Annotated in this window: 49 protein-coding genes; 33 read left to right on the top strand and 16 right to left on the bottom strand. The window is 73.2% G+C overall.

What is annotated here, in order from left to right:
- Positions 1 to 142 precede the first annotated feature (142 nt).
- Together FB457_RS30475 and FB457_RS30470 are read right to left on the bottom strand one after the other, a co-directional pair.
- Entirely contained in the window at positions 143 to 997 is an 855-nt protein-coding gene (locus FB457_RS30475) for a geranyl diphosphate 2-C-methyltransferase (RefSeq protein WP_047016551.1), read from the bottom strand.
- Between the two features lie 207 nt (positions 998 to 1204).
- On the bottom strand, positions 1205 to 2413 hold the full coding sequence (locus FB457_RS30470; protein WP_145783936.1) for a family 2 encapsulin nanocompartment cargo protein terpene cyclase: 1209 nt from the start codon (positions 2411 to 2413) through the stop codon (positions 1205 to 1207).
- 223 nt (positions 2414 to 2636) lie between these two features.
- On the opposite strand from FB457_RS30470, the gene FB457_RS30465 reads away from it, so the two are divergent.
- Positions 2637 to 3260, top strand: coding sequence for a TetR/AcrR family transcriptional regulator (locus FB457_RS30465; RefSeq protein ID WP_047016549.1), 624 nt, complete (start codon positions 2637 to 2639; stop codon positions 3258 to 3260).
- A 182-nt stretch (positions 3261 to 3442) separates the two neighbouring features.
- The gene (locus tag FB457_RS30460) at positions 3443 to 4972 is read left to right on the top strand and encodes an MFS transporter (RefSeq protein ID WP_145783935.1); all 1530 of its coding nucleotides are present in this window, start codon (positions 3443 to 3445) and stop codon (positions 4970 to 4972) included.
- Positions 4973 to 4988: 16 nt separating this feature from the next.
- Here the strand turns inward: FB457_RS30460 and FB457_RS30455 are convergent, their stop codons facing one another.
- The 3 genes from FB457_RS30455 to FB457_RS30445 all read right to left on the bottom strand — a co-directional run bounded on the left by FB457_RS30455 (position 4989) and on the right by FB457_RS30445 (position 7525).
- Positions 4989 to 5966: a zinc-binding dehydrogenase gene (locus tag FB457_RS30455; RefSeq protein WP_078898294.1), complete on the bottom strand. Its 978-nt coding sequence runs from the start codon at positions 5964 to 5966 to the stop codon at positions 4989 to 4991.
- Between the two features lie 184 nt (positions 5967 to 6150).
- Positions 6151 to 7263, bottom strand: a complete 1113-nt coding sequence (locus FB457_RS30450; protein ID WP_047016547.1) for a flotillin family protein — start codon at positions 7261 to 7263, stop codon at positions 6151 to 6153.
- Positions 7264 to 7273: 10 nt separating this feature from the next.
- On the bottom strand, positions 7274 to 7525 hold the full coding sequence (locus FB457_RS30445) for a hypothetical protein (RefSeq protein ID WP_018835851.1): 252 nt from the start codon (positions 7523 to 7525) through the stop codon (positions 7274 to 7276).
- A 146-nt stretch (positions 7526 to 7671) separates the two neighbouring features.
- Between FB457_RS30445 and nth the strand changes: the two genes are divergently transcribed.
- The 3 genes from nth to FB457_RS30430 all read left to right on the top strand — a co-directional run bounded on the left by nth (position 7672) and on the right by FB457_RS30430 (position 10715).
- Positions 7672 to 8502, top strand: coding sequence for an endonuclease III (gene nth, locus FB457_RS30440; protein WP_047016546.1), 831 nt, complete (start codon positions 7672 to 7674; stop codon positions 8500 to 8502).
- A gap of 338 nt (positions 8503 to 8840) precedes the next feature.
- Positions 8841 to 9503: an NUDIX hydrolase gene (locus tag FB457_RS30435; RefSeq protein WP_047016545.1), complete on the top strand. Its 663-nt coding sequence runs from the start codon at positions 8841 to 8843 to the stop codon at positions 9501 to 9503.
- 12 nt (positions 9504 to 9515) lie between these two features.
- Positions 9516 to 10715 (top strand): MarP family serine protease, encoded by a 1200-nt coding sequence (locus FB457_RS30430; protein WP_145783933.1) that lies wholly within the window; start codon positions 9516 to 9518, stop codon positions 10713 to 10715.
- A gap of 411 nt (positions 10716 to 11126) precedes the next feature.
- Here FB457_RS30430 and FB457_RS30425 read toward each other — a convergent pair whose 3' ends face one another.
- From FB457_RS30425 to FB457_RS30405, 5 genes are all read right to left on the bottom strand, one after another.
- Positions 11127 to 12053 (bottom strand): alpha/beta fold hydrolase, encoded by a 927-nt coding sequence (locus FB457_RS30425; RefSeq protein ID WP_047016543.1) that lies wholly within the window; start codon positions 12051 to 12053, stop codon positions 11127 to 11129.
- On the bottom strand, positions 12050 to 12556 hold the full coding sequence (locus FB457_RS30420; RefSeq protein WP_047020050.1) for a phage holin family protein: 507 nt from the start codon (positions 12554 to 12556) through the stop codon (positions 12050 to 12052). Before FB457_RS30420 ends, FB457_RS30425 begins: the two co-directional genes overlap by 4 nt.
- 98 nt (positions 12557 to 12654) lie before the next feature.
- Positions 12655 to 14052, bottom strand: a complete 1398-nt coding sequence (nhaA, locus tag FB457_RS30415) for a Na+/H+ antiporter NhaA (RefSeq protein ID WP_047016542.1) — start codon at positions 14050 to 14052, stop codon at positions 12655 to 12657.
- A 229-nt stretch (positions 14053 to 14281) separates the two neighbouring features.
- Entirely contained in the window at positions 14282 to 16237 is a 1956-nt protein-coding gene (gene acs, locus FB457_RS30410; protein WP_047016541.1) for an acetate--CoA ligase, read from the bottom strand.
- Between the two features lie 124 nt (positions 16238 to 16361).
- Positions 16362 to 18905 carry a SulP family inorganic anion transporter gene (locus FB457_RS30405; protein WP_145783931.1) on the bottom strand — a complete coding sequence of 848 codons (2544 nt, stop codon included), beginning with the start codon at positions 18903 to 18905 and terminating at the stop codon, positions 16362 to 16364.
- 453 nt (positions 18906 to 19358) lie between these two features.
- Here FB457_RS30405 and FB457_RS30400 point away from each other — a divergent pair, with 453 nt between their 5' ends.
- Positions 19359 to 20546 (top strand): polysaccharide deacetylase family protein, encoded by a 1188-nt coding sequence (locus FB457_RS30400; RefSeq protein WP_145783929.1) that lies wholly within the window; start codon positions 19359 to 19361, stop codon positions 20544 to 20546.
- On the opposite strand, the gene FB457_RS30395 is transcribed toward FB457_RS30400, so the two are convergent.
- On the bottom strand, positions 20534 to 21556 hold the full coding sequence (locus tag FB457_RS30395; RefSeq protein ID WP_047016538.1) for an ATP-binding protein: 1023 nt from the start codon (positions 21554 to 21556) through the stop codon (positions 20534 to 20536). The two genes, FB457_RS30400 and FB457_RS30395, sit on opposite strands and share 13 nt — an antisense overlap.
- 86 nt (positions 21557 to 21642) lie before the next feature.
- Between FB457_RS30395 and FB457_RS30390 the strand changes: the two genes are divergently transcribed.
- The gene (locus tag FB457_RS30390; protein WP_145783928.1) at positions 21643 to 22488 is read left to right on the top strand and encodes a Fic family protein; all 846 of its coding nucleotides are present in this window, start codon (positions 21643 to 21645) and stop codon (positions 22486 to 22488) included.
- Positions 22489 to 22873: 385 nt separating this feature from the next.
- Here the strand turns inward: FB457_RS30390 and FB457_RS30385 are convergent, their stop codons facing one another.
- Positions 22874 to 23704 (bottom strand): HAD family hydrolase, encoded by an 831-nt coding sequence (locus tag FB457_RS30385; protein ID WP_047016536.1) that lies wholly within the window; start codon positions 23702 to 23704, stop codon positions 22874 to 22876.
- Between the two features lie 529 nt (positions 23705 to 24233).
- On the opposite strand from FB457_RS30385, the gene ssd reads away from it, so the two are divergent.
- From ssd to FB457_RS30345, 8 genes are all read left to right on the top strand, one after another.
- The gene (ssd, locus tag FB457_RS30380) at positions 24234 to 25589 is read left to right on the top strand and encodes a CpaE-like family protein (protein WP_486589189.1); all 1356 of its coding nucleotides are present in this window, start codon (positions 24234 to 24236) and stop codon (positions 25587 to 25589) included.
- Between the two features lie 497 nt (positions 25590 to 26086).
- A complete protein-coding gene (locus FB457_RS30375) occupies positions 26087 to 27232 on the top strand; it encodes a TadA family conjugal transfer-associated ATPase (RefSeq protein ID WP_047020048.1) in 1146 nt (381 codons plus the stop codon).
- Entirely contained in the window at positions 27229 to 28086 is an 858-nt protein-coding gene (locus FB457_RS30370) for a type II secretion system F family protein (RefSeq protein ID WP_047016535.1), read from the top strand. Before FB457_RS30375 ends, FB457_RS30370 begins: the two co-directional genes overlap by 4 nt.
- Complete coding sequence (locus FB457_RS30365) at positions 28070 to 28891, top strand: type II secretion system F family protein (protein ID WP_047016534.1); 822 nt, start codon at positions 28070 to 28072, stop codon at positions 28889 to 28891. Before FB457_RS30370 ends, FB457_RS30365 begins: the two co-directional genes overlap by 17 nt.
- A gap of 100 nt (positions 28892 to 28991) precedes the next feature.
- Positions 28992 to 29129, top strand: a complete 138-nt coding sequence (locus FB457_RS30360) for a DUF4244 domain-containing protein (RefSeq protein ID WP_234380345.1) — start codon at positions 28992 to 28994, stop codon at positions 29127 to 29129.
- Positions 29071 to 29487: a TadE family type IV pilus minor pilin gene (locus FB457_RS30355; protein WP_047016532.1), complete on the top strand. Its 417-nt coding sequence runs from the start codon at positions 29071 to 29073 to the stop codon at positions 29485 to 29487. The genes FB457_RS30360 and FB457_RS30355 overlap by 59 nt, the downstream gene beginning before the upstream one ends.
- Positions 29465 to 29869 (top strand): Rv3654c family TadE-like protein, encoded by a 405-nt coding sequence (locus tag FB457_RS30350; protein ID WP_078898293.1) that lies wholly within the window; start codon positions 29465 to 29467, stop codon positions 29867 to 29869. Before FB457_RS30355 ends, FB457_RS30350 begins: the two co-directional genes overlap by 23 nt.
- 54 nt (positions 29870 to 29923) lie before the next feature.
- Positions 29924 to 30910, top strand: coding sequence for an aldo/keto reductase (locus FB457_RS30345; RefSeq protein WP_047016530.1), 987 nt, complete (start codon positions 29924 to 29926; stop codon positions 30908 to 30910).
- 193 nt (positions 30911 to 31103) lie between these two features.
- On the opposite strand, the gene FB457_RS30335 is transcribed toward FB457_RS30345, so the two are convergent.
- A complete protein-coding gene (locus FB457_RS30335; RefSeq protein ID WP_145783926.1) occupies positions 31104 to 33692 on the bottom strand; it encodes a DEAD/DEAH box helicase in 2589 nt (862 codons plus the stop codon).
- Positions 33693 to 33850: 158 nt separating this feature from the next.
- On the opposite strand from FB457_RS30335, the gene bldG reads away from it, so the two are divergent.
- From bldG to FB457_RS30310, 5 genes are all read left to right on the top strand, one after another.
- A complete protein-coding gene (bldG, locus tag FB457_RS30330) occupies positions 33851 to 34192 on the top strand; it encodes an anti-sigma factor antagonist BldG (protein WP_018835875.1) in 342 nt (113 codons plus the stop codon).
- A 119-nt stretch (positions 34193 to 34311) separates the two neighbouring features.
- Positions 34312 to 34788, top strand: coding sequence for an ATP-binding protein (locus FB457_RS30325; RefSeq protein ID WP_047016528.1), 477 nt, complete (start codon positions 34312 to 34314; stop codon positions 34786 to 34788).
- Positions 34789 to 35447: 659 nt separating this feature from the next.
- Positions 35448 to 37850: a sodium-translocating pyrophosphatase gene (locus tag FB457_RS30320; protein WP_047016527.1), complete on the top strand. Its 2403-nt coding sequence runs from the start codon at positions 35448 to 35450 to the stop codon at positions 37848 to 37850.
- A 224-nt stretch (positions 37851 to 38074) separates the two neighbouring features.
- Positions 38075 to 38638 carry a hypothetical protein gene (locus FB457_RS30315; protein ID WP_047016526.1) on the top strand — a complete coding sequence of 188 codons (564 nt, stop codon included), beginning with the start codon at positions 38075 to 38077 and terminating at the stop codon, positions 38636 to 38638.
- Between the two features lie 46 nt (positions 38639 to 38684).
- Complete coding sequence (locus FB457_RS30310) at positions 38685 to 40268, top strand: DUF7059 domain-containing protein (RefSeq protein ID WP_145783924.1); 1584 nt, start codon at positions 38685 to 38687, stop codon at positions 40266 to 40268.
- 33 nt (positions 40269 to 40301) lie between these two features.
- Here FB457_RS30310 and FB457_RS30305 read toward each other — a convergent pair whose 3' ends face one another.
- Both FB457_RS30305 and FB457_RS30300 read right to left on the bottom strand, forming a co-directional pair.
- Positions 40302 to 40682: a DUF2752 domain-containing protein gene (locus FB457_RS30305; protein WP_486589195.1), complete on the bottom strand. Its 381-nt coding sequence runs from the start codon at positions 40680 to 40682 to the stop codon at positions 40302 to 40304.
- A gap of 136 nt (positions 40683 to 40818) precedes the next feature.
- Positions 40819 to 41292: a TM2 domain-containing protein gene (locus FB457_RS30300; RefSeq protein ID WP_047016524.1), complete on the bottom strand. Its 474-nt coding sequence runs from the start codon at positions 41290 to 41292 to the stop codon at positions 40819 to 40821.
- 387 nt (positions 41293 to 41679) lie between these two features.
- On the opposite strand from FB457_RS30300, the gene topA reads away from it, so the two are divergent.
- Both topA and tmk read left to right on the top strand, forming a co-directional pair.
- On the top strand, positions 41680 to 44541 hold the full coding sequence (gene topA, locus FB457_RS30295) for a type I DNA topoisomerase (RefSeq protein WP_145783921.1): 2862 nt from the start codon (positions 41680 to 41682) through the stop codon (positions 44539 to 44541).
- A 113-nt stretch (positions 44542 to 44654) separates the two neighbouring features.
- A complete protein-coding gene (tmk, locus tag FB457_RS30290) occupies positions 44655 to 47558 on the top strand; it encodes a dTMP kinase (protein WP_347615400.1) in 2904 nt (967 codons plus the stop codon).
- Between the two features lie 477 nt (positions 47559 to 48035).
- Here the strand turns inward: tmk and FB457_RS30285 are convergent, their stop codons facing one another.
- Entirely contained in the window at positions 48036 to 48542 is a 507-nt protein-coding gene (locus FB457_RS30285) for a 2,4'-dihydroxyacetophenone dioxygenase family protein (protein WP_047016522.1), read from the bottom strand.
- A gap of 224 nt (positions 48543 to 48766) precedes the next feature.
- Between FB457_RS30285 and FB457_RS30280 the strand changes: the two genes are divergently transcribed.
- The 11 genes from FB457_RS30280 to FB457_RS36565 all read left to right on the top strand — a co-directional run bounded on the left by FB457_RS30280 (position 48767) and on the right by FB457_RS36565 (position 57592).
- Positions 48767 to 49711 carry a LysR substrate-binding domain-containing protein gene (locus FB457_RS30280; protein WP_145783919.1) on the top strand — a complete coding sequence of 315 codons (945 nt, stop codon included), beginning with the start codon at positions 48767 to 48769 and terminating at the stop codon, positions 49709 to 49711.
- A 155-nt stretch (positions 49712 to 49866) separates the two neighbouring features.
- Positions 49867 to 50637, top strand: a complete 771-nt coding sequence (locus FB457_RS30275) for an SDR family oxidoreductase (protein WP_145783917.1) — start codon at positions 49867 to 49869, stop codon at positions 50635 to 50637.
- A gap of 50 nt (positions 50638 to 50687) precedes the next feature.
- The gene (locus tag FB457_RS30270; protein WP_145783915.1) at positions 50688 to 51341 is read left to right on the top strand and encodes an RraA family protein; all 654 of its coding nucleotides are present in this window, start codon (positions 50688 to 50690) and stop codon (positions 51339 to 51341) included.
- Positions 51342 to 51352: 11 nt separating this feature from the next.
- The gene (locus tag FB457_RS30265) at positions 51353 to 52306 is read left to right on the top strand and encodes a sugar kinase (RefSeq protein ID WP_145783913.1); all 954 of its coding nucleotides are present in this window, start codon (positions 51353 to 51355) and stop codon (positions 52304 to 52306) included.
- A 22-nt stretch (positions 52307 to 52328) separates the two neighbouring features.
- Entirely contained in the window at positions 52329 to 53468 is a 1140-nt protein-coding gene (locus FB457_RS30260) for an ABC transporter substrate-binding protein (protein WP_486589188.1), read from the top strand.
- Entirely contained in the window at positions 53465 to 54364 is a 900-nt protein-coding gene (locus tag FB457_RS30255; RefSeq protein ID WP_145783911.1) for an ABC transporter permease, read from the top strand. Before FB457_RS30260 ends, FB457_RS30255 begins: the two co-directional genes overlap by 4 nt.
- Positions 54364 to 55251 (top strand): ABC transporter permease, encoded by an 888-nt coding sequence (locus FB457_RS30250; RefSeq protein WP_347615404.1) that lies wholly within the window; start codon positions 54364 to 54366, stop codon positions 55249 to 55251. Before FB457_RS30255 ends, FB457_RS30250 begins: the two co-directional genes overlap by 1 nt.
- A complete protein-coding gene (locus FB457_RS30245) occupies positions 55248 to 56090 on the top strand; it encodes an ABC transporter ATP-binding protein (protein ID WP_145783909.1) in 843 nt (280 codons plus the stop codon). Before FB457_RS30250 ends, FB457_RS30245 begins: the two co-directional genes overlap by 4 nt.
- Positions 56059 to 56427, top strand: coding sequence for a hypothetical protein (locus tag FB457_RS30240; RefSeq protein WP_145783907.1), 369 nt, complete (start codon positions 56059 to 56061; stop codon positions 56425 to 56427). Before FB457_RS30245 ends, FB457_RS30240 begins: the two co-directional genes overlap by 32 nt.
- A gap of 134 nt (positions 56428 to 56561) precedes the next feature.
- A complete protein-coding gene (locus tag FB457_RS30235) occupies positions 56562 to 57446 on the top strand; it encodes an apurinic/apyrimidinic endonuclease family protein (RefSeq protein WP_486589187.1) in 885 nt (294 codons plus the stop codon).
- Complete coding sequence (locus FB457_RS36565) at positions 57443 to 57592, top strand: hypothetical protein (RefSeq protein ID WP_347615408.1); 150 nt, start codon at positions 57443 to 57445, stop codon at positions 57590 to 57592. The genes FB457_RS30235 and FB457_RS36565 overlap by 4 nt, the downstream gene beginning before the upstream one ends.
- The last annotated feature ends 79 nt before the right edge of the window (positions 57593 to 57671 follow it).

The following is a 57671-nucleotide window of genomic DNA, read 5'->3' as shown; positions in this document are numbered from 1 at the left end:
CGAACCCCGAACCCCGAACCGCCGGGCCCCGGACGCCCCGCCCCCGAACCCGGCACCGGTGCGGACGCGGCCACCGGCGCCGGGCCGCCCCGGTGGGTCCCGCCGGCCGCGGGCGCCCACCGGGCGCGCCGAGCGGATCCGGTCAGACCCGGTCCGCGGCGATCAGCAGGTACTGGAAGCTCCCGCTGCGGTACGCCGTGAGGAACACCTCCTCGATCCCGGTGGCGACGGAGGACTTGGCCCGCAGCTCCCAGTACGGGATCGTCGCCTCGGTCAGGTCGATGACCTGCGCGGGCACCAGCCGGTTCGCGACCAGCTCCTTGAAGTACGTCGACCGCGGGTGGACGTTGCAGATGTAGTGCGCGTTGATCTGGCTGACGGCGCGGGACGGCAGCCCGTAGGCGTCGTTGTAGCAGCCGGTGATGGTGACGTACCGGCCGCCGCGCGCGAGCAGCCGCGCGTGCTCCTTGAAGAGCTGCGCCAACTCCACGTACATCGTGCTCTCGTTGTTCCAGATCCCGCGGAACGCGCCCGTCTCGAAGCCCGTGTCGAGCATGTTCTTCAGGTGGAACCGCACCGCGCTCCCCAGCCCGCGGCGCTGCACCTGGTCGTTGGCGAAGGAGACCTGCGACTGCGAGATGGAGATGCCGTCGACGCGGCAGCCGAATCGTTCGTGCGCCATGAAGCTCGTGCCGCCCCGGCCGGAGCCGGCGTCCAGCAGCCGGGCGCCGCGGTCGGGCTCGCCGAGGTGGTCGAGCAGGAGGGTGGCCTGTGCGGTCTCCAGGCGGTGCATCTCCGCGATGATCCGCTCTCCCCTGGTCTCCTCCGGGCCCCCCAGCACGGACTGGTCGACCTCGCCGATGCCGTAGTGGTGGTGGTACGTCCCGCTGACGTCGCCGAGTTTGAGGTTGACCGGGTCCCTCTCCCGGTTCCAGTAGTCGGCGATGGAGTGCTGGTACGGGCTGGTGAGGACGTTCGTGTCGGCGGCTGCCGCCATGGTCGTTCTCCTTCTGAGGGCGTGCTGAGCGTGCGGAAGCTGGTGAGGCGTGGTGGTCGGGGGCGTGCCGATGCGGGACGCGTGGGCCCGTCAGGCGTAGCTGCGGGTGCGTCGGAGGGATGAACGGGCCGGGTCTGCCGGGTCTGCCGGTCCGGTCAGACGGTCCGGTCAGGCGGTCCGGGCAGGCAGGCGGGTCGGCCCGGCGGGTCAGGCGGTCTGGTAGCGGGCGCTGGTGGCGTGCCACTCCTTGCAGCCGCCCATCCACGCCCACACCCCGGCCAGGAAGCGGCCGAGCTGCGGGGAGCCGGCGGCGGTCAGGGCCGCGGCCTCCATCTCGTAGGTGTGCATCAGCTCGTCGTGGATCAGGGCCGTCCGGTCCACGGCCTCCTGGAGGGTGCACCCTTCTTCTGCGGCGATCAGATTGGGCAGGTTGGTGTCCGTGGGGTCTTCCTTTCCCATCGAGTACAGGTCGTTGAGGAGCACGCTGGCGGTGCCGGCGTAGAGGTACGTACGGCGGACCCGGGCGTCGGCGAACTCGTCGGGCGGCAACTCGTACCCGCTGACGGGGTCCACGAGGACCATGCAGGGGAAGAACGCGTTCTCGTAGCGGTGGAGCAGGTACTCCCACACCGCGGGGGTGCGCGCCGAGGAGCGCCACTCGGCCTCCTGGCCGTACCCGACGAACATGACGGCCAACTCGTGCCGCAGCCGGGCGACCTGGGTGGGGCTCGCGTACCGCGAGAGGTGCGCGAGGGCGGAGCGGAACGCGCGGAGCACCGGCTCGCGCTGGACGGTCTCCTCGAACTGCGGCATGTAGCGCGCGGGGAGCCGGACGGGGTCGATGACGGCGTGCGCCAGCGCCATCCGTTCGCCGAGCAGGGCGGGATCGGGGTCCTCGCCCTCGTCCACCCAGTGGTCGTCGACGGACCACTCGGACAGGCCGCACTTGGCGGCGGCCAGCAGCCGGTCGGGGTCGTCGCAGTCGGGGTGCGCGAGCATGAAGAGGCGGCCGAACTGGTGGGAGCGCAGGCGCTCGATGCGCCCGGTGAAGATGCCGATCTCCTCCGCCCACGCGACCAGCCGCTCGTTGACCTCGTCCCCGAGCGCGGGGTCGTTGCGCAGGGCGTCGGGGCAGTGCAGCGGCGGGATCCGCAGGCCGCCGCGCTCGCCGCCGCCGTCGGGCGGTGGCGCGGTGCCGGCCTCGGGCCCCGCGGTGGAGCCTGAGTCCGAGTCGGTGCCGGGTCCGGCGCCGGATGCCGGCTCCGGCCCGGTCTTCGTACGGGCAGGGGGCTCCGCCTCGGGCCTCGGGACGGCCTCCGGTACGTACCCGGCGAGCGGGTGCGCGGCGGCGGTGCCGAGGCCGGTGGGGCCGAGGGGGAGGAGGGCGCGGAGTGCTTCTGCGGGTGCTCCGGTCATGCGCGGCACCCGGCCTCCGCGGCGGTCGGCGAGGAGATCGTCATACTTCGACGCTAGGCATCTGCGCCGAGAGCGGCAATCGCTCGAAAGAGTAGGCATAAAAGGGGGATTGGCCGATGGGGCATCGGCTCGCGAAGTCGCCGGGTGAAACGGTTGCGTTTCTCCCGGCCGCGATCTAGCGTGGGCCGTACGAAACGGTTCCGTACGAAAAGGATCGCCCGTCATGCCCGGCAGACCCGTCGGCCAGCTCCACGGCCAGGCCCCCGACGCCCGGATCCGCCGGCCCCGCATGACCCCCGAGCGCGAGCGTGAGCTGCTCGAAGCGGTGCTGGGCGTGCTGCGCGAGTCGGGGTATGAGGCGCTGTCGATGGACCTCGTCGCGACCCGCGCGCGATGCAGCAAGGCGACCCTGTACCGGCAGTGGCACAGCAAGGCGGAGATGGTCGTCGCCGCGATGATCGCCAACCGGCCCGTGGACCCCGGCGCCGTCGACACCGGCTCTCTGCGCGGTGATCTGATCAGCCTCGTCGAAGAGTTGTCCAGTACCGCGGAGAAGGACACGGCGCTGATCGCGGCGATACACCACGCCGCGCTCACCGACGGGGACCTGGCCGCGACGCTGCACGCCTCCCTCGCGGACTACGAGTTGACGCACCTGAGCGGCCTGCTCGACCGCGCGGTGGCGCGGGGCGAACTGTCCGGGCAGCCGGGCGCGGCCGAGTTCCTGCCGCAGTTGCTGTTCGGCGCGGTCGTCATACGCCCGCTGATCGACGGGATGTTCGCCGATTCCGCGTATCTCGCGCGCTTCGTCGACCTCGTGGTGCTGCCGGCGCTGCGTCACTCCTGAGCCGTACGCCCTTCACCGCCCCTCGCCGGTCACTCCGGTCCCTCCGGCCGCCGTACGCTCGCCTCGCGGGCCGACGCCGCCGGGGCAGGGCCCGTACTCCGACGGGCTCATACCCCTACGCCGTACCCGTACCAGCCGAGTCCGGTCCTCCGAGCATCCGACCCCCCCACACGGAGCCTGCCATGTCCCGTACCGACGCCGTAGCCGGCAGCGGTCCCGCCGGCGAAACCGGCCCGCCGGCCGCCGCCGTCATGCCCCAGGACGACCGCGCCCACCGCCACCGGTGGCTGATCCTCGCCGTCCTCGGCCTGGCCCAGTTGATGGTCGTCCTCGACGTGACCATCGTGAACATCGCCCTGCCATCCGCCCAGTCCGACCTCGGCTTCACCAACGGCGACCGGCAGTGGGTCGTCACCGCGTACTCGCTGGCCTTCGGCAGCCTCCTGCTCCTCGGCGGCCGCATCGCCGACCTCGTCGGCCGCAAGGTCACCTTCCTCGTCGGACTCGTCGGCTTCGCCGCCGCGTCCGCCGTGGCGGGCGCCGCCGTGAGCTTCGACATGCTCATCCTCGCCCGCGCCTTCCAGGGCGCCTCCGGCGCGCTCCTCGCCCCCTCCGCGCTGTCGCTGCTGACGACGACGTTCACCGACCCGGGCGAGCGGGCGAAGGCGTTCAGTGTCTACGGCGCGGTGTCCGGCGCGGGCGGCGCCATCGGCCTGCTGCTCGGCGGGGTGCTCACCGAGTACCTGGACTGGCGCTGGACGCTGTACGTGAACGTGGTCCTCGCCGTCGTCGCCTTCGGCTTCGCCTCCGCGCTGCTGACCCGTACGGCACGGGACCGGAGCGTCACGCTCGACGTGCCCGGCACCGTCCTGGTCACCGCCGGTCTGTTCTGCGTCGTCTACGGCTTCTCCAACGCCGAGCACCAGGACTGGGGCGCGCCGGCCACCTGGGGCCTGCTGATCGCCGGCGGCGTGCTGCTCACGGCGTTCGCCTGGTGGTCGACCCGCAGCCGGCACCCCCTGCTGCCCACGCGCATCGTCACCGACCGGAACCGCGGCGCGTCCTACCTCGGCATGCTGATCTCCGCGGGCGGGATGTTCGGCGTCTTCCTCTTCCTCACGTACTTCCTGCAGACGGGCCTCGACTACACGCCGATCGACTCCGGCGTCGCCTTTCTGCCGATGGTCGGCGGCCTGGTGATCGCCGCGACGCTCGCCACCAACGTCCTCGTACCGCGCATCGGGCCGCGGCTGGTGGTGCCCTCGGGCATGGCGATCGCGGCGGCCGGCCTGGTGTGGATGACGAGCCTGGACCTGAACAGTTCGTACGCGGCGGACATCCTGCCGATGACCGTGATCGTGGGCTTCGGCCTCGGGCTGGTCGTGGCGACGGCGATGAGCCTCGGCACGCTGGGCGTCTCCGTGCACGACGCGGGCGTGGCCTCCGCGACGGTCAACGCCATGCAGCAGGTCGGCGGCTCCATCGGCATCGCCCTGCTCAACACCGTCTCCGCCAGCGCCGCCACGAACTACCTCTCGGGGCGCAATCCCAGGGACCCGGCGGTGAAGGCGCAGGCGGCGCTGGAGAGTTACCACACCGCGTTCTGGTGGTCGGCGGGGTTCTTCGCCGCCGGCGCCCTGGTGACCCTGTTCCTGTACCGGCAGGGCGCACCGAAGGAGCTGAAGGGCGGGGCGCCCACGATCCACATGTGAAGCCCCGCCCGCGCCCTCACACGACGAGGAGCGACTTGCCCACCGTCGCGCGCCGGGCGAGCGATTCGTGCGCGTCCCGGGCCCGCGCCAGCGGGTAGGTCGCGCCGATCACCGGCCTGATGCGGCCCGCGGCGGCGAGGTCCAGGGCCTCGACGAGGGCGGCCTGCGAGACGGCGGCGGGCGGCGGGCCGCCCTCCAGGAGGTTGGTCACCCGTACGTCCCGCTCCGCGGCCGTGCGCGGGTCGATCTCCGCGAAGGTGCCGCCCGACGTCCCGTACGTCACGAACCTGCCGCCCCGCGCCACCGTACGGAACGCCGCCCGGCCCAGCTCGCCCCCGGCGCCGTCGAAGGCCAGGCCGACGCCGTCCCCGCCGGCGGCGTCGCGGGCCCGGTCCTGCCAGCCGTCCTCGGAGTAGTCGACGGTGTGCTCCGCGCCCAGCTCGCGGGCGAGCGCGAGCTTGCGCTCCCCGCGCGCCGCCGCGATGACGCGTGCCCCCGCGTCGCGCGCCAGTTGCAGCACCAGCGATCCCGCCCCGCCGGCCGCCGCCGCCACGAGCACCGTCTCGCCCTCCCGGGGCCGTCCGGCGCGGGCGAGGCGCACCGCGGTGGTGCCGTCGTGCAGCAGCGCCGCCGCCTCGGCCGCGCCGAGCGCGTCGGGGACGGCGGCGATCTCTGCCACCTCGGCGACGACCTGCTCCGCGTACCCGGCGGCCGCGGGGGCGGCCACGCGCCGCCCGGCCCACGCCGCGTCGACCCCCTCCCCGACGGCCAGCACGGTCCCCGCGCCGCCCTGGCCCGGCACGTACGGCGGCCGCACCGGGAAGGTCTCGCCGCCCCAGCCGCCGCGCAGCAGAGTGTCCAGGTAGATGACGTCGGCCACCTCCAGCCCCACGACGACCTGCCCGGCCCCGGCCACCGGCTCGGGCACCTCCGCCGGCACCAGCACCTCGGGCCCGCCGAACTCCCGCACCTCGATCGCACGCACCGCGACCACGCTCCCGTCCTGATCGACTCGACGGGGCCAAACGTAGAAGTTCAACGTTGGTTCAGGTCAAGCGACACCCGCCGCCCGCCGCGGGGATCAGCACCTCCCACTGTCAGGCGGCGGCCGGCCTCCCCCGGCCGTAGGGGACGTCCGCCGGCGGGGGAGAGGGCCGGGAAGGCCGGATCGATGTGCGCTAGTCGTTCAGCCGTTCGCTCTCCGGGGACCGCGGCTGGGGCATGGTGGTCCTGACCGAGTCCAGGATGGCCAGTCCCTGGCCGACCAGCCCCGCCGTGAGTTCGCCGAGCCCGTCGGCCCCGTTGAGCACGTTGATGTTCGCGCCCTGGAGGCCGGCCGCGGCCCGTTCGACGATCTTCGGGAGCTGGTCGATCAACTGCTGGTCCAGCGCCACCCTGTCGTACGAGGACGCCGCCTCGGCCTGGATCTTCATCCGTTCCGCCTCGGCGACGGCCAGCACCCGCACCCGCTCGGCCTCCGCCTCGGCCGGCTTGACCACCTCCGCCTGCAACTCCTGCTGGCGGAGCCGGGCCGCGCGCTCGGCCAGCTCGGTCTGGGCGGCGAGCACGTCCTGCTGCGCGTGCGCATGCGCCAGCGGCCCGGCCTGCGCCGCCTCCGCCTCGACCCGGCTGACCTCGGCCTTGTACTGCGCCCGCACCATGGCGGTCTCCCTGGCGTACTCGGCCTGCTTCCGGGCGGACTCCTGCTCCGCCTCGGACGCCTTCTGCGCCGCCTGCGCCTCGGCGATCTTCGCCTCGCGCTGGATGGCCGCCTGATGGGGCGCCGACATGGCCTTGATGTAGCCGGTGTCGCCGTCGTCGATCGACTGGATCTGGAACGAGTCGACGATCAGACCGATCCGGCCCATCTCGCTCTTGGAGGTCTCCACCACCTCGGAGGCGAGCTTCTGCCGCTCGGTGACGATCTCCTCGACCGTCATCGAGCCGATAATGGCGCGCAGGTGGCCGGCGAAGATCCGGCCGGTCAGCACCGACATCTCCTTCTGCTCGGAGAGGAAGCGCTGCCCGGCGTTGACGATGCTCTCGATGTCGTTGCCGACCTTGAAGGCGATCACGGACCGTACGGTGAGCGGGATCCCCTGCCTGGTCACGCAGTACTCGGCGACCTCGGACTCGTGCATCGCCAGCGACAGGAAGCGGGTCTTGCGGAAGATCGGTAACACGAATCCGCCGTGCCCGACGACGACGCGGAACGGTGCGCCGTCCCGCCGGCGCCTGCCGCCCGACACGAGCATGGCCTGGTCGGGGGCCGGAACGCGATAGCCGAACATGCTTACCTCCTCACTCCACGGGCCCGATGCCGCCGGTCAGCTCGTCCAGCGGATCGGCCCACGCGATCACGGTGACCTGGCGACCGCCGCAGTACTCGGTCACGAGCACCTCCGCCCCTTGCGGCAACGGCTCGGCGGACCAGGCGAGAAAGGTCTCGGTGCCACCCCTCACCCGCACCAGCACCTCGCCGGGGCCCGCGGACCCGCGGGTGGGGATGACGAGAACGCCCAGACAGCCGATCACGGCGTCGTCAGGCACCATCGATGGATTCCCCTCCATCACCCTGCTCGCGACGTTCATGCGTACCCTACTCACGACGGCGGTCGCTCAATCTTGGTTTCGCCCCCCCGGGAGGGGCCCCAGCGGTTTCGCGCTTCGGTGTCAGCCGGGGCCCGTAGGCTGGCCCCATGGCGAAGAGTGGCAAGGCGGCACCGGCGGCGGAGGGCCGCGCGGTGGTGCGCAAGGCGAAACCGGCCCCGACGCGGACGGGACTGGTGCGGCAGGCCCGGCGGATCTACCGCGAGCTGGCCGAGGTGTATCCGTACGCGCACCCGGAGCTGGACTTCGAGAACCCGTATCAGTTGCTCATCGCCACGGTGCTCTCCGCGCAGACCACCGACCTGCGGGTGAACCAGACGACGCCGGCGCTCTTCGCGAAGTACCCGACGCCGGAGGACCTGGCCGCCGCCAACCCCGAGGAGGTCGAGGAGCTCATCCGGCCCACCGGGTTCTTCCGCGCCAAGACCAAGTCGATCATGGGTCTGTCGCAGGCCCTGCGGGACGACTTCGGCGGCGAGGTCCCGGGGAATCTGAAGGACCTGGTGAAGCTGCCCGGCGTGGGCCGCAAGACGGCGTTCGTCGTGCTCGGCAACGCTTTCGGGGTCCCCGGCATCACGGTCGACACGCACTTCGCGCGGCTCGTGCGGCGCTGGAAGTGGACCGAGCAGACCGACCCCGAGAAGATCGAGCAGGAGGTCGGGTCCCTCTTTCCGAAGAAGGACTGGACGATGCTCTCGCACTACGTGATATTCCACGGCCGGCGCATCTGCCACGCCCGCAAGCCCGCCTGCGGCGCCTGTCCCATCGCCCCGCTCTGCCCGGCGTACGGCGAGGGGGAGACGGACCCGGAGAAGGCGCAGAAGCTGCTGAAGTACGAGAAGGGCGGCATGCCCGGGCAGCGCCTCAAGCCCCCGCCGGACTACCCCGGGAAGCCCGCGCCCCCGCTGGGAGCCGCATGACGCCATCTCTCGGGACGCCCGGCGGGCCGGGCGGCGGCGCGGCGCGCGGCACGGCGGACGAGGCGGCGCCCGGTGCTTCGGCGCGGGCGGCGGCGGGTGAGGCGCGCGGTGAAGCGGACGGGGGCGCGCACGGCGCCGCGAGCGCCGCGGACGGGCCCGCCGACGGCGCGGATTCCGCTCGTACGCCCGTGAGTCGAACGCCCGTGTCCCAGGCGCCCGGGCCCGCCACGCCCGGGTCGGGATCCCGTACGCACGCGTCCCGTACGCCCGGATCGCCTGCGTCCGCGACGCGCCAGTCGCGTGCGTCCGGCTCTTCCACGCCCGCGGGCCGGGCGCCCGTGGCCGTCAGCGACGCCGGGCTCCCCGGCTGGCTGGCGCCGGTCGCCGAAGCGGCCCGTACCGTACGGCCGGAAGAGCTGAGCAGCTTCCTCCCGCCCGACGGCGACGGCGGCCGGCCCGCCGCCGTGCTCGTCCTCTTCGGCGACGGCGACGACGGCCCCGAGCTGCTGCTCACCGAGCGCGCCAGCTCCCTCCGCTCGCACGCCGGCCAGCCCTCCTTTCCCGGCGGCTCCCTCGACCCGGAGGACGGCGACCCCGAGGGCGAAGGGCCGCTGCGCGCCGCGCTGCGCGAGGCGCAGGAGGAGACGGGGCTCGACCCCGCGGGCGTGCAGGTGTTCTCCGTGCTGCCGCGGCTCTACATCCCCGTCAGCGGCTTCGTCGTCTCGCCCGTGCTCGGCTGGTGGCGCGAGCCCAGCCCCGTCGGCGTCGTCGATCCGGCCGAGACGGCGCGGGTTTTCAGCGTCCCCGTGGCGGATCTCACCGACCCGGCGAACCGCGCCATGGCCGTCCATCCGCGCGGCCACCTCGGGCCCGCGTTCCTCGTCTGCTCCGCGCTGGTCTGGGGTTTCACCGCGGGCGTCATCGACCGCATCCTGCACCTGGCCGGGTGGGAGCGCCCGTGGGATCGCGACCGCCGGGTGCCGCTGGACTGGCACGCATGAGACGGTGACCGGGTGAACGTGCTGGACATCCTGCTGGTGGCGGCCGCCGTGTGGTTCGCCGTGGTCGGCTATCGCCAGGGCTTCGTGGTCGGTGTCCTGTCCGTGTGCGGCTTCGTCGGCGGCGGGCTGCTGGCCATCTATCTGCTGCCCGTCATCTGGGACTTGGCGACCGACGGCGCCGCCCTCGGCCCGACCGCCGCGTTCGGCGCCATCGTCCTCGTCCTCATAGCGGCCTCGGTGGGCCAGGGCCTCACCACCCACCTCGGCAACCAACTGCGGCAGTACATCACCTGGTCGCCCGCCCGCTCCCTGGACGCCACCGGCGGCGCGCTGGTCAACGTCGTGGCGCTGCTGCTCGTCGCATGGCTCCTCGGCACGGCGCTGGCGTCGACGACGCTGCCGACCGTCGCCCGCGAGGTGCGCGCGTCGAAGGTGCTCAACGGCGTGGCCGAGGTGATGCCGAAGAGCGCCGACACCTGGTTCGGCGAGTTCAGTTCCGTGCTGTCGGAGAACCGCTTCCCGCAGGTCTTCGCGCCGTTCCAGAGCGAGCAGATCACCAACGTGCCGGCGCCCGACCCCGCGCTGGTCAGCAGCCCGGTGGTCGAGCAGGCCCGGAAGAGCATCGTCAAGGTCGTCGGCACGGCGCAGTCGTGCGGCAAGGTGCTGGAGGGCACCGGGTTCGTCTTCGCGCCGCAGCGCGTGATGACCAACGCCCACGTCGTCGGCGGCGTCGACGAGCCCACCGTGCAGATCGGCGGCGAGGGCAGGCTCTACGACGGCGAGGTCGTGCTCTACGACTGGGAGCGGGACATCGCCGTGCTGGAGATCCCCGAGCTGGACGCCCCCGCGCTGCCGTTCGACCAGAACGACGCGAGCCGCGGCGACGACGCCATCGTCGCCGGCTTCCCGGAGAACGGCGGCTTCGACGTACGGGCAGCGCGCGTGCGCGACCGCATAACGGCCAACGGCCCGGACATCTACCGCCGCGGCACCGTCAACCGCGACGTGCTCTCGCTCTTCACCCTCGTCCGCCAGGGCAACTCGGGCGGCCCGCTGCTCACTCCCGAAGGCGCCGTCGTCGGTGTCGTCTTCGCCAGGTCCATGGACGACAAGGACACCGGCTACGCGCTGACGGTCGACGAGGTCCGCGACGACATCGAGCGGGGGCGCACGGCCTCGCAGCCCGTGGACAGCGACAGTTGCGCCATGTGAGCCGCGGAGGAGCCGGGGGCTCGGCCCCCGGAATCCACGCCGGGACCAGTCGCGGGCGGGCCGCTCAGTGCACGCGCCGCAACCGGGCGCTCATCCAGCGGGCCCGGCGGCGGAGAATGTGCGGGATCCCCAGACGGAGGTCCACTTCGCGATGCGCCGAGGCGCCCCGGAGCGGTCTGGCGTCCGGGGTGGTGGCGCGGTGGGTTCCTACGTCGTTGTAGTCATGCGTCCAACCCATACCCCGGATCCTCCCCCCGCAAGGCGGCCGGTAATCGCCCTTTCCCGGGCCCATCGGCCTATGCAGGGTGCAATTGACGTGTCCAGTTCCAGCGGCGGTGGCGCCGGGTCCCGGCCGCGGTGGTGGCGGAGGATGCCGTACGGGCCGTGGACCGGCCGGTGAGCTGCGCGGCGTCAGCGGTCGGGCTCGGGATCCCGTAGCCAGTTGACGAGTTCGGTCGTGAACGCGAGCGGGTCCTCCTCGTGCGGGAAGTGCCCGAGACCGTCGAAAAGGCGCCACCGGTACGGCGCTTCCACGTAGGCGACGGATCCCGCCGCGCTCCGCGTGCGCATCACCGGATCGAGGGATCCGTGCAGATGCAGCACCGGCACCCGCACCGGCAGCTTCATGCGGCGGTAGAACTGTATGCCGTCGGGCCGCCCCAGCGACCGTACGAGCCAGCGGTACGGCTCCACCGAGCAGTGCGCCGTCGAGGGCACGGTCATGGCGCGCCGGTAGACCTCCAGCGCCTTGTCGTCAGGCTGCCGCGGCCCCGACCAGCCGCGGATCAGCCGGCCGACCAACGCGGCGTCGTCGGCGACGAGTTGCCGCTCGGGCAGCCAGGGGCGCTGGGCGCTCCAGACGAAGGAACCCGCGGCGCTCTGCCGCGGGTCGGTGAGCATTGCGGAGCGCCAGCGGCGCGGGTGCGGCATCGAGGCGACGGTCAGCCGGCGGATCAGCTTGGGCCGCATCACCGCCGCGGTCCAGGCGAGATAGCCGCCGAGGTCGTGGCCGACGAGCGCGGCGTCCGGCTCGCCGAGCGAGCGGATCACGCCGGTGACGTCGAGGGCGAGGTTCGCCGGGTCGTAGCCGCGGGGCGTACGGTCGCTGCCGCCGACGCCGCGCAGGTCCATCGCCACCGCGCGGTAGCCGGCCTCGGCGAGCGCGGGCAGTTGGTGCCGCCAGGTCCACCAGAACTGCGGAAATCCGTGCAGCAGAAGCACCAGCGGCCCTTCGCCCATCTCCACGATGTGGAAGCGGGCGCCGTTCGCCGCGACGTCCCTGTGGGTCCAGGGCCCCTCGAGGTGGACTGCCGGGTCGACTGGCGACGGTGCCGTCATGACTCCGAGCGTGCCACGCCCGCGGCCGGCTTGCGTCGATCCGCCGGGTGACCTCGGCCGCGCAGGGAGTCGGAGATGACGGTGGCGGTCTCCTTGGTGGAGTTCATCGCGCGCTCGGGCTTGCGCATCTGGCGCATCTTGGCGATGCCCCAGAGGGCGGCGAGCGCGCCGAGGACCAGGTGGACGCCGAAGACGATGAGGAACGACCAGGCGAGGTGGAGACCCAGGGCGTGCAGCCCGTACGCGGCGGCGAAGCTGAGCACCGGGATGCCGAAGAGGACGAGGACGGCGGCGACGCCGAGGGCGGCGCCGCCCGCGCCCGCGCGCTTGATGTCCTCCCGGGTCTCGGCCTTGAGCAGGGCGATCTCGTCGTGGAGCAGCGCGCTGAGATTCGTGGTGGCGGTCGAGACGAGCTGCCCGAGGCTCTGCTGCGTGTCGAGGTGCGCGTCGGCGCCGGGCTCCGGGCCCGCGCCGTCCTGCGCCGTTCCGCCCTTCGCCGTCATGACCTTCGCCGTGGTGCTCGCCTCCGCGGCCGTCCGGCTACCCGCCGCACCGTTGCCGGCTGCGTTCATCGTCCGTCCCTTCGCCGCCTGAAGTCACATCATGCCCGACGGTCACCCTGCTCGCCGGGCGGGTGCCGCATTTCGGCACGCCTCCGGTGTTCCGCGGCCTTTGCCTCGTGGATCGCGGCCATCCGGAGGTGGTACTCCGGATCGTCCTGCTGGTATATGTCCGCAATGCCGTCCATGTCCTCGTCGCGCTCGTCCTCCTCGGCGATCGCCTTGTAGCGATTGTCACGGATCTTGAGCATCACGCACGCGAGCACGGCGGCTATGAACGAGCCGGTCAGCACCGCGGCCTTGGTCTCCTCGGCGAGGCCGGGGTCGTCGGTGAAGGCCAGCTCGCTGATGAGGAGCGAGACGGTGAAGCCGATGCCGGCGAGTGTCGCCACGGCGAACACGTCGGGCCATCTCAGCGCCGGGTTCAGCTCCGCCCGGGTGAAGCGGGCGGCGAGCCAGGAGCCGAGTGAGATGCCGAGGACCTTGCCGAGAACGAGGCCGAGCACGACGCCGAGGGGCTCGGGGTCGGTGAACACGCCGCCCAGCGAGTCGGCGTTCACGGCCACGCCCGCGGCGAAAAAGGCGAAGACGGGCACGGCGATCCCGGCGGAGAGCGGCCGCATCTGGTGCTCGATGCGCTCTCCGGGCGAGACCTCTTCGCCCGGTCGGGTGGTGACGCGCAGCATCAGGCCCATGGCGACGCCCGCGATGGTGGCGTGCACGCCGCTGGCGTGCATGAGGGCCCAGATGACCAGGGCCAGCGGTAGGTACACGTACCAGCCGCGGATCTCCTGGCGTTGGAGGAACCAGAAGAGGACGAGGCCGGCGAGGGCGGAGCCGAGGGCGACGAGGTTGATGCCGGAGGTGTAGAAGATCGCGATGATCAGGATCGCGAAGAGGTCGTCCACGACGGCCAGCGTCAGCAGGAAGGCGCGGAGCGCGGAGGGGAGGTTGCTGCCGATGACCGCGAGCACGGCGAGGGCGAACGCGATGTCGGTGGCGGTGGGGATGGCCCAGCCGCCGAGGTCCCCGCGGCCGGCGTTGACGGCGACGTAGAAGAGGGCGGGGGCGGCCATGCCGCAGAGCGCGGCGACGATCGGCAGCGCGGCGGCCCGCGGGTCCTTCAGCTCGCCGTCGACCAACTCGCGCTTCAGCTCGACGCCGACGACGAAGAAGAAGATCGTCAGCAGCCCGTCCTTGGCCCAGTGGGCGAGGTCGAGACGGAGGTCGAGCGCGGAGGGCCCGAAGGTGAAGCCCTTGATGTCCTCGTACGTGCCGCTCAGCGCGGTGTTCGCGAAGACGAGGGCGATGACGGCCGCGGCCAGCAGGATCAGTCCGCCGACGGTCTCCGTACGCAGGGCCTCGGTGAGGAACTTGCTCTCTTTGGGGGACGGTCTGGGGAGGAACTGGGACTGCTGCGGGCGCTGGGGCGCGGTCACGACGGGGCCTCCCGGGCGGTGGACGGCAGATACACGAGTGCTCTGTGCCGACCAGACTTCCCGGCGCGCCTCAGGGTTTTATCGCTCTCTTCACGTGTCTTCGCCACCCTACAGCGGCACCGGCCGATCAACCGGGGTCAGATTACGGGTCGAAAGGGAGATGTGGCGCGGCGGGGCCGCCGGCGGCGGGGTGTTCCCGCCGCCGGCACCGCTCACAGCGGGCCCGGTCTCAGTCCTCCGAGGCCGCGCTCGGCAGCTTCGCCTGGATGAGGTCCATGACCGTGCTGTCCGTCAGCGTGGTGACGTCGCCCATCTCGCGGTTCTCCGCGACGTCCCGCAGCAGCCGGCGCATGATCTTGCCGGAGCGGGTCTTGGGCAGCTCCGCGACCGGCAGGATCCGCTTGGGCTTGGCGATCGGGCCCAGGGCCTTCGCCACGTGCGCCCGCAGCTCCTCCACCAGCCCTTCGGCCTCTTCCGCGCCGCCGCGCAGGATCACGAAGGCGACGATGGCCTGCGTGGTCTGCGGGTCGGTGGCGCCGACGACCGCGGCCTCGGCGACCTTGGGGTGCGAGACGAGGGCGGACTCCACCTCGGTGGTGGAGATGTTGTGCCCGGAGACGAGCATGACGTCGTCGACGCGGCCCAGCAGCCAGATGTCGCCGTCGTCGTCCTTCTTCGCGCCGTCACCGGCGAAGTACCGGCCCTCGAAGCGGGACCAGTACGTGTCCTTGTAGCGCTGGTCGTCGCCCCAGATGGTGCGGAGCATCGACGGCCACGGCTCCGTGAGCACCAGATAGCCGCCGGAGCCGTCCGGCACCTCGCGCGCCTCGTCGTCCACGACGGTGGCCGCGATGCCGGGCAGCGGCACCTGCGCAGAGCCGGGCTTGGTGCTCGTCACCCCGGGCAGCGGGCTGATCATGATGCCGCCCGTCTCGGTCTGCCACCAGGTGTCCACGACCGGCGTGCGGCCGGCGCCGATGTGGTCCCGGTACCAGATCCACGCCTCGGGGTTGATCGGCTCGCCGACCGAGCCGAGCAGCCGCAGGCTGCTCAGGTCGAACTTCGCCGGGATGGCGTCGCCCCACTTCATGCAGGCGCGGATCGCGGTGGGCGCGGTGTAGAAGATCGAGACCTTGTACTTCTGGATGACCTCCCACCAGCGGCCCTGGTGCGGGGTGTCGGGCGTGCCCTCGTAGAGCACCTGGGTGGCGCCGTTGGAGAGCGGCCCGTACACGATGTACGAGTGGCCGGTGACCCAGCCGACGTCGGCCGTGCACCAGAACACGTCGGTCTCGGGCTTGAGGTCGAAGACGGCGTGGTGGGTGTAGGACACCTGGGTGAGATAGCCGCCGGTGGTGTGCAGGATGCCCTTGGGCTTACCCGTCGTGCCCGAGGTGTAGAGGATGAAGAGCGGGTGCTCCGCGGGGAACGCCTCGGGGGTGTGCGTGTCCTCCTGCCGGTCCACGACGTCGTGCCACCACACGTCGCGGCCCTCGGTCCAGGCCACGTCCTGGCCCGTACGGCGGACCACGAGGACGTTGCGCACCCGGTCCGTGCGCCCCACCGCGTCGTCCACCGCGGGCTTGAGCGCGGACGGCTTGCCGCGCCGGTACCCGCCGTCGGCGGTGATGACCACGCGCGCGTCCGCGTCGGCGATCCGGGTGGCGAGCGCGTCGGCGGAGAAGCCGCCGAAGACCACCGAGTGGGGTGCGCCGATGCGGGCACAGGCCAGCATGGCGACGACGGTCTCCGGGATCATCGGCATGTAGACGGCGACCCGGTCGCCGGTCTGCACGCCCAACTCCGTCAGCGCGTTGGCCGCCTTGGCGACGTCCCGCTGCAACTCGGCGTAGGTGATCGAGCGGGAGTCACCCGGCTCGCCCTCGAAGTGGATCGCGACGCGGTCGCCGAGGCCGGCCTCGACATGCCGGTCCACGCAGTTGTACGCCACATTGAGCGAGCCGTCCTCGAACCACTTCGCGAACGGCGGGTCCGACCAGTCGAGCGTCTTCGTGGGCTCGGTGGCCCAGCTGAGCCTCCGGGCCTGCTCCGCCCAGAAGCCCAGCCGGTCCGCACGTGCCTGCTCATACGCCTCCGCCGTGACGTTCGCGTGCGCGGCCAGCTCGGCTGGCGGCTCGAACCGGCGCTCCTCCTTGAGCAGGTTGGCCAGGCTTTCGTTGCTCACGACATCTCCCTTTCCCAGGATGTCCGCCTCAGTCCCGGGCCTAGCTCATCAGTCGTGGGGAGGGCGTGACAAGGGCCTGGGGATAAATTGGTTTAGACCTGTGGGTACCCGCAGGCGCCGTGTGCTACCGGACGTCGGCGGCGGCACGCTCCGCCAGCCCCGCGGGTCCGGGGCGTACGGCCGTGAAGTCGCCCTGCTCTCCCAGGACATAAGCCTGGGCCTCGCCGACGTGGAAATACATGCCGTGGAGGCTCAACGAACCGTCAGTCAGCCGGCGGCGTACACACGGGTGCCGGCGCAGATGGTCCAACTGCTGCGCCACGTTGGCCACGCTCACCCGCTCGGTGTCGTCCGCGAACGGCCGGGAGACGATCCGGGGCCCGTCGGCCCTGGCCCGCGCCAGGCTGGGCAGCCCGTGCCGCAGCCAGCGCCGCAGCGGCGTGGGCGGTACGCCGGCGGCGGGGTCCGCGGCGCCGCCTTGGGCGGCCTCCTCGTCGAGCAGCGCCTGAACCGCCCCGCAGCCGGAGTGCCCGCACACGGTGATCGACTCGACCCGCAGCACCTCGACCGCGAACTCGATCGCCGCCGCGACGGAGTCGTCCTGCAGGGTGGCGTCGGTGGCGTCCCGGCGGGTACCGGGCGTGGCCGTCCCGCCGTCCGCGTCGCTCGCGGAGCCCGCGCGGTCTCCGGGCTCGTCCGGCAGCGGCACCAGGTTCCCCACGTTCCGTACCGTGAACAGGTCGCCCGGCCCGCTCGACGTGATCATGCTGGTGACCACCCGGGAGTCCGCGCACGTCAGAAAGAGCTGGGTGGGCCGCTGCCCCTCGCGCGCCAGCCGCGCCAGCTCCTCGCGCACCCGCGGCGCGGTGTTGCGCTGGAAGTTGCTGATCCCGCTGAGCAGCCGGTGCGCCGGGGCGGGCTGCTCCGGTGACGTGACGCAGCAGTGGTTGCGCCACGGCGTCCAGGGATGGCAGTGGTGCGCCGTGGCCGGCTCGGCGATGCGCCGGCCGGTGGCGGAGACCAGCTCCGCGGCGCCGCCGTGCGCGATGTGCGCCTGCCGCCACTCCTGCAGCGTCTCGTACGCGGCGTGGTCCATGAACGAGCCGGTCAGCTCCACCTCCACGGTCGCGCCCGGCGGCACCTGCGCGAGCCCCCGGCTCAGCCGCGGGACGGCAAGGAAGGTGAGCTGCCCGCGCACCCGCACGAGGTACGTGTCCTCCGGGCCGCCCTCGCCTGCCGCGCCCGGCGCCGCGTCCCCGCCGCGCCGCTCCAGCGTCACCCGCGTACGGGACAGCCGGTGCAGCGACATCGCCACCGCCACCGCGATTCCCACCGCGACGCCCTCCAGTACGCCCAGCATCACGACGCCGGCCACGGTCGCCGCGTAGACGAGCACCTCCCGGTGCCGCCGCACCGACCGCACGTGGCTGATCTTCACCATCTGGATGCCGACGACCATCACCAGCGCACCCAGCGCCGCCAGCGGGATCAGCTCCAGCATCCCCACCAGCAGCAGCGACGCCAGCACCACCCACACACCGTGGAGCACCGCCGAGCGACGACCGACCGCCCCCGCCGCGACGTTCGCGGAACTGCGCACCGCGACCCCGGTGATGGGCAGCCCGCCGAGCAGCCCCGCGAAGAAGTTGCCGGCCCCCTGGGCGCGCAGTTCCCGGTCGAGGTCGGTGCGTGGCACGGGGTGCCGGTCGCCCCGTGCCACCGCCAGCTTGTCGACGGCCACCGCGGACAGCAGTGACTCCACGCTGGCCACGACCGTGATCGTCAGCACCGCGGCCACCAGCCCGAGCACCGGCCCGTCGGGCACGCCCGCGAGCGCGTGGCTGCTCCACGACGGCAGGTCGACCCGCGGCAGCCGCAGGCCGGTGAGCGAGGCGAAGCCGGTCGCGAGCACGATGGCGGCCAGCGCCCCGGGTACGTAGCGCAGGGGACCCGTGCCCCGCCCGCGCAGCCAGGGCCAGCCCAGCAGCACGACGATGACGACGGCGCTCACCGACACGGCGGCCGGGTCCAGGTCGGCGAACTGGCCGGGCAGCGCCAGGGTGTTGTCGACGGGCGAGCTCTGCGGGCTGCCGCCGAGGACGATGTGCAACTGGGCCAGTGCGATGGTCGCGCCGATGCCCGCGAGCATGCCGTGCACGATCGCCGGGCTGACCGCCAGCGCCGCACGGGCCACCCTGAGCGAGCCGAGCGCGAGCTGCGCGAGCCCGGCGAAGGCGGTGATGGCGCAGGTGGTGCGCCAGCCGTACTGCTGGATGAGATCGGCCGTGACCACCGTCAGCCCGGCGGCGGGCCCGCTGACCTGGAGCGGCGCCCCGCCGATCAGGCCGACGACGATGCCGCCCACGGCTGCGGACAGCAGCCCTGCCTGCAGCGGGGCGCCGGTCGCGAGCGCGATGCCCAGGGAGAGCGGAAGCGCGATCAGGAAGACGGTCACGGAGGCGGAGAGGTCCGCGACGAAGGGCCGCCGGGGGGCGGTGTGTTCGGAGGGACCGGCGGGTCCGGGCACTGCGGCGTGCCCGGCGTGCCCGGCGGTCTTCGGGGGTGCGGGGTCTGCCGTGTGTTCCGGTTCGTGTCCCGGTTCGTGTTCCGGATCCTTCGCGCGCTCGGCGGAAGGGCTTCCCAGGGGCGTCGGGCGTCCTGCGGGCATGTGGCGTCTCCTCGAGGTGGAGGGGGCGTCGTGCAGCACGGGCACACGGGTGACGTCACTCAGTGTGACGGTTCGGTGACCCTCAAGGGCGAGTAAATGAATCGTAATGCCACGTAAAGAGTCCGCGAAGCGTTTTGCGCCGGTCGGACCACTTCTCCCATCCATCGAGTGAATACAGAGAGATAATCTGAATTCCCGGTTATCCCTCTTTCCGAGCGTGCGCCGAGGAATCGCGCGTGCATTCGGCCATTCGATTCGGCGCGTCCCTGGCGACGCAGGGAAGAGGTGGGAGCTTTGTTCGGAACATGGCGGGCGACCGTGGGAATCTGCTGTGTCCTGGCACTGGGCGGAGTGGCGGTCGCGAGCTGTTCTCCCGGGGCCGGATCGGACGGCGATCCGCAGCGCCCGGGGAGCGACGGTGCGTCGGACGACGCACGCGGCAAGGGCCGGCCGATGAAGCTCATCGGCGACGGCTCCACGGCCTACACCGGCAGCCAGCCCAACCAGCCCAAGATCAGCCGGATGTCGGCCGGCACCAAGCCGCCGCAGTTCGTCGTCTTCTCCTGGGACGGCGCCGGCGAGGACGGCCAGCGGCTCTTCTCCCACTTCCGCAAGGTGGCGCGGGAGAACGACGCGGCCATGACGTACTTCCTCAGCGGCGTCTACGTCCTGCCCCGGGACAAGCGCATGGAGTACCAGCCCCCCGGCCACGCCCGCGGCGCCTCCGACATCGGCTACCTGGACGAGGAGGAGGTCGACGCCACCCTGGAGCAGGTACGCGGCGCCTGGCTGGAGGGCAGCGAGATCGGCACCCACTTCAACGGCCACTTCTGCGGTCGTACGGGCGTCGCGAGCTGGTCGAAGGAGGACTGGAAGAGCGAGATCGCGCAGGCCAAGCAGTTCGTGCAGCGCTGGAAGACGAACACCGGCCGGAAGAAGGCGGATCCCCTCCCCTTCGACTACGACAAGGAGCTGGTCGGCGGTCGCGCCCCCTGCCTGGAGGGGCAGAAGAACCTCATGAAGGCGTCGAAGGAGATGGGTTTCCGCTATGACACCAGCGGTGTCGGCAGCCAGGTGTGGCCCAAGAAGAAGGAGGGCATCTGGGACCTGTCGTTGCAGGAGGTCCCCTTCCCCGGCCGCGCCTTCGAAGTCGTGAGCATGGACTACAACTTCATGGCCAACCAGTCGGGCACCGCCTATGCGCCCGCCGCCCAGCACGCCGCCTTCGAACGGCAGATGCGCGAGGGGCTACTGGCCGGTTTCGAGCGGGCGTACACGACCAACCGCGCGCCTCTCGTCATCGGAAACCACTTCGAGAGCTGGAACGGCGGCGCGTACATGCGTGCCGTAGAGGACACCATCAAGACCGTCTGCCCCAAGAAGGACGTGCACTGCGTCTCCTTCCGGCAGTTGGTGGACTGGCTGGACGCGCAGGACCCGGCGGCGCTCGCCAGGCTGCGCACGCTGGACGTGGGCGAGCAGCCGGCGCAGGGCTGGGAGAAGTTCCTGGTGAAGGAGGCGAAGGACACCAAGAACGCCAAGGACGCGAAGAAGGGGAGCGCGCAGCGCGCCGAGCCGGCGGGGTCCGGGGAGAAGGACCACGCCGGCACCACGGACGCCAAGGAGGGTCAGGCGGGCTGAGGGGTCGCAGCCGCGTCCGGTACGGCCGGCAGGGGCTCCGGGGGCGTCGTCTCGCCCAGGACGAAGCCGGGGTCGATCTGGTCCCTCAGATCGGCCCCGGTCTTCGCGTTGCCCCAGCTCTCCGCGTTCCTGCGGTGGAAGTGCACCATCTGGTCGGTGTACCGGGCCCAGTCGCGGCGCTCGTACGACGCGTCCACGGCCCCGTACAGCTCCCGCAGCACCTGCGCCGCCGGCTCCTCCAGCGTCGCGAACGCCGGGGGGCGGCCCTTCTCCATCGACCGCACCCAGTCGGAGTGCGGGAAGGCGGCCAGCAGGTCGGCGCCCACCTCCGCGCGCAGGAACTCCAGATCCTCCGGGCCCTGCACCTTGTTGCCGACGACGCACAGCGCGACGTCGAAGTCGCGCGCGTACTCCTTGTACTGGCGGTAGACGGAGACGCCCTTGCGGGTCGGCTCGGCGACGAGGAACGTCATGTCGAAACGCGTGAACATGCCGGAGGCGAAGGAGTCGCTGCCCGCCGTCATGTCGACGACGACGTACTCCTCGCGCCCGTCGACCAGGTGGTTGAGGCACATCTCCACCGCACCGGTCTTGGAGTGGTAGCAGGCGACGCCGAGGTCGGCCTCGGTGAACGGGCCGGTGACCATGAGGCGCACGGAGCCGTTGTCCAACCGCACGGGGCGCGCGCACGCGGCGTACACCGGATTGTCCCCGGTCACCGTGAGCAGGCGGGAGCCCGTGCCGGGGGGTGTGGTCTTGATCATGCCGGCAGCGTCCGCGATCCGCGGGTTGTCGCCGCGCAGGTGCTCCTTGATGAGCGGGAGGTGTGCGCCGAGCGCGGGCAGCCGGGCGGCCTCCTCCTCGTCGAGCCCGAGGGCGGCGCCCAGGTGCTGGTTGATGTCCGCGTCGACGGCGAGCACGGGGCGGCCGGTGCCGGCGAGATGCCGGACGAAGAGGGACGACAGGGTGGTCTTGCCGCTGCCGCCCTTTCCCACGAAAGCGATCTTCATGTTCAGAAACGGTAGCGGGATCTTGCCCCGCGGTCAGGGAAAGGGCCCGACAAGTCCACCCCATCGGGTTGCGTAGTCTCGTACGCATGACGAGCGTGACCGACCCGCTGGCGGCCCTGAGCACCCTCCCGGGAGTCGAGGAGGCGGTGTCCTCCGTCAGGAGGGCGGTCGATCGCGTCTACGGGCACCGGGTCATGCGGCGGCGCAGCAACGAGGTGTCGGCGGAGGCGGCGCTGCGCGGAGCGCGGGCCTCGGCGGCGCTGTCGGGGGCGGACTGGGCGCTGGAGGAGGTACGGCGGCGCAGCGATTTCTCCGGCGCGGGGGAGCCGCGGACGGTCGGCGGGGCGCTCCGGGCGAACGCGGAGGCGGGGCAGCTGCTGAGCACCTGGCGGCAGTCGCCGATGCAGGTGCTGGCGCGGCTGCACGTGGTGGCGTCGGCGGGTACCGGGGACTCCACGGCGGGGGACGCCGGTGAGGCGGTGGGTCGGCCGCGGCTGGCGGGCGAGGGCGTCACAGAGGCGGGTGCGGTGCTGCCGTCGCCGCTGCCGGACGCCGAGGAGGCGGCGGCGCGGCTGGACGCGCTGGCGGCCCTGGTTGTCGCGGGCTCGTCCGCTCCCGCGCTGGTCATGGCGGCGGTGGTGCACGGCGAGTTGCTGACGCTGCGCCCGTTCCGCACCGGCAACGGGCTGGTCGCCCGGGCCGCCGAGCGGATCGTGCTCGTCGGCAGCGGGCTGGACCCGAAGGGGGTCTGCCCCGCCGAGGTGGGGCACGCCGAGCAGGGGCGCGGTGCGTACGAGACGGCCCTCGCGGGCTACGCGAGCGGGACGCCGGAGGGCGTCGGGGGCTGGATCGCGCACTGCGGCCGGGCCGTCGAGCTGGGGGCGCGGGAGAGCACGGCGGTGTGCGAGGCACTGCAGCGGGGCGCTGCGTAGCCGTACGCGGGGGGCCACGGGCCCGTAGGCGCAGAGTTGCGGCGGCACCCTGAGGCACCGCCGCTGTCTCATGTCGGCCGGGCTACCAGTGCGTGCAGAGTTCTTTGCCCATCAGGCCCGGCACCCGTCCGTTGCCTGGTGTGGCGGTCCCTATTCGAGGGATCGGCGTCGCGTGGGTTCCCGACTTCCATGTGCGGTCCGCGGAGCCGTTGTTGCTGGGGATCCTCTCGGATGCCCTGGCTTCGCGGGCCGTAATTCCTTTGTACTCCTCTCCGCGGGGAGAGGGAAGCCCAGCGCGCAGATATTTACTTTCGCCTGCAAATATTGGCAAAGGTTAATTATCGGGCGAAGCGGATATGTGCAGGCCGAGGGGGTTTCCGGCGGCTCAGGCGGCCTGGAGGCGGCGGCGGTACGCGTACCAGACGACTCCGGCCGCGGTCGCCGCCGCCAGCCCCGCGGCGGCCGCGGCGAGCACGGGTCGGGAGGGCAGCGAGAACTGCGGCAGCCGCTGCTTCAGGCGCACGGGGTGGGCGAACGACAGCACCGGCCAGTCGCGCTGCTCCGCCTCGCGGCGCAGCGCCCGGTCGGGGTTGACGGCGTAGGGGTGGCCGACAGTCTCCAGGAGGGGTACGTCCGTGATCGAGTCGCTGTACGCGTACGAGCGTGCGAGGTCGTAGCCCTCGGCGTATGCCAGCTCCCGTACGGCCTCCGCCTTGGCGGGCCCGTAGGCGTAGTAGTCGATCTCGCCGGTGTAGCGGCCGTCCTCGACGACCATGCGGGTGGCGATCGTGCGGTCCGCGCCGAGCAGCTCGCCGATGGGCTCGACGACCTCGGCGCCCGAGCTGCTGACGATGACGACGTCGCGGCCGGCGAGGTGGTGGTCCTCGATGAGGGAGGCGGCCTCGTCGTAGATGATCGGGTCGATGAGGTCGTGGAGGGTCTCGGCCACGATGTCGCTCACCTGGGCCACGTTCCAGCCGCGGCAGAGGTTGGAGAGGTAGGCGCGCATGCGCTCGGTCTGCTCGTGGTCGGCGCCGCCCAGGAGGTAGATGAACTGCGAGTAGGCGGATCGGAGCACAGCCCTCCGGTTCATCAGCCCGCCGTGGTAGAAGGACCGGGTGAAGGTCAGGGTGCTCGACTTCGCAATGACCGTCTTGTCCAGATCGAAGAAGGCGGCCGTCCTGGGCAACGAGTGGTTTTCCACGAGTGCGAGCATAGGCGCCCACCATTCGGCGTAAGGTGTGGCGCGTGGGTTTGCCTGAGAAGGCTCTCGGGTACACCATGGAAGTCACGGATCGTTCGCGACCGTGCTAACCCGGACCGGCTCCTCCCCCCCCGAGTCGGCCGTGGGGACGACCCCCGCTCTCCCCCCCGGCGGGGGTCGTCGCATGTCCGGACTCCGGTCTTTTCGAATTTTTCTCCGACCGCGTCGGATCTTCTTCCGCTCTTCCCGGTCGCTCCTTGCTTCGGGCGGTCCTTCGGGCTGTCTTCATCCCCGTCGTGGAACTAGACGCATCACCGTGGGTAACCGTTGCCCTGGATCGGCATGCTCCCCCGATCGAGTGACGGAGTTGTCCACAACTGGCGGGTTATCCCCAGATCCTGACCAAGATCCACAAGGTGCGGGGCGCCGGGGGCAGGGTGGGGTCGGAAGCGGGCCGGATGCCGTCGCGGAGGGCGGCGGCGCGGGCCGGGACGGACGGCGTGCCGGGTGGTGCGGCGGGTGAAGCGGGGGAGGCGGCGAGATGAGCCGGGTGTGGAGCGGTGCGCTGCGGGACGGCGGGCTGCGGCTGCGGGGCGGCTTGGTGAGGCAGAGCTGCGGGCTCGCGGGGGCCGGGGCCGCGGGGCCGGGGGTCGCGGCTCGCGGGGTTTCCGTACGTCGTGCGCCGGCGCGCGGAGCCGGGGCGCGGGTGGCCTGGGGGCGCCGGGCCGGTGGGTTCGGCCCCGGGGCCGGAGGGCGGACGGGCGGTCCCGGCGGCGGGCCCGGGGGTGAGGGGAGCGCGTCCCCCGGTGCCGGCGACGGTGCCGCGGGGCGGCCGCTGGTCGTCACGGAGGACGAGGATCTTCTCGACGACCTGCTGCGCCTCTGCGCCGCGGCGGGCACGCAGGCGGAGGTCTCGCACGCGCCGGGCCGGCAGGACTGGGGCGCGGCACCGCTGGTGCTGGTCGGGGACGACTGTGCCGGGCGGCTGGCGGCGGGGCGGGCCCGGCGGGACGGGGTGGTGCTCGTCGGCCGGGATCAGGACGACCCGGGGGTGTGGGAGCGGGCGGTCGCGGTCGGGGCGGAGCAGGTGGTCGTGCTGCCGGACGGCGAGACGACGCTGGTGGACCGGATCGCCGACGCCGCGGAGGGCGTCGGCGCGCAGGCCCGCACGGTCGGGGTCGTCGGCGGCCGGGGCGGTGCGGGGGCGTCCACGCTGGCCTGCGCGCTTGCGGTGACGGCGGCGCGGGCCGGGCGGCGCACGGTGCTGGTCGACGCGGATCCGCTGGGCGGCGGGCTCGACGTGCTGCTCGGCGGCGAGGAGGCGGAGGGGCTGCGCTGGCCGGCCCTCGCGTCGTCGCGGGGGCGGATCGGCGGGGCGGCGCTGGAGGAGTCGCTGCCGCGTCTGCACGGCCTGCGGCTGCTGAGCTGGGACCGGGGCGGCGGCGAGCCGGGGGCGGTGGCGCCGGAGGCGATGCGCTCGGTGCTGGCGGCGGCCCGCAGGCGGGGCGGGGTGGTCGTGGTCGACCTGCCGCGGCGGGTGGACGAGCCGGTGGCCGAGGCGCTGGCCCAGGTGGACGTGGGGCTGCTGGTGGTGCCGGCGGAGCTGCGCGCGGTCGCGGCGGCGCACCGGGTGGCGGACGCGGTGCGGATGGTGCTGGGCGATCTGCGGGTGGTGGTGCGGGGTCCGACGCGGGGCGGGTTGCCGGCCGAGGACGTCGCCGAGCTGCTGCGCCTTCCGCTGGCCGGTGAACTCCCGGCGGAGCCGGGCCTGCCGCAGGCCGCCGAGACCGGCGCCGCGCCGCCGGGCAGCCGCCCCCGTACGCCGCTGTCCCGCTTCTGCACGGACTTCTGGGCCCGGGCCCTGCCGGGTGCGAGCGCGGAGGGGGCGCCGGTATGAGGCGCACGGAACAGACGGCGGAGGAGCGGGTCACGGTGTCGGGGTGGACCCTGCCGCCGTACGGCCGGAGCGGTGCGGATGAGCCGGCAACCGCCGCGGTTCGTACGGCCCGCGGGGACGTCGCCGAGCCGGAGCCGGACGTGGCGGAGTGCGGTCCGGACGCCCCGTGGGCGGCCGGTGCGGCTGCCGCGGCGCCGGGGTGCTTGGTGCGGCCGGGCTCGCTGCCGGCGGTGTACGGCTCGGGTGGTGGACCGGCGGCAACTCCCCCGGCTCGTACGGCTGGTGAGAACGAGGCGCCGCGGGGACCGACCCGGTGGGGCTACCGCTCCGGGGGAGACGACCGGCCGGGTTGGGGCCCGGACGCCGCGTCTGCCGCCGCCGGGACGGCCTCGGTGGGCGTCCGCGAGATGGAACTCCCCGGTTCCGTGCCCGACTACGACCGCTCGTCCCGGCGCCCCGACGGCGGTGACGGGCAGATTCCTGCCGTGTCGGGGCGGTTGGTCGGGGCGGTGCGGCGGCGGTTGGCGGAGAGCGGCGGCGAGCCGACACCCGCCGGGGTGGCCGCCGCGCTGCGGCGGGAGGGGCGGCTGCTCGGCGACACCGAGGTGCTGGCGATCGCGGGCGCGCTGCGTTCGGAGATGGTCGGCAGCGGGCCGCTGGAGCCGCTGCTGGCCCAGCCGGACGTCACCGACGTGCTGGTCACCGCGCCGGACGAGGTGTGGGTGGACCGGGGCTGCGGCCTGGAGCGGGTCGACGTGCGGTTCGCGGACGCCGATGCCGTACGGCGCCTGGCGCAGCGGCTGGCCGCCGTCGCCGGGCGGCGGCTCGACGATGCCCGGCCGTGGGTCGATGCCCGGTTGCCCGACGGCACGCGGCTGCACGCGGTCCTGCCGCCGGTTGCGGTGGGGTCGGCCTGCCTGTCGCTGCGGGTGGTGCGGCGCCGGGCGTTCAGCCTCGCGGAGCTGGCCGCCGCGGGCACGGTGCCACCGGGCGGTGAGGGTCTGCTGCGCGGACTCCTCGACGCCCGGCTGTCGTTCCTGGTGAGCGGCGGCACGGGCAGCGGCAAGACGACGCTGCTGAGTGCGCTGCTGTCGCTGGTGCGGCGGGACGAGCGGATCGTGCTGGCCGAGGAGTCGGCCGAGTTGCGACCGGATCACCCCCATGTCGTACGTCTCGAAGCCCGCCCCGCGAACCAGGAGGGTGCCGGCGAGGTGACGCTGCAGGACCTCGTGCGGCAGGCGCTGCGGATGCGGCCCGACCGGCTGGTCGTGGGCGAGGTGCGGGGGCGCGAGGTCGTCGACCTCCTGGCCGCGCTGAACACCGGCCACGAGGGCGGCTCGGGCACCGTCCATGCGAACGCGGCAGGCGACGTGCCCGCGCGGCTCGAGGCGCTGGGCGCGGTCGCCGGACTCGACCGGCCCGCTCTGCACAGCCAGTTGGCCGCGGGGGTGTCGGTGCTGCTGCACCTGGTGCGCGACCGGCGCGGGCGCCGGCGGATCGCGGAGGTGCACGTGCTGGAGCGGGGCGCGGCGGGGCTGGTGGCGGCGGTGCCCGCCGCGGTGTGGGCGGCCGGCGGGTTCGCCCGCAGGGCCGGGTGGCCGCGGCTGGAGCGGCTGCTGGCGCGGGGCGGGGGTGCGGCGTGAGCGGGGAGGCCGCGGCGGTCGCGCCGGTGTGCGGGGCGGCGTTGTGCGCGGGGGCGGCCGTGGTGCTGGCCGGCGGGCGGAGACCCGCGGTGCGGAGGGCCCGGGCGCTGCTGGGGCCGCCGGGGAGCGCGGTGCGGGTGGGGCGGCGGTGGCGGGTGGCCGCGGTCGTACGGACGTGGGGTGGGCGTCGCGAGTTGTGGTGCCTGCCGGCCGGGTGCGTGGTGGGGCTGCTGGGTGCGTCGTGGCTGCCGCTGCTGGCGGGGGTGGTGGCGGTGCCGCTCGTCGGGCGGCGGCTGCGCGGCCGTGAGCGGCGTGGTGCGGAGGTGCGCCGGGCGGCGGCCGTGATCGAGCTGTGCGCGGCGGTCGCGGGCGGGCTGCGGGCCGGGCGGCAGCCGGCCGGGGCACTGCTCGCCGCGGCGCCCGGCGGACCCGCGGGGGGTCCGGAGGTGCTGGCGGCCGCGCGGTTCGGCGGCGATGTGCCGGGCGCGCTGCGGTCGGCGGCCGGGGCGCCCGGTGCGCAGGGGCTTGCGGGCGTCGCCGCGTGCTGGCAGGTGGCCGCGGGCGGCGGCGCGGGACTCGCGGACGGGCTGGACCGGGTGGCGGCGGCGCTGCGCGCGGAGCGGGACGAACGGGACGAGGTGCAGGCCCAGTTGGCGGGCCCGCGGGCGACGGCACTGCTGCTGGCCCTGCTGCCCTGCTTCGGGCTGCTGATGGGCTCGGCGCTCGGCGCCGCGCCGCTGCGGGTGCTGCTGCACACACCGGCGGGGCTGGTCTGCCTGGTGGCGGGCGGTCTGCTGGAGTGGGCGGGGCTGGCCTGGGTGGGCCGGATCGTGCGAGGTGCGCATGCGCGCTGAGTTCATCCACAGCCTGTGGACAGTGTTTTCCGTGCTGGCCGCCGCGTACTGCGCGGCGGACGCGGCCCTCGCGTCCTGGCGGGCACGCGTCGGGCGGCGCCGGCTCCCGGCCGTGCTGGGTCCCGTGGCGCCGCCCGTACGCCCGGAGCCGGCCGGGGCGCCCGGCGGCGGGCGGGAGCCGGCCATGGTGCGGCTCCGGGCGGCGGCGGTGCGGTGGGGTCCCGGGCTGCTCGCGGGGGCCGCGGTGCTCATCTTCGTCGGCGGGGCGGTCGGTGCGGTGGCGGGACTCGCCGCCGCGTACGGCATACGGCGGTGGCAGCGCCGCACGGCCACCGTCGCACGCCGCGATGCCGGCATACGGACGGGCCCCGACCTCGCGCTGGCCGCCGACCTCCTCGCCGCCTGCCTCGCGGCCGGCGCGGGGCCGCGGGAGGCCGCCGCCGAGGTGGGCCGCTCGCTGGGCGGACCGGTCGGAACACGGCTGGCGCAGGGCGCGGCGGAACTGCGCCTCGGCGCCGCCCCGCACGCGGCCTGGGCGCCCCTCGCGGAACTGCCGGGCGCGGCGCGGCTGGCCGGCTGGCTGGAGCAGGCGGACCACACGGGCGTACCGGTGGTCGACGCGGTCTCCCGGCTGGCCGCCGAGTGCCGGGCGGAGGAGACCCGCGCCGCCGCCGCTCGCGCCCGCCGGGCGGGCGTCAAGGTGGCGGGCCCGCTGGGGCTGTGCTTCCTGCCCGCGTTCCTGGCGGTCGGGGTGGCGCCGGTGGTGATGGGCCTGGCGGCGCAGTTGCTGGGCGGCAGTCGATGAATGACACGGATTCGGGTACGGAGACACGGGGGTTGAGATGGCCGGCAGGTTCATCCGGAGGGTGCGCGCGTGCGTGCGGAGGCTCGGCGGGGACGCGGGGATGACGACGTCCGAGTACGCGGTGGGCACGATCGCGGCGGTCGCGTTCGCGGCGATCTTGTACAAGGTGGTGACGAGCGATGCGGTCGGCGGTGCGCTGCAGGCGGTGGTGGAACGCGCGCTGGACGTCCCGTTCTGACCCGGGCCGCGCCGGGGCGCGGGCGGACGCGGGCGTCGTCACCGCGGAGGCGGCGGTGGCCGTTCCGGCTCTCGTGTTCCTCGCCCTCGGGCTGGTCTGGGCGCTGATGGCCGCCGCCGCGCAGATCCAGTGCGTGGACGCCGCCCGCGCGGGCGCGCGGGCCGCGGCCCGGGGCGAGCCGGCGGATGACGTACGCGGGGCGGCGCTGGCGGCGGCTCCGCGCGGGGCGGACGTGGCGGTGGCGCGCCAGGGCGATCTGGTGCGGGTACGGGTGCGGGGGGCGGCCCCCGGCCCGGGGTCGCTCTCCCTCGACCTCGGAGGGGAGGCGGTCGCCCTTGCGGAAGAGACCGTTCGATGAACGGGGCGGGGCGACGGTGTGGTCGGCGCTGGCGTGCTTCGCGCTGTGCGCAGTGTTCGCCGCCGCGCTGGCCCTGGGGCAGGCGGTGCACTCCCGCCACCGCGCCGGCGGTGCCGCCGACCTGGCGGCGCTGGCGGCGGCGGACCGCGCGCTGCTCGGCGAGGCGGCGGCGTGCGCCGCCGCCCGCCGGGTGACGGCGGCGCAGGGGGCCCGGCTGCTGCGGTGTGCCGTGGCCGGGGAGGTCGCGGACGTCGTGGCGTCGGCCCGTACCGGCCGCTTCACCGCCGAAGTCCGCTCCCGCGCAGGGCCGCCGGCCCCGGCCGGTCTCGCAGCCGGCCTGCGTCCGGTCCCGCAGCCGGTCCCGCGGCCGGGCTTGTGGTAGAGCGCGCTCCAGCGTTCAGACTCCCGCTTGGGCAGACACACGAAAGGACTCCGCATGAAGTACCGCACGATCGGTGCCGACCCGCAGAACCGGCGCGAGGTCAGCGTGCTCAGCCTCGGGGCCATGCTCTTCGGGTCCAGGACCGACGAGGAGACCTCGTTCGCGATCCTCGACCGCTACGTGGCGGCCGGCGGCACGTTCGTCGACACGTCCGACAACTACGCGTTCTGGGTGGACGGTTCGCAGGGCGGGCAGAGCGAGAGCCTGCTCGGCCGGTGGCGGCGCAGCCGGGGCATCGGGGCCGAGGTGGTCATCGCGACCAAGCTCGGGGCCCGGCCGCTCGCTCCCGGCACCTCGTACGTCGACAACCCCGAGGGCCTGTCGGCGAAGGTGATCCGGCAGTCCGCGGAGGAGAGCCGGCGGCGGCTCGGGGTGGAGAAGCTGGACATCCTGTACGCGCACATCGACGACATGACCGTCCCGCAGGAGGAGACCGTCGAGGCGTTCGGCGCGCTCGTGGCGGAGGGCTCCGTCGGGCTGCTGGGAGTCAGCAACCAGTGGGTCTGGCGGGTGGAGCGGGCCCGTGCCCACGCGGCGGCCTCCGGCCTCGCCGGGTACGAGCTGCTGCAGTACCACCACACCTACCTGCGCCGGCGCACCGACCGCCCCAGCGAACTCGACCCGGACGGGTCCCCGGGCGGCGTGGACGGCGCGATGCTCAGCTACCTGCGGCACAACCCCGGGCTCACGCTCGTCGCGTACTCGCCGCTGCTCGCCGGGGGCTACGTCCGCGCGGACAAGCCGCTCGGGGACGAGCTGGACCACCCGGGGACGCCGGCGCGGCTGGAGGCCCTGCGGGCGGTGGCGAAGGAGGCCGGGGCGACGGTCAACCAGGTGGTGCTCTCCTGGCTCATAGGCGCAGAGGTGCCGGTGATACCGCTGGTCGGCGCCTCGTCCGTGGCGCAACTGGACGAGAGCCTGGCCGCGGTGGACCTGGAGCTGACGGAGGACCAGCGGGCCCGCCTCGACGCCGCCGGCTGAGCGTCGGCGGGAGGGCGGGACGCTGCCGTGCGCGGGAGCTGGGCGGAGGATCCGGTTCGGCCGGTTCCAGCCGGTTCGGTCCACCCGGTCCACCCGGCCCACCGGGTCCACCCGGCCCACCGGGTCCACCCGGCCCACCGGGTCCACTCGGTCCACCGGGTCCACTCGGTCCAGTACCGTCCTCCGGAGTCCGTCAGCTCTCGTTCGCCGCCTCCCTCTGCGCCGCCGGGGTCGCCGCGGGCTCCGCTCGCTGGCCCGCCTCCCGCAGCAGCGTCGTCAGCAGGCGTACCGCGGCCGCCTTGTCCAGCGGGTCGTTCCCGTTGCCGCACTTCGGGGACTGGACGCAGGACGGGCAGCCGGACTCGCATTCGCAGGCGGCGATCGCGGCGCGGGTCGCGCCGAGCCAGTCGCGGGCGACGCCGAAGGCGCGTTCGGCGAAGCCCGCGCCGCCGGAGTGGCCGTCGTAGACGAAGACGGTCGGCAGCAGCGTGTCGCCGTGCAGGGGGACGGAGACGCCGCCGATGTCCCAGCGGTCGCACGTGGCGAAAAGCGGCAGCATGCCGATGGCGGCGTGCTCCGCCGCGTGCAGGGCACCGCCCAGCTGCTCCTGGGCGATGTCCGCCGCGTCCAGCTGGTCGTCGGTGACGGTCCACCAGACGGCGCGGGTGCGCAGCGTCCGCGGCGGGAGGTCGAGCTTCGTCTCGCCCATGATCTCGCCGGTGATCAGCCGGCGGCGCAGGAAGGAGACCACGTGGTTGGTGACCTCCACCGACCCGAAGCACAGCCGGGCGTCGCCCCACGGGATCTCGCGCTCGGTCTCCAGCACGGAGACGGAGGTGGTGTCGCGGGCGACGGTGGTGTACGGGGGATCGGCGCGCTCCACCAGCGCCACGTTGTCCTCCAGGTCGAGGGTGCGGACCACGTAGGTGCGGCCCTGGTGGAGGTGGACGGCGCCCTCGTGGACGGTGGTGTGGGAGGCCGCGGCGTCGACGGTGCCGAGCAGCCGGCCGGTGCCGTCCTCGACGACGTCGACGGGGCGGCCGCCCCCGCCGCGGATGTCGGTGAGGTCGCAGGCGCGTTCGCGCCGGGTCCAGTGCCAGGCGGCGCCGGGCCCGGTGCCCCGGCGGCGCAGCAGCCCGCGGTCGGCGAGCTGCGGCAGCAGCCCGGCGGCCCCGGCGCCGAAGCACGCGGAGTCGCCGGTGAAGTCGGCGTCGGTCAGCGGCAGTTCGGCGGCGGCGGCGCACAGGTGCGGTGCGAGCACGTACGGGTTGTCCGGGTCCAGCACCGTGGACTCCACCGGGCGGCGGAAGAGCGCCTCCGGGTGGTGCACCAGGTACGTGTCCAGCGGGTCGTCCCGCGCGACCAGCACCGCCAGCGCCCCCTGCCCCGACCGGCCCGCGCGCCCGGCCTGCTGCCAGAGCGAGGCCCGGGTGCCGGGGTAGCCGGCGATCAGCACGGCGTCCAGGCCCGACACGTCCACGCCCAGCTCCAGCGCGGACGTCGCGGCCAGCCCCAGCAGCTCGCCGGACTGCAGCGCCGCCTCCAGGGCCCGCCGCTCGTCCGCCAGATAGCCGCCGCGGTAGGCGGCGACCCGGTCGGCCAGCGCCCGGTCGACGGCCGCCAGCCGGTCCTGGGCGATCATCGCGACCAGCTCCGCGCCGCGCCGGGAGCGGACGAAGGCGACGGTCCTCACGTCCGCGACCGCCAGGTCCGTCAGCAGCTCCGCGCACTCCGCCGTGGCCGTGCGCCGCACCGGCGCGCCCCGCTCGCCGTGCAGCTCCGTCAGCGGCGGCTCCCAGAGGGCGAACGCGACCTCCCCCCGCGGCGACGCGTCGTCCGTGACCTCCGCCACGGCCCGCCCGGTCAGCCGCTCCGCCGACCGCCCCGGCTCGGCCGCCGTGGCGGAGGCGAGGAGGAACACCGGGTCCGCGCCGTAGCGGGCGCAGAGCCGGCGCAGCCGCCGTACGACCTGGGCGACGTGGGAGCCGAAGACGCCGCGGTAGGTGTGGCACTCGTCGATCACGATGTAGCGCAGGGCGCGCAGGAAGGACGACCAGCGGGAGTGGGCCGGGAGTATGCCGCGGTGCAGCATGTCGGGGTTGGTGAGGACGAGGTTGGCGTAGAGGCGCACCCATTCGCGTTCCTCGGTGGGCGTGTCGCCGTCGTAGACGGCCGGGCGCACGGCCTTGCCGAGCGGGGCGGCCAGCGCCTTGACCGCGCGTAGCTGGTCGGCGGCCAGCGCCTTCGTCGGCGCCACGTACAGGGCAGTCGCGCCCCGCCCGTTGGGGGCCTCGGAGCCGTCGAGCGCCGCGCTGAGCACCGGCGCCAGATACGCCAGGGACTTGCCCGACGCGGTGCCCGTGGCGGCGATCACCGACTCGCCCGCGAGCGCGTGCGCGGCCATCCGCGCCTGGTGCGCCCACGGCCGCCGGATCCCGGCGGCCTCGATGGCGCCGACCACCTCGGGCCGGATGCCCGCAGGCCAGTCGGCATGGTGCCCGCCGCGCGGGGGCAGGTGCTCCGTATGAGTGATGCGAGCGGCACGGTCCTCCCGGGCGGCGAGCCGGCGCAGCGCGGTGCGCGGCGGGACACGCGCGGGACCGGCCGCGGCGCCGTCCGCCGCCGTGCGGTCCGGCGTGCCGGGCGGTGCGCCGTCGGGCGGTCCTGCCGGTGTGACGTGCGGTGCGCCGGGGCGCGCGCCGGGTACGCGCCCCGGCCGGATGCCGGCGGCCGCGGGGGCTGTCCCCGGCCCGTTCGCGTCCCTCCACTCGTTCGCGTCCATCGGCACGAGTCTGTCACCGATGCGACGGACAATGACCCCAAGGCGTCGTGCACGCCCCGGGGTAAGTGATTGAATGCCATGGCGGATGCCGATCCGTCTCCGGCCGGACGGCGGGGGACGCCCGGGGCAGCCGCTCGCTGAAAGGTGCTGGAGGATCCGTGGACCTGTCCCTGTCGACTCGTACCGTGGGCGACCGCACGGTCGTCGAAGTCGGTGGCGAGATTGATGTGTATACCGCCCCCAAGCTGCGCGAGCAGTTGGTCGAGCTGGTCAACGACGGCAGCTACCACCTGGTCGTCGACATGGAGCGGGTCGACTTCCTCGACTCCACCGGTCTCGGCGTCCTCGTCGGCGGACTGAAGCGGGTCCGGGCCCACGAGGGCTCGCTGCGCCTCGTCTGCAACCAGGAGCGCATTCTGAAGATCTTCCGTATCACGGGCCTGACCAAGGTGTTCCCCATCCACACCTCGGTCGACGAAGCCGTCGCCGCGAAGGACTGACACAGGACGCCACACAGGCGGAGGGACCGGGCCGTGCGCCGGGTCCCTCTGCGGTTGGCTCCGGTACGGATGCATCCCGTGGACCGCGGGATGGCGTGGGATGACGTGAAGGGGATGGCATGCCCACCGTTGAATTGCGCTTCAGTGCTCTTCCCGAGCACGTCCGCACGGCCCGCCTGGTGGCGGCCGCGGTCGCGCGCCGGGCGGGTGTGGACGAGGCGGTGCTCGACGAGGTGCGCCTCGCCGTGGGCGAGGCATGCCTGCGCGCCGTCGGGCTGCACCAGCACAACGGGCTGTCGGGTCCGGTGCGGGTGGTGCTCACCGAGGAGGAGAAGAAGTTCTCCATCGAGGTCGGCGACGACGCGCCGACGGTCCCCGGCCACGTGCCCGCCGCCCGCAGCACCGCCGAGACCCACCCCGACCCGGACGGCGACGGGAACGCGAGCGGCCCGGGCGGCGACGGGTCGGGCATAGACGACGAGATGGGTCTCGCGGTCATCAGCGGTCTGGTCGACGACGTCGAGGTCACCGCGGGCGAGTCCGGCGGCACGATCCGGATGAGCTGGCCGGCCGCCCCCGCGGCAGCGGGCTCCTGAACGGGCGTACGGCCCCTCTGCGGGCCGTACGGCGGCTCCCACGCATCTACGCGGCCAGATATCCGGACGGCCGCCCTGAGGCGCGTACGGCGCGCTGAGGCCCGTATGGCGGCCCGCGGCCCGCACGGCTTTCCGAGGCAGGTACGGCAGAACCGGCCCGCCCGCGCCCGGCACGACGGCCCGTACGCCCGCCCAGAGGCACCGGCGCCCGGCCTCCGGGCTTCCCCCTGACACGCACGGCAAACCCCTGTCACCCTGCGGCTTCCCCCGCCCGGCGCCGATCGGCTCCGGCCAGCCGCCGATCCGCCCGCCCCCGCCGCCCCCGGCACTCCCGCAGCCCACCCCTTGACCCGCGCATTTCAAGATCAAGGCGCTTCTGATCAGCGCTTTCTCCGGCTCCCGAGATCATTTTCCCGGCATTGCCCCGCCGTTCCCGCATCCCTCTTTCGAGCGAATTGACAGACGTCCGTCACCGCATTGATCGTCGTCGGAGCCGAATTCCCCCGGGGACGCTCTGTTTTGATCTAGTTCCGCTCCCTACAATCCGTCCACAACTTGCAGCTCAGGACGCCTGAGCGCTGCGGCCGCCCAAACCCCGACCGCCCATACCCGCAGTCGGGGCTGCCGCGCGCCCATGTGCCGTACGTCAAGGAGGACGAATGGCGGGGCATTTCACCCCACTACAGCAGGACCACCTACTGGCCGTGGAACTCACCAGCGGCAACCGGGCCATCGTGGCGATCATCGCCGTGGTCGCGCTTGCCGCACTCGCGGTCGCCGTGGTGCTGCTCCGTCAGGTACTCGCCGCCGGCGAGGGCACGGACAATATGAAGAAGATCGCGGCGGCGGTACAGGAAGGTGCGAACGCCTATCTGGCCCGCCAGTTGCGCACCATCGGCATCTTCGCGGTCGTGGTCTTCTTCCTGCTCTTCCTCTTGCCCGCGGACGACTGGTCGGAGCGGGCGGGACGCTCGATCTTCTTCCTGGTCGGCGCCGCGTTCTCGGCCGCGACCGGATACATCGGCATGTGGCTCGCGGTCCGCAGCAACGTGCGCGTGGCAGCCGCCGCGCGCGCCGCCACCCCGCGCGAGGGCGAGCCCGCCAAGGACCTCACCGCGGTGAGCCACGAGGCGACCAAGCTGGCGTTCCGCACCGGCGGCGTCGTCGGCATGTTCACCGTCGGCCTCGGCCTGCTCGGCGCGTGCAGCGTCGTGCTCGTGTACGCGGCCGACGCGCCCAAGGTGCTGGAGGGCTTCGGCCTCGGCGCCGCGCTGATCGCGATGTTCATGCGTGTCGGCGGCGGCATCTTCACCAAGGCCGCGGACGTCGGCGCCGACCTCGTCGGCAAGGTCGAGCAGGGCATCCCCGAGGACGACCCGCGCAACGCCGCCACCATCGCCGACAACGTCGGCGACAACGTCGGCGACTGCGCCGGCATGGCGGCCGACCTCTTCGAGTCGTACGCCGTCACCCTGGTCGCCGCGCTCATCCTGGGCAAGGTCGCCCTGGGCGACGCCGGTCTCGCCTTCCCGCTGATCGTCCCCGCGATCGGCGTGGTCACCGCCATGATCGGCGTCTTCGTCGTGGCGCCCAAGGCCAGCGACCGCAGCGGCATGACCGCCATCAACCGCGGCTTCTTCATCTCCGCGGTGATCTCCCTGGTGATGGTGGCCATCGCCGTCTTCGCGTACCTCCCCTCGTCGTACGCGGACCTCGACGGCGTCGGCGCCGGCATCGCCGAGCACGACGGCAACCCGCAGGTGCTCGCGCTCGTCGCGGTCGCCATCGGCATCGTGCTCGCGGCGGTCATCCAGCAGCTCACCGGCTACTTCACCGAGACCAACCGCCGTCCCGTACGGGACATCGGCAAGACCTCGCTCACCGGCCCGGCCACGGTGGTGCTCTCCGGCATCTCCATCGGCCTGGAGTCCGCCGTCTACACCGCGGTCCTCATCGGCCTCAGCGTCTACGGCGCGTTCCTGCTCGGCGGCACGTCCATCATGCTGGCGCTCTTCGCGGTCGCCCTGGCCGGCACCGGCCTGCTGACCACCGTCGGCGTCATCGTCGCGATGGACACCTTCGGCCCGGTCTCCGACAACGCCCAGGGCATCGCCGAGATGTCCGGCGACGTCGAGGGCGACGGCGCCCAGGTCCTCACCAACCTGGACGCGGTCGGCAACACCACCAAGGCCATCACCAAGGGCATCGCCATCGCCACCGCGGTCCTCGCGGCGGCGGCGCTCTTCGGCTCGTACCGCGACGCGGTCAACGAGGCGGTGTCGGAGGCGACGAACGTCGGCAACCCGCTGGCCCTCAGTCTGGACATCGGGCAGCCGAACAACCTCGTCGGCCTCATCCTCGGCGCCGCGGTCGTCTTCCTCTTCTCCGGTCTGGCGATCAACGCCGTCTCCCGCTCCGCGGGCGCGGTGGTCTTCGAGGTGCGCCGGCAGTTCCGCGAGCGCCCGGGGATCATGGACTACTCGGAGGAGCCGGAGTACGGCAAGGTCGTCGACATCTGCACCCGGGACGCGCTGCGCGAGTTGCGTACGCCCGGTCTGCTCGCCGTCATGGCGCCGATCGCGGTCGGCTTCACGCTCGGCGTCGGCGCGCTGGCCTCGTTCCTCGCCGGCGCCATCGGCGCGGGCGTGCTGATGGCGGTCTTCCTGGCCAACTCGGGCGGCGCCTGGGACAACGCCAAGAAGCTCGTCGAGGACGGGAACCACGGCGGCAAGGGCAGCGAGGCCCACGCCGCCACGGTGATCGGCGACACGGTCGGCGACCCGTTCAAGGACACCGCGGGCCCGGCGATCAACCCGCTGCTCAAGGTGATGAACCTGGTGGCGCTCCTGATCGCGCCCGCGGTGGTGAAGTTCTCGTACGGCGACGACGCCAACCCCGCGGTACGGGCCGTCATCGCGGTCGCGGCCATCGGGATCATCGCCGGTGCCGTGTACATCTCCAAGCGCCGCGGCATCGCGGTCGGTGACGAGGAGTCGGAGACCACGGCGCCCACGGGCCCGCCGCCGACGTCACAGACCGACCCGGCGGTGGTCAACGGCTGAGACCGGGCCACGGCACCACACCCCGCCGGCCGGGAGGCGAGACCGCTCCCGGCCGGCGGGGTGTGGTGGTTCTCGGCGGGGCGCTGTTACTGCTGTGACTGATGTGATCTGCCGTGGCAGTTGTGGCAAATGGTGCACGACGCGGCGTGCGGCCCCGGCGATTCGTCGTACCGGCGGGGTGCCGGTGTATGTTCCGGGTGTCTCAGTCTCGAAGGGATGATCCGGTGAACAAGAAGCTTGCCGCCGCCCTGGCCGGTGCCGCCGTCACGCTGCTCGCGGCGACCGGCTGCAGCGATGACAACGGGGCGGAGGTCCAGAAGTGGGCGGGCTCCCTCTGCGACCGGATCCAGCCGGAGCTGCAGAAGCGGGACCAGGCCAACCTCGCCATCGGCGAGGCGACGACCGAGAAGGACCCGCGGAAGGTGCAGGAGGCGGACGCCCGGGCATTCGGCGAGATCTCCGAGGCGTACACCGCGATGAGCAAGGCCGTGAGCAAGGTGGGCGCGCCGCCGGTCGACGACGGCAAGAACACCCACGGCGGTGCCGTGACCGAGCTGCAGCAGGTGGCGGCGGCGTACGCGGACCTGCAGAAGCAGGTCGAGGACCTGGACGTCAAGGACCAGGCGGCGTTCGCGGAGGGCCTGCGCGAGCTGGCGGGCGAGGCCGACAAGATCAGCAAGAGCGGCGACGAGGCGCTGAACAAGCTGCAGGCGGGCGAGGTCGGCGAGGCGCTGGCCGAGCAGGAGGGCTGCCAGAAGTCGAAGGCCAAGCCGTCGCAGGCAGCCTAGGGACGCGCGGCGGGCTGGTCGGCGGCGCGGCCGCGGCGGCAGCACAATGGTGCCCGTGAGCGCGACCGACGATCTTTCCCTCCCCGGCCCTCCCCTCCCGGACGTCCCCTTCCCCGACAGCGCCGCCGAGCTGCGCGCGGCGCTGCTCGCGGCGGGCTTCACCGCCGACGGCCTGCTGGACCTCCTGGGCGCCCCCGCGTACGCGGCCCTCGCCCGCAGCGAGACCGTCCCCGCCGAGCGGGCGACCCGGTGGCCTCCCGGCCGGACGCCGCCGGCGCTCGCCACCCTGACCCGGCTCTTCCTCCTCCAGCACGCCGTCCCCCGGGAGCACGCCGAGGCGGTGCTGCCGCTGGCCGCATGCCTCACCGACGGCTGGGTGCGGGAGGACGGCGAGGCGGTACGGGCCGTGGTCGACGTCCGGCCGTACAGCGGCCCCGAGGGGCAGGACTGGTGGATCGTCTCGGATCTGGGCTGCGCGGTGGGGGGTGCGGCCGGGGCACGGCGGGCCGGAGCGTACGGAACCGGGGCACCCGGTTCGTCCCGCGCGGACCTCGTCCTCGGCGTCGGCGGTGCCTCCACGACGCTCGCCGGGCTCACCGTGCCGCTCGACGGCGGGCGCGTGCTCGACGTCGGCACCGGCTCGGGGATCCAGGCGCTGCACGCCGGCGCCCGCGCCGGCGCCGTCACGGCCACCGACGTCAACCCCCGCGCCCTCGACTGCGCCCGGCTCACGCTCGCCCTCTCCGGCGCGCCCGCCGCGGACCTGCGGGCCGGGTCGCTCTTCGAGCCGGTGGCCGGCGAGCGGTACGACCTGATCGTCTCCAACCCGCCGTTCGTCATCTCGCCCGCCGCCCGGCTCACGTACCGCGACGGCGGCATGGCGGGCGACGAGCTGTGCCGCACGCTGGTCGCCGGGGCCGCGGAACACCTCGCCGAGGGCGGCTACTGCCAGCTCCTCGCCAACTGGCAGCACGTCGAGGACGAGGACTGGCGCGAGCGCGTCGCGGGCTGGGTGCCGCCCGGCTGCGACGCGTGGATCGTGCAGCGGGAGGTGCAGGACGTCACGCAGTACGCGGAGCTGTGGCTGCGCGACGCGGGCGACCACGCCGACCCCGCGGCCTACGCCGCCCGCTACGACGACTGGCTCGACGCCTTCGCCGCCAGCCGCACCCGGGCGGTCGGCTTCGGCTGGATCACCCTGCGCCGTACGGACGCCGCGGACCCCGCGGTCACCGTCGAGGACTGGCCGCACGCCGTCGAACAGCCGCTCGGCGCGGCCGTGGTGGAGCACTTCGCGCGGCAGGACTTCCTGCGCCGTACGGACGACGCGGCGCTGCTCGCGATGGTGTTCCGGCTCGCGGACGACGTGGTGCAGGAGCAGGTGGGCCGGCCGGGTGAGGAGGACCCGGAGCACGTGGTGTTCCGCCGGGAGCTGGGGATGCGGCGGGCGACGCGGGTGGACACGGTCTCCGCGGGCTTCGCCGGGGCGTGCGACGGGACGCTGTCCGCGGGGGTCATCCTGGACGCCATCGCGCAGGTGCTGGCGGCGGACCCGGCGGCGCTGCGGGAGCGCACGCCGGAGATGATCAGGCTGCTGGTGGAGCAGGGGTTCCTGGCCCCGGCAGGCTGAGTGTCCGCAGGCCCGGCCCCACGCCGGGAGGGGTCACGCCACGTTCCGTACCACGGCCCACACCACCGCCACGCCCAGCACCGCCGCCGTGCCGAGGCGCCCGAAGGACGGCCGCCAGCGGCGCCCGCGCAGGCCCTCGTACAGCCAGCGGCCGTAGAGCACCGCCGCGAACGGGAGGCCGAGCAGCAGCATCAGGGCGTTGCTGTGGAAGGCGGAGCCGAGGTCGCCGTGGAGGAGGTCGTACGCCATGCGGGTAGCGCCGCAGGCGGGACACTCCAGGCCGGTGGCCCAGTTGAACGGGCAGCGGGGTAGCCAGTGCCCCGGCTCGTGGGGATTCGTGCCGTAGAGGTACGCCGCACCCGCGGCCCCCGCCGCCGCCAGTACGAGCGGTGCGGTGGCCGGCCGGCGCAGCAGGCGCCGTACGCGCGCCGCACCCCTGCGCCGTACGCCCTCCGCCGGCCGCGGGCGCGCGATACCCGCCGTCTCCGGTCGCGGGGAAACGGGAGGCGGCGGGTCCGGGTGCCCGGTGGGCGCCGGAGGGCCGACGGCGTCAGGAGCGGAGGACGCGGCCCTTGGCATCGGTCTTGTCGTCGCTGACGAGGATCATGATGCCGTCGATGAGGGCCCAGATGCCCACGCCGCCGCAGGTGAGGAGCTGGGCGATGGCCATGCCGGTGTGCCCGGTGTAGAAGCGGCCGATGCCCAGCGTGCCGATGAAGAGCTGCAGCACACCCGCGACGATCTTGGACTTGTCCGAGTACGGGCGACCGTGCGGGTCGTAGCCGTACGGTGCGTTCGGGTCGTAGCCCGCCGCCGCGGCCGGGGCCTGCGGGAGACCGCCCGGCTGACCACCCGGGTAGCCGTACCCCGGCTGCTGGCCGGGCTGCGCGTACGGGTTCTGGTTCGGGTCCTGCTGGCCGTACTGCGGATAGCCGTATCCCGGCTGGGGCTGCTGGCCCGGCTGCCCGGGTTGGCCCGGCTGTCCGGGCTGCTGGCCATAAGGATTCTGATACGGATCGGACACTGGTACGTCCCCCCGGTCGGATGTCTGAAGTGGTGGGCTCCGAACGGGCCTCGCGGCGCGGTCGGACGCCCATACTCCCATCCGTAGTACCGGCTGCTGTCAAGGGGCTGTGCGATACAGGGCACCACGACCGGTATGTGCCCTGTGCGGGAGCTAGGCGGCTTGTCGGGTTACCGTTCGAGTGGCGCCCCGGGTTTTGGCCGCTTGACACGGGGGCGGGTTGTACCGTCACACTCCGCAGCAACGCCCAGCACAGCGACGTACGACCCGCACGGCCGTCCACAAGAGGTCCCACAAGGCCCACCGATAACGACCACCGGCAAGATCGCCGCGAATCCCCCCCACCAGATCGCTGCCAGCTTCCGACCGGAGAAGAGAGAGCCGAAGTTGTCCGCCACCAGCAAGACCCGCCGACTCGTCATCGTGGAGTCGCCTGCCAAGGCGAAGACGATCAAGGGCTATCTGGGCCCCGGCTACGAGGTCGAGTCGAGCGTCGGGCACATCCGCGATCTCCCGAACGGAGCCGCCGAGGTGCCGGCGAAATACAAGGGGGAGTCCTGGGCCCGGCTCGGGGTGAACGTCGATCATGACTTCGAGCCGCTGTATGTGGTGAACAGCGATAAAAAGCAACAGGTCAGCAAGTTGAAGAAACTGCTGGCGGAGTCGGACGAGCTGTATCTCGCGACGGATGAGGACCGCGAGGGCGAGGCCATCGCCTGGCACCTGCTGGAGGTGCTGAAGCCCAAGGTCCCGGTGCACCGGATGGTCTTCCACGAGATCACCAAGGACGCGATCCGCCAGGCGGTCGCCAATCCGCGCCAGCTCAACCAGAAACTGGTCGACGCCCAGGAGACCCGCCGCATTCTCGACCGGCTGTACGGGTACGAGGTCTCGCCGGTGCTGTGGAAGAAGGTCATGCCCCGGCTGTCCGCCGGCCGGGTCCAGTCCGTCGCCACCCGCCTCGTCGTCGAGCGGGAGCGCGAGCGCATCGCCTTCCGCTCCGCCGAGTACTGGGATCTGGCCGGCGTCTTTGCCACCGGCCGTGCCGGCGACGCCACCGACCCCCGCAGCTTCGGCGCCAAGCTCTCCGCGGTCGACGGCCGCCGGATCGCCCAGGGCCGCGACTTCGGTGAAGACGGGCAGCTCAAGAGCGGTTCCTCCGCCGACGTGCTGCACCTGAGCGAGGAGAGCGCCCGCGCGCTGGCCGCCGCCCTCCAGGACACGGCGTTCGCCGTACGCAGCGTCGAGGCCAAGCCGTACCGCCGCTCGCCCTCGGCCCCGTTCCGTACGACCACGCTCCAGCAGGAGGCGTCGCGCAAGCTGGGGCTCGGCGCCAAGGCCACCATGCAGGTGGCCCAGCGGCTGTACGAGAACGGCTTCATCACCTATATGCGCACCGACTCCACGACGCTGTCGGAGACCGCCGTCGCCGCCGCGCGGGCGCAGGTCACACAGTTGTACGGGCGCGACTACCTGCCGGACCGGCCGCGGAACTACGCCGGCAAGGTGAAGAACGCGCAGGAGGCGCACGAGGCGATCCGGCCCTCCGGCGACCGCTTCCGCACGCCGGCGGACACGGGGCTGTCCGGCACGGAGTTCCGGCTGTACGAGCTGATCTGGATGCGTACGGTCGCGTCGCAGATGAAGGACGCCGCCGGGCAGTCCGTGACGGTGAAGCTGGGCGGCACGGCGGCCGACGGGCGGGACGCCGAGTTCTCCGCGTCCGGCCGGGTCATCACGTTCCACGGCTTCATGAAGGCGTACGTCGAGGGCTCCGACGACCCCTCCGCCGACCTCGACAACCGCGACCGGCCGCTGCCGCAGCTCGCCGAGGGCGACCGGCTGAGCGCCGAGGAGATCACCGCGGACGGGCACGCCACCAAGCCGCCCGCCCGCTACACCGAGGCGACGCTGGTCAAGGAGCTGGAGGAGCGGGAGATCGGCCGCCCGTCCACGTACGCCTCGATCATCGGCACGATCCTCGACCGCGGCTACGTCTTCAAGAAGGGCACGGCCCTGGTGCCGTCCTTCCTCTCCTTCGCGGTCGTCGGGCTGATGGAGAAGCACTTCGGCCGCTACATCGACTACGACTTCACCGCCAGGATGGAGGACGACCTCGACCGCATCGCGCGCGGCGAGGCCGAGGCGGTGCCGTGGCTGCGGCGCTTCTACTTCGGTACGGACGACGTCGCCACCCCCGCCGGGGAGCGGGCCGGCGCCGACCACCTCGCCGGGCTGAAGGAGCTGGTCACGGACCTGGGCGCGATCGACGCCCGGGAGGTCTCCACGTTCCCCGTGGGCGAGGGGATCGTGCTGCGCGTCGGGCGCTACGGACCGTACGTCGAGCGCGGCGAGCGGGACACCGAGGAGCACCGGCGCGCGGACGTGCCGGACGAACTGCCGCCGGACGAGCTGACCGTGGAGCTGGCCGAGGAACTGCTCGACAAGCCCAGCGGGGCGTACGAGCTGGGCACCGACCCGGAGAGCGGGCGCGAGATCGTCGCCAAGGACGGGCGCTACGGGCCGTACGTGACCGAGGTGCTGCCCGAGGGCACGCCGCAGTCCGGCAAGAACGCGGTGAAGCCGCGGACGGCCTCGCTGTTCCAGTCGATGTCGCTGGACACGGTGACGCTGGCGGACGCGCTGAAGCTGCTGTCGCTGCCGCGGGTCGTGGGCACCGACCCGGAGAGCAGCACGGAGATCACCGCGCAGAACGGACGGTTCGGCCCGTACCTGAAGAAGGGCACCGACTCGCGTTCGCTGCAGAGCGAGGAGCAGCTCTTCACGGTCACGCTGGAGGAGGCGCTCGCGCTCTACGCCCAGCCCAAGCAGCGCGGGCGGGCCGCGGCGAAGCCGCCGCTGAAGGAGCTGGGCGAGGACCCGGCGAGCGGGAGGCCGGTGGTGGTCAAGGACGGGCGCTTCGGTCCGTACGTGACGGACGGCGAGACGAACGCGACGCTGCGGCGCGGGGACGAGCCGGAGTCGATCACGCCGGAGCGCGGGTTCGAGCTGCTGGCGGAGAAGCGGGCGAAGGGCCCGGCGAAGAAGACCGCCAAGAAGGCGGCGAAGAAGGCTCCCGCGAAGAAGGCGCCGGCCAAGAAGGCGGCGGCCAAGAAGACCGCCGCGAAGAAGACGGCGACGAAGACCGCGACGAAGAAGGCGACCGGGACGAAGACGGCGGCGGCGAAGAAGGCGACGGCGAAGAAGACGGTGTCGGCGAAGGCGGCCGTGCCGGACGAGGAGCGGTAGCGCCCGGCGGGGGCGGAGGCCGCGGATTGTCCACAACCGGCCGGTAATCCACAGAACCGGGCAAGTGTTCGTGCGGAGCTCGCCGGTCCGGCCCGTCCCGCTAGGCTGGCCGCATGCGAGCCGACCAGCCGACGACAGCGCCGGACCCCACCGAGAGCCTTGTCGCGGACTCGCGCGAGCGCGCCGTGCGGGCGCTGCTGCGCGTGCCGTCACTGAGGCGGTTGTGGGGCGCCCATCTCACGAGTGCCACCGCGGACGCGCTGGCGATGCTCGTCCTCGTGCTGCTCGCGCTCCAGGCGGGGCTCGCGGCCGATTCGTTCGGCGGGGGCTATCGCGGCGCGGCGGTCACGGTCAGCGTGGTCTTCGCCGTCCGGCTGCTGTCGACGGTCGTCTTCGGCGCCGTGCTGCTCGGCCCGGTCGGGTCGCTGCTGTCCGGGTCGGGGAAGCTGGACCGGCGCTGGACGATGGTCGGCGCGGACGTGGTGCGCGTGGGGCTGCTCATCGTCGCCCCGCTGTGGATCGACTGGACCCAGGACTCGGCGCTCACCTGGATCCTGGTCACCGTCTTCGTCGCCGGCGCGGCGGAGCGGGTGTGGGTCGTCGCCAAGGACAGCGTCGCCCCCGCGCTGCTGCCCGCGCCGCCGCCCGAGGGCGCGGCGATAAGGCCGCTGCCCGACCACGGCGCCGCGCTGCGCCGGCTGTCGCTGCGCACGGGGTACGGGGCGCTGCCGCTCGGTGCCGCCGCGCTGCTGGTGACGGCGTGGATCGGCCGGCTGCTGGGCTCCGGGTTCGACTGGTTCGACGGGCACCCGGGCGCGCTCGGCTCGTATCTCGCCGCCGGGCTCTTCGCGGCGTCGGTCTCGGTGCTGTTCTTCATGGAGCTGCCCGACGGCGGGGCGCGGGCGCGCTCCCCGCTGGAGGGGCTGCGCCGCCCCCGCGCCGCGGACGGCGGTCCCGAGCGGGGGCGTACGGGCGCGGTGCCGCTGCTCGTCGCCGCCTGCGCGGCGGCGGCCGCGGCGCTCGCCGCGTCGGTGGCGCTCGCCGTCCTGCAGGCGCAGGAGGCGTACGACATCAACGGCACCATCGCGTACGCGCTGCTGGCGCTCGCCGCCACCGCCGGTCCCGTGCTCGGGGTGCGGACGGCGCCGCGGGTGCTGCCGGGGCTGTCGCGGCGCCGGCTGCTGGCGCTGGCCGTCGGCGTCGCCGGGCTCAGCCTGCTGCTCGTCGGCCTGGTGGCCGACGCGGCGACAGGGGTGCTGTGCGCGCTGCTGGCCGGGACGGCCGCGGGCGTCGCCGCCGCCACCGGGCACGTGCTGCTGGAGCAGGAGACCGAGGAGGCCCGCAGGCCCCGGCTCGTCGACCACCTGCACGCCGTCTCGCGGGTCGCCGTCGCGCTCGCGCTGATCGGCGCGCCGCTGCTGGCCGCCGCCATCGGCCGGCACCGCCTGGAGGCGGGCGACCTGGTCTTCGCGCACGGCGGCGCGGCGTTCACGTACATGCTGGCAGGGGCGCTGCTGCTGCCGGTGGCGGTGCTGGTGCTGGTGCGCACCGACGACCGGCAGGGGGTGCCGCTCCGCGTCGACCTGCGCGAGGCGCTGCGCGGCGCGGACCCGGAGGAAGGGCTGGCGGAGAGCGGGTTCTTCATCGCCGTCGAAGGCGGTGACGGGGCCGGGAAGTCCACGCAGGTCGAGGCGCTGGCGCAGTGGATCAGGGACAAGGGGCACGAGGTCGTCGTCACCCGCGAGCCGGGTGCCACGTCCATCGGGCAGCGGCTGCGCTCCATCCTGCTGGACGTCTCCACCGCCGGGATCTCGCACCGCGCGGAGGCCCTGCTGTACGCGGCGGACCGCGCGGAGCACGTGGACGGCCTCGTCCGGCCCGCGCTGGGGCGCGGCGCGGTGGTCATCACCGACCGGTACATCGACTCCTCCGTCGCGTACCAGGGCGGCGGGCGCGAGCTGTCGCCGACCGAGGTGGCCCGGATCAACCGCTGGGCCACCGGCGGGCTCGTGCCGCATCTGACGGTGCTGCTGGACATCGCGCCGGAGGCGGCGCGGGAGCGGTTCACCGAGGCGCCGGACCGGCTGGAGTCGGAGCCGCCGGAGTTCCACGAGCGGGTGCGCGCGGGGTTCCTGGCGCTGGCCGCCGCGGACCCGGGGCGCTATCTGGTGGTCGACGCCGGGCAGGACCCGGGGGTCGTCACCACCGCCGTACGGCACCGCCTGGACCAGATCCTGCCGCTGTCGGAGCAGGAGGTGCGCGCCCGGGAGGAGGCCCGCCGCAAGGCCGAGGAGGAGCGCAGGCGCCGGGAGGCCGAGGAGGCCGCGCGCCGCGCCGAGGAAGAGCGGCTGGAGCGGGAGCGGCAGGAACAGTTGGAGCGGCTGCGCCGGGAGGAAGAGGAGCGCAAGCGGCGCGAGATCGAGGAGGCCAAGCGGCTGGAGGCCGAGCGCGAGGCCGAGTTGGCCCGGCAGCGCGCCGAGGAGGCCCGCCGCCAGGCGGAGGAGGAGCGCAGGCGCCGGGAGGCCGAGGAGGCCGCGCGGAAGGCCGAGGAAGAGCGGATCCGGCGGCAGGCCGAGGAGGAGGCGCGGCTGCGCCGCGAGGCGGAGGAGCGCCGCAAGGAGAAGCAGCGCAAGGCGGAGGAGGCGCTGCTGCGCGCGGAGCAGGAGCGGCTGGCGGCGGAGGCCGCGGCTTCGGCCGCGGGGGGCGCCTCGGCGAACGACACCACGCAGCCGCTGCCGGTGACCGGTGACCCGGACGTGCAGGAGACGTCCCGGCTGCCGCGGACGCGCACGGACGACGTCCGCGACGCGGAGGAGACCCGCGTCCTGCCGCAGGTGCCGGACCCGGACGCGGAGGAGACGCTCCAGGTGCCCCAGGTCCCGGAGCCGGAGGAGCAGGACCGCCGCCGGCCCCGTCCGGACTGGGCGGAGGAGACCCCGCTGGACGACCTCCCCACCCTGGCGGACGAACTCCTGGGCCCGCGCGCCGAAGAAGACCGCGAGGACCGCCGCCGCTGAACCCCTGCGGGGGGCACCGCCGTCGGGCCGTGCCGCTGTGCCGCTGTGCCGCTGTGCCGCTGTGCCGCCGTGGGGCCGCTGCCGCGGAGGGCCGGGCCGATCGCGGCGCCGGCGTATGACGACCCCCGGGTACGCAGGTACGGGCTGCGGTCGGCCGTGTGCGCGTGGGGCGGGTCGCCGATCGTTCCGGTCGGGCAGCGTCGCCTGCCGGTAGGCGGGACCGCTGCCGGGCAGGGGCGTTCGCCGGTAGGGGACCCCGCGGGGCAGGCGGCGCGGGGGTACGCGGCCGCGGCTGTGCGTGCCGGCTACGGGGTGCTCGTCTCCGCGGCGTACGTGCCCCTACGGCCGTGTCCGCGTCTGCCGCGCATGCTGCTCGGCGGTGCTCGTGCCGGCGGCGTACGCGGCACCCGCGTCCGCGGCGTATCCGCGTCCGCCGCCTGCCCGCTCGCGCTCGTCCGCCGCGCTGCCCGCAGGGCGTCAGCGGATGAACTGGTCCACGTAGTCCGCGCCCAGGCCGTTGGCCGCGTAGTGGGCGCGGGCCATGTCGATCTTGGTGAACACGTCCTCGTAGCCCGTGTTCCGGTTCTCCTCGTCCAGGTAGATCATCGCGCCGCTGATGTTGAAGAACGTGATCATCTCCGCGCAGTCCTCCGGCACCGCCAGCGTGTGGATCTCGCCCGGCGGCTCGTAGACGAAGTGGCCCTGCTCGGCCACCCACGGGTGCTCGTAGTAGTGCCACTTGCCCTTGATCACGTACCCGAAGACCGCGCCCGGGTGCCGGTGCCGGGAGACGATGCCGGCGGCGGTGACCTTCAACAGGTTGCACCACTGGCCCGTCACCGTATTGAAGAGCAGCGGCCGGAACCACACATCGGGCGCCTGCGGCACCCACACGCGCTCGTCCTCGGGGACGGCGGCGACGGCGAGTTCGGGCGGCAGCGACGTGGTCGCCGCGATGACGGCGGGGGCTACTTCATTGGCCATCCCCCCACGAAGCCAGTTGTCCGAATGCTGGTCAAGGGCCGACTTTCGAATGGCGGCATTCGCCGGGCGGATATGGCTGTCACGAGCGATACGCCGTGCACGACTGTTGCCCCCCGCAACTACGCAACTTAGCCTGAGGGACAGCTGTTGACACTGGTGCCGTTGTGCTGATCGGGCTGGTTGGGCGGAAAAAACGCGCTGCTTCGGTGCGGGGTGAGGGCAAGATGTTGAACCCGGATGTCAGGCTGGAATGGTTCGTCTCCTTCCTCGCGGTCATCGAAACGGGGAGCTTCGTCGCCGCGGCCGAGTCCACCAAGCGGTCGCAGCCCCGCGTCAGCATGCACGTCGCCGCACTGGAGCGCGAGATCGGCCTGCCCCTCTTCGACCGCCGCAAGCGCCCGGTGGAGCTGACCGAGGCCGGAGTCGTCCTCGCCGACCACGCCCACGAGATTCTGCGCGCGCTGGAGTCCGCGGAGGCCGCGATGGCCCCGTGGCGCAGCGGCGCCCGCGGCGTGGTGACGCTCGGTTCGTACCCGAGCGCGAGCGCCGCGTTCGTGCCCGCCCTGCTGCAGGGGCTGGCACGCACGAGCCCCGAGGTGCGGGTGGTGCTGGTGGAGCGGTCGACGCTGGAGCTGGACGACGCCCTCACCTCCGGCGCCGTCGACGTGTACCTGCGCCCCATGTCGCCCCCACCGTCCTCTGCCTCGGTGCGCAGCCGGCTGCTGTGGGGCGAGTCGCTGGTCGCCATCCACCCCAGCGAGCACCCGCTGTCCGAGGTGCCGGACCCGCTGTCCGTCGACGCCGTCGCCGAGCACCCGATCGTCTCGATCGGCCGGCTCGACGCCCCGGAGACGCCCGACTTCGAGACGTACCGGACCTTCCGCGACAACGGTCACGAGATCGAGCCCGTGCAGGCCACCAACCAGCCGCAGACGCTGGTCTCCATGGTCCGCCAGGGCATCGGCGTCGGCGTGACCAACTCGCTGGCCGCCCAGGTCGCCGAGGTCGACGGCGTCCGCGTACGGCGGCTGAAGGGCGCCCCGGAGCGCCGCGTGGCCGTCTGCTGGGACTCCTCGCGCCCGCTCACGCCCTCGGCCCGTACGCTGCTGCGCGCCATCGTCCGGGCCCGGATCCCGGCCGGCACCCACGCGGTGCCCGCCGTGGCGTGACCGGGCGTGCGTACGTATCCGACCGGTGCGGCCCGGCACATCAGCTTTGCGAATACTGTCATTCGCAATTCAGTCTTAACGCCCTGGCAGTCCGCTTCTAATGTTTCCGTAGCCGGAACCATGCACGGCTGGGACCGAATGAAGGGAGAGGGGCGTTGGCGGAGGAGTCTGATTCCCGGACCGGGGATCTGCACGGCCGTCGTGCGCTCATAACGGGAGCGGGCAGCGGAATCGGGCGTGCAGTTGCGCTCGGACTCGCGGCCGTCGGCGCCGACTTGGTATTGCTGTCGGAGCGCGACAATCTCGACCCGGTGGCCGAAGAGGCTGCTGAATGGGGAGTTTCCGTCACTCGCGTGCACGTCGACCTCACCGATGCCCTGGCCCGCAGAGGTGAGATCAGCCAACTCGTCGAGAGATTCGACCTGGACATTCTGGTCAACAATTCGGGACTCATTCGCAGAGCCCCGGCCGTGGAATTCGGGGACGCCGACTGGTACGACGTTGTGGAGTTGAACCTGCACGCCGCATTCGAGCTCACCCGGGCCATCGGCGCGGGCATGCTGGAGCGCGGTTACGGCAAGATCATCAACATCGCGTCGGTGCTCAGCTTCCAGGGCGGGATGTACGTCCCGTCGTATACGTCGAGCAAGCACGCCCTCGTCGGGCTCACCCGCGCGCTGGCCAACGAGTGGGCAGGACGCGGCGTCAACGTCAACGCCGTGGCCCCCGGCTACATCGACACCGCCGTGACCTCGGAGCTGCGCGCCGACGGCGTCCGCAGCAGCGAGATCCTCGCCCGCATCCCCGCGGGACGGTGGGGCCGCCCCGCCGACATCGCCGGACCCGTGGTGTTCCTCGCCTCGCCCGCCGCCGACTACGTCCACGGCCACGTCCTGGCCGTCGACGGCGGCTGGCTGTCGCGCTGAGCCCGCCGCCGCGATCAAGCACGCACGTACGAGATCGGAGCCAACACGAGATGACGACGACCATCCCGCCGGAGACCATCGCGGCCTTCCACGGCATAGCCACCGCGTCGGTGGCCGACGCCGTGGAGCAGAAGGGCGTACGGGGCTACCTCACCGGAAGCATCAAAGCGGTGCTGCCGGGCAAGTTGGTGGGCCCCGCGGTGACGGTGCAGGAGGTGCCCTCCCACGTGTCGGAGCCCCCCACGCACGCGCTGCGTGCCATCGACGAGTCGGCGCCGGGCAGCGTCATCTGCATCGCCGCGGGCGGCGCCGACGTCGCGGTGTGGGGCGGCCTGATGGCCGCGGGCGCCGTCACCAACCGGATCGCGGGCGCCGTGCTCGACGCCGGGGTACGGGACGTGGAGGAGATCCGCCGCGACTACCCCGAACTCCCCATCTACGCCCGCGGCGCCGTCCCGGCCACCACCGTCGGCCGCTACCGGACCGTCTCGCTCAACGAGCCCGTCGAGGTCGGCGGCGTGTCCGTCCGCCCCGGCGACCTGATAGTCGCCGACAGCGACGGCGTCGTGTGCGTGCCGCTGGAACTGGCCGCCGAGGTGCTGGCGCTGGCCACGGACATCGAGGAGCGCGAGCGCGAGCAGACCCGGCTCATCCGCGAGTCGGGCTCGCTGCGCGGCGGCCTCGAGAAGTACCAGCGGATCTGACGGCGGCGGACATGGACATCGACATCCTCGCGATCGGCGAGCCCCTGCTGGAGTTCAACGCTCGCGCCGAGGGCCGTGAGCCCGTCGGTCCGGGCGACGACTTCGCCGTCGGCTACGGCGGCGACTCGTCGAACTTCGCGGTGGCCGCGCAGCGCTCCGGTGCGCGCACCGGCTACGTCACCCGCATCGGCGACGACGACTTCGGCGACGCCCTGCTGCGGCTCTGGCAGCGCGAGGGTGTCGGCACCGAGCACGTCGTCCGGGAGGCGGGCGGGCGTACCGGGATCTACTTCATCTCCCGTACGCCCGCGGCCAGCAGATTCACGTACTACCGCGCGGACTCGCCGGCCAGCCGGCTCACCCCGGCCGACGTGCCGGCCGAGGCGATCGCGCGGGCGCGCATGCTGCACGTCACCGGGATCACCCAGGCCATCAGCCCGTCCGCCTGCGACGCGGCCTTCCACGCCATGGAAATGGCCCGCGGCAGCGGCACGCTGATCGGCTACGACCCCAACTACCGCCCCGCGCTCTGGCCCGTCGAACGGGCCCGCGCGGTGGTCATGCGCAGCGTCGAGCTGTGCGATGTGGCACTGCCGAACCTGGAGGAGGGCAGGCTGCTCACCGGCCTGCACGAGCCCGAGGAGGTCCTCGGCGCCTTCGTGCGCCGCGGCCCCGGCATCGTCGTGCTCAAGATGGGCGACCAGGGCGCCCTGCTGGCCCACGAGGGCACCGTGACCCGCATTCCGCCCCACCCGGTGCGGGCCGTCGACCCCTCGGGGGCCGGCGACACCTTCGACGGCGCGTTCGCGGCCCGGCTCCTGGAGGGCGCCGTACCGCTGGAGGCGGCCCGCTACGCGGCCGTCGCCGCCGCGCTCACCACCACCGGACCGGGAGCGGTCCTGCCGATTCCGCGCTCGACCGCGGTGGACGCGCTGCTCCCCGGCGCTCCCACACCAGCCCCGTAGCCGTACGGATCAGGAGAGACTCATGTTTCGCGCAACACGTCACATAGCAGTGGCGGCGGCTTGTTCGGGAGCCCTGCTGCTGGCCGCCTGCGGCAGCGACTCGACCGTGGACGACGACGTCGACGGTGGCGCGGGCGGCACCGAGCCGACCAAGCTGTCCGCCGGGTACGTCTCCGCCATCGACCAGATCGGCCTGCCGGCCGGCGTTGAGGCGGGCTACTTCGACGAGCAGAACCTCAACGTGAAGCTGAAGGAGCCCTACCCGACCGGCGTCGACGCGCTGAACGCGCTGCAGGCCGGCGAGGTCGACGTGGTCCAGGTCGGCACCCCGGCCATCGCCGCCGCCCAGCAGGGCATCGACCTGGTGCTCGTCGGCAACTACACCGGATCGTCCTCGCAGCTCAGCATCGACGAGACGATGGCCGTGGTGGCGGGCGGCGACTCCGGCATCGACGGCAAGGACCTCTCGACGCTGCGCGGCAAGCGCATCGGCGTCTCCGAGGGCTCCATCAACCACCTCTATCTGCTCGGCCTGCTGGACGACGCGGGGCTGAAGGCCGGCGACATCGAGATCGTCAACACCGAGCCGCCGGACATGGCGGTCGCGCTGGAGACCGGAGGCATCGACGCGGGCATCGTCTGGGACCCGTGGCCGATCACCATGACCGGGCAGGTCGGCGGCGCGCAGGAAGTGCTGCGCGGCGGCGGCTACATCCCGTTCATCGGCTACCTGGTCACCACGCGCGACTACGCCGAGAAGAACCCCGCGGTCATCGAGCAGTTCCTCACCGCCCGCGCGCAGACCGACCAGTGGATGCGCGAGAACCCCGACGACGCCGCCGACTCGGCGACGCGCTGGCTGCCGGGCACCGAGAAGGCCGTCGCGCAGGAGGCGATGAAGCACAACGTCAAGCAGCTCGACGGCCGCTTCTCCGCCTGCAACTACCTCGCGCTCGACACGCTCGCGGGGCTGCTGGCCGAGCAGGGCAACGTCGAGAAGGGCTTCGACGTCAACAAGTACTTCCAGCCCGAGCCGATCCTCAAGGTCATGAAGGACAACCCCGACCTCTTCGCCGACCTGCCGCCCGTCCCGGACGCGGCGGCGATCGAGGGCGGGTACACCTTCGACCGCGACACGGCCGCCGCGGCCTGCCCGTCGTGACCACGCCCCGTACCGAGAAACAGGCCACGGTCGCGGCCGCCCCCGGCGCGGGGCGGCCGCGGCCGGGCGGCCGGCCGCCGGGGCAGCGGCGCAAGCGGAAGCAGGGCGGGTCCCACACCCCGGCCGCGCGCGCGATCTCCGCGCTCTGGTTCCTCACCCCGCTCGCGCTGGTCGTCGTGGTGTGGCTCGTGGCCGTCGCGGTCACCGATCCGCCGCTGCGGGTCTTCCCCCAGGTCGGCGACGTGCTCTCGGCGCTGGGCGACATGTGGTCCAGCGGCGAGCTCTCCGACCACCTCGGCGCGAGCCTGCGGCGCATGGGCATCGGAGCCGCGATCGCCATCCTCACCGCCCTGCCCTTCGGCATCGCGCTGGGCTCCAGCGCCGCGCTGTCGGCGTTCTTCTCCCCGCTGCTGCGGTTCTCCGTGGCGCTCGCGGGCATCGCCTGGATCCCCGTCGCCACGCTGTGGTTCGGCTACGGCGACAAGGCAGTGATCTTCATCGTGTGGAACGCGATGTTCTTCGCGATCACGTACAACGCGATGCTCGGCGTCCGGCAGATCCCGGCCCAACTGCTGCGCGCCGCGCGCAGCATGGGCACCGGCCGGCTGCGGATGTTCTGGGAAGTGCTCCTGCCCGGCGCGCTGCCGAGCGTGGTCACCGGCCTGCGGGTCGGCCTCGGCTACGGCTGGCGCGGGCTGGTCGCCGCCGAGATCATCGCGAGCAACGCGGGCCTCGGCTACGCCCTGTTCCAGGCGCAGAAGTACTTCCAGACCGACGTGATCATCGCCTCGATGGTCATCATCGGCGTGCTCTGGCTGCTGATGGACCGGCTGATGCTGGCCCCGCTGGAGAAGCGCACGGTGGAGCGCTGGGGCATGACCCAAGGGAGGGGCTGATGGCGTCGGACACGGCTAAGCCCGTACGGCGCGCGCCCGCCGGGCGTACGCCGCGCAAGAGCGGCGCGAGCCCGGGGGTGGTACGCGCCCGGAAGATCTGGCTCTGGCTCACCCGCCGCGCCGCGTTCCGCACCCTCGGCCCGTTCGTGCCGGTCATCTCGCTGTGGTGGCTGGTCGCGGAGATGGGCGTCTTCGACGAGGCGTTCTTCGTCGGCCCGCCGCGGGTGGTGGAGGAGTTCGGCGACCTGATGGAGAAGGGCATCCTGCCCGGCTACCTGACGGACTCGCTGACCAGGCTGGCGTACGGCGTCGGCTTCGGCCTGGCCATCGGGCTGCCGATGGGCTTCGTGGTGGCGATGTTCGCCAAGGTCCGCCGGTTCTTCTGGCCGATCCTGCTCTTCTTCCAGGCGGTCGCCGACATCGCCTGGCTGCCGATCGTGATCGTCTGGTTCGGCTTCAGCCTCACCGCGGTCACCTTCGTGATCGTCTACACGATCGTCTTCCCGCTGATGCTGAGCGTCGTCGCGGGTGTGGAGCAGGTGCCGCGCGAACTGCTGCGCGCGGCGCGCAGCCTCGGCGCGAGCAGGACGCGGGTGTTCTTCGAGGTCATCCTCCCGGGCGCGCTGCCGTCCGTGGCGGGCGGCGTCCGCACCGGGCTCGGCTACGGCTGGCGCGCCCTGGTCGCCGCCGAGATCATCGTCGGCACCAGCGGCGTCGGCTTCATGATGTTCGACGCCCGCCGGGTGGGCGACATCAGCCAGGTGTTCCTGGGCATGGCAGTGCTGGGAATCCTGTGGTACGCGCTCGACGCCATGGTCCTGGCGCCGTTCGAGCGCGCCACCGTCGAACGGTGGGGCATGGTACGGAGTTTGGAGGCCGACGGATGACGGCGCTGGAGATCACTGGACTGCAGAAGAACTACGTCGACTCGTACAGCGGCGAGGAGGTCACCGCCATCGGCGACGTCTCGTTCAGCGTGGACGAGGGCGAGTTCGTCTCCGTGCTCGGCCCGAGCGGCTGCGGGAAGACGACCGTGCTGAACATCGTCGCCGGCTTCGTGAACCTCACGGAGGGCTCGGTCGTCGTCGACGGCCAGGAGGTCGGCGGGCCGGGGCCCGACCGCGGCGTGGTGTTCCAGAGCCACGCGCTCTTCCCCTGGAAGACGGTGCTGGGCAACGTGGTCTTCGGGCTGCGGATGAAGGGCGTCCCGCGCGCCGAACGGGACGCCAGGGGGAAGGAGTTCCTGGAGCTGGTCGGGCTCGGCGGCTTCGAGCACACGTACCCGCACGAGCTGTCCGGCGGCATGCAGCAGCGCCTCGGCGTGGCCCGCGTGCTGGCCAACGAGCCCGCCGTGATGCTGATGGACGAGCCGTTCGCCAGCATCGACGCCCAGACGCGGCGCAAGCTGCAGGAGGACCTGACCCGCATCTTCGAGAAGCGGCACCCGACGGTCTTCTTCGTCACCCACGACGTGGACGAGGCGGTGTTCCTCTCCGACCGGATCGTGGTGCTGTCCAAGCGGCCGAGCCGGGTGCGGGAGATCGTCACCGTCGACCTGCCGCGGCCGCGGGAGTGGCGGACGGCGCTGGAGATGCCGGAGTTCCGGGAGATCGCGAACCGGGTCAACGAGCTGCTCGTCGACGACGAGGGCGCGGCGGCCGGCGGCGCGACGGACGACGCGGGAGGTGCGACCGATGCCGACGGAACGGCAGTCGCTGGCGTTTAGGGCGGTCCGCAGCCCCACGATCCGCCGGCTGCTCATCCTGGTGCTGCTCATCGTCGCGTACCAGGTCTGGCTCACCGTCCAGGCGGGCGGCAAGGTCGACCCGGCGGTCGGCGACGAGCGCGACCTGCGCGGCCGCTTCGCCGCCGACGTCGAGCTGGGCTTCCCGCCGGAGCGGTACCACATCCTGCGGATGCAGAAGCACGGCCGGATCGCCGGTACGGACGGCAACGTCGTGCATCTGCGCGGCGTGGCGCCCGCGGGCGTGGACGCGCTGGCGCGGGAGTACTGGATCAAGCGCATCGTGCCGCCGGAGGACGAGACCCCGGCGGCGCGGTGAGCGCGCGCCCCGCGCGAAGCCGGGAGCCCGTACGCACCACCCTGGTCGGGTGCGTACGGGCTCCTGTGTCCTGTGGCTGCCTGACGGAGCCGGGTAGGACGAACACATGTCCCGTACGGTCCTCGTGTGGGTGATTGTGGTACCTCATCAGCGCCCCGGACGCGGTGGTACGCGGCGAGGACGGCCGGGACCAGGCCATCGAGGACATGAAGACCTCGCTGCGGGCCGCGGGCGAGGCGGGCATCGGCGTCGTCGAATACAACTGGTACGTCCACCGGTTGAAGGAGGGCTACTACGAGGAGATCGACGGGACCGACCGCATCGGCGCCGGCTACACCGCCTTCGACCTCGACCACGAGGTGGACGGCGTCAGGGTCCGCGACCTCCCGCGCCCCGACGGCGTGCCCGCGTTCACCCGCGACGAACTCTGGGAGCACTACGAGCACTTCCTGCGGGAGGTCATGCCCGTCGCCGAGGAGGCGGGCGTGCGCATGGCCGTGCACCCCAACGACCCGCCCGCCGCGATCAGCCGGGGCAACCCGCAGATCATGGGCTCGGTCGCGGACTGGAAGCGGATGGTCGAGACCGTCGACAGCCCGTCGAACGGCATGACCGTGCACGCGGGCGTGACCGCGGAGGTCGGCTTCGACTCCGTCGACTTCCTCCGCTGGATGAGCCGGAAGGACCGGGTCAACCACATCCACTACCGCAACGTGCGCGTGGACGAGCCGCAGGTGAAGTACGCCGAGGTGTTCCCGGACAACGGCGAGACCGACATGTTCGGCTTCATGCGCCAGCTCGTGCGCGCCGGCTACCCGCGCGGCATCCTCGCCGAGCACCCGCGCGCGAACGACTTCGACCGGGAGAACGGTTCCGACCAGAGCAACCAGTACAAGGACGTGGGCGGCGGCGGCCACGGCATGGAGCTGTACGACACCGGCTACGCGCGGGCGATGATGCAGGCCGCGCTCATCATGGAGCGGGGCCGGTTCGGTCGCGGGGACGACGACGAGCAGTGAGCGGACTGCTCTTCGAGGACGAGGCGCGGGCCGCGCTGCGCCGCGGCGTCGCCGCGGTGGCGGACGCGGCCCGGGTCACGCTGGGGCCGCGGGGGCGGCTGGTGGTGCTGGGCGGCGCGGGGCCGGGGGTCGGCCGGCTCCCGTAGCGGCCGCTCCGGGGCCGGCGCTTCCGCTTCCGGTTCCGGATCCCGGGCCGGTGCCGAGGGCGCCGGCTCCGGGTCCGGC

The sequence above is a fragment of the Streptomyces sp. CNZ287 genome (assembly GCF_007827615.1).
Note: the sequence above shows the minus strand (reverse complement) of the source record. Positions and strands in the feature narration are given on the sequence as shown.

Bases quoted from the DNA above. Each gene is read 5' to 3' on its own strand.
- FB457_RS30325 (WP_047016528.1), top strand. From the start codon at position 34,312: ATGCCCACCGTTGAATTGCGCTTCAGTGCTCTTCCCGAGCACGTCCGC.
- FB457_RS30385 (WP_047016536.1), bottom strand. From the start codon at position 23,704: ATGCTCGCACTCGTGGAAAACCACTCGTTGCCCAGGACGGCCGCCTTC.
- FB457_RS30425 (WP_047016543.1), bottom strand. From the start codon at position 12,053: ATGACGGCACCGTCGCCAGTCGACCCGGCAGTCCACCTCGAGGGGCCC.
- FB457_RS30445 (WP_018835851.1), bottom strand. From the start codon at position 7,525: ATGGTGCCTGACGACGCCGTGATCGGCTGTCTGGGCGTTCTCGTCATC.
- FB457_RS30390 (WP_145783928.1), top strand. From the start codon at position 21,643: ATGACGAGCGTGACCGACCCGCTGGCGGCCCTGAGCACCCTCCCGGGA.
- FB457_RS30465 (WP_047016549.1), top strand. From the start codon at position 2,637: ATGCCCGGCAGACCCGTCGGCCAGCTCCACGGCCAGGCCCCCGACGCC.
- FB457_RS30405 (WP_145783931.1), bottom strand. From the start codon at position 18,905: ATGCCCGCAGGACGCCCGACGCCCCTGGGAAGCCCTTCCGCCGAGCGC.
- FB457_RS30400 (WP_145783929.1), top strand. From the start codon at position 19,359: ATGAAGCTCATCGGCGACGGCTCCACGGCCTACACCGGCAGCCAGCCC.
- FB457_RS30250 (WP_347615404.1), top strand. From the start codon at position 54,364: ATGGCGTCGGACACGGCTAAGCCCGTACGGCGCGCGCCCGCCGGGCGT.
- FB457_RS30280 (WP_145783919.1), top strand. From the start codon at position 48,767: ATGTTGAACCCGGATGTCAGGCTGGAATGGTTCGTCTCCTTCCTCGCG.
- FB457_RS30470 (WP_145783936.1), bottom strand. From the start codon at position 2,413: ATGACCGGAGCACCCGCAGAAGCACTCCGCGCCCTCCTCCCCCTCGGC.
- FB457_RS30245 (WP_145783909.1), top strand. From the start codon at position 55,248: ATGACGGCGCTGGAGATCACTGGACTGCAGAAGAACTACGTCGACTCG.
- FB457_RS30355 (WP_047016532.1), top strand. From the start codon at position 29,071: ATGCGGTCGGCGGTGCGCTGCAGGCGGTGGTGGAACGCGCGCTGGACG.
- FB457_RS30345 (WP_047016530.1), top strand. From the start codon at position 29,924: ATGAAGTACCGCACGATCGGTGCCGACCCGCAGAACCGGCGCGAGGTC.
- FB457_RS30395 (WP_047016538.1), bottom strand. From the start codon at position 21,556: ATGAAGATCGCTTTCGTGGGAAAGGGCGGCAGCGGCAAGACCACCCTG.
- FB457_RS30240 (WP_145783907.1), top strand. From the start codon at position 56,059: ATGCCGACGGAACGGCAGTCGCTGGCGTTTAGGGCGGTCCGCAGCCCC.
- FB457_RS30265 (WP_145783913.1), top strand. From the start codon at position 51,353: ATGGACATCGACATCCTCGCGATCGGCGAGCCCCTGCTGGAGTTCAAC.
- nth (WP_047016546.1), top strand. From the start codon at position 7,672: ATGGCGAAGAGTGGCAAGGCGGCACCGGCGGCGGAGGGCCGCGCGGTG.
- FB457_RS30260 (WP_486589188.1), top strand. From the start codon at position 52,329: ATGTTTCGCGCAACACGTCACATAGCAGTGGCGGCGGCTTGTTCGGGA.
- FB457_RS30310 (WP_145783924.1), top strand. From the start codon at position 38,685: ATGGTGCCCGTGAGCGCGACCGACGATCTTTCCCTCCCCGGCCCTCCC.
- FB457_RS30475 (WP_047016551.1), bottom strand. From the start codon at position 997: ATGGCGGCAGCCGCCGACACGAACGTCCTCACCAGCCCGTACCAGCAC.
- FB457_RS30270 (WP_145783915.1), top strand. From the start codon at position 50,688: ATGACGACGACCATCCCGCCGGAGACCATCGCGGCCTTCCACGGCATA.
- FB457_RS30460 (WP_145783935.1), top strand. From the start codon at position 3,443: ATGTCCCGTACCGACGCCGTAGCCGGCAGCGGTCCCGCCGGCGAAACC.
- FB457_RS30335 (WP_145783926.1), bottom strand. From the start codon at position 33,692: ATGGACGCGAACGAGTGGAGGGACGCGAACGGGCCGGGGACAGCCCCC.
- ssd (WP_486589189.1), top strand. From the start codon at position 24,234: ATGAGCCGGGTGTGGAGCGGTGCGCTGCGGGACGGCGGGCTGCGGCTG.
- FB457_RS30450 (WP_047016547.1), bottom strand. From the start codon at position 7,263: ATGTTCGGCTATCGCGTTCCGGCCCCCGACCAGGCCATGCTCGTGTCG.
- FB457_RS30320 (WP_047016527.1), top strand. From the start codon at position 35,448: ATGGCGGGGCATTTCACCCCACTACAGCAGGACCACCTACTGGCCGTG.
- FB457_RS30360 (WP_234380345.1), top strand. From the start codon at position 28,992: ATGACGACGTCCGAGTACGCGGTGGGCACGATCGCGGCGGTCGCGTTC.
- FB457_RS30285 (WP_047016522.1), bottom strand. From the start codon at position 48,542: ATGGCCAATGAAGTAGCCCCCGCCGTCATCGCGGCGACCACGTCGCTG.
- tmk (WP_347615400.1), top strand. From the start codon at position 44,655: ATGCGAGCCGACCAGCCGACGACAGCGCCGGACCCCACCGAGAGCCTT.
- FB457_RS30420 (WP_047020050.1), bottom strand. From the start codon at position 12,556: ATGACGGCGAAGGGCGGAACGGCGCAGGACGGCGCGGGCCCGGAGCCC.